General features: G+C 74.1%; 44 protein-coding genes and 1 riboswitch. Of the genes, 24 read left to right on the forward strand and 20 right to left on the reverse strand.

The window, feature by feature from the left end; all coding sequences use genetic code 11:
* From ACFU7Y_RS00410 to ACFU7Y_RS00420, 3 genes are all read right to left on the reverse strand, one after another.
* On the reverse strand, nucleotides 1-1201 hold a 1201-nt coding region (locus ACFU7Y_RS00410), incomplete at its 3' end, for an MBL fold metallo-hydrolase (RefSeq protein WP_380765813.1).
* Nucleotides 1202-1553: 352 nt separating this feature from the next.
* On the reverse strand, nucleotides 1554-2006 hold the full coding sequence (locus tag ACFU7Y_RS00415; RefSeq protein WP_224283727.1) for a MaoC family dehydratase: 453 nt from the start codon (nucleotides 2004-2006) through the stop codon (nucleotides 1554-1556).
* A gap of 75 nt (nucleotides 2007-2081) precedes the next feature.
* Nucleotides 2082-2597, reverse strand: coding sequence for a pyridoxamine 5'-phosphate oxidase family protein (locus tag ACFU7Y_RS00420; RefSeq protein ID WP_380765740.1), 516 nt, complete (start codon nucleotides 2595-2597; stop codon nucleotides 2082-2084).
* 119 nt (nucleotides 2598-2716) lie between these two features.
* On the opposite strand from ACFU7Y_RS00420, the gene ACFU7Y_RS00425 reads away from it, so the two are divergent.
* From ACFU7Y_RS00425 to ACFU7Y_RS00485, 13 genes are all read left to right on the forward strand, one after another.
* A complete protein-coding gene (locus ACFU7Y_RS00425; protein WP_380765742.1) occupies nucleotides 2717-3604 on the forward strand; it encodes a hypothetical protein in 888 nt (295 codons plus the stop codon).
* A 281-nt stretch (nucleotides 3605-3885) separates the two neighbouring features.
* Nucleotides 3886-4365: a hypothetical protein gene (locus tag ACFU7Y_RS00430; RefSeq protein WP_380765743.1), complete on the forward strand. Its 480-nt coding sequence runs from the start codon at nucleotides 3886-3888 to the stop codon at nucleotides 4363-4365.
* On the forward strand, nucleotides 4359-5306 hold the full coding sequence (locus ACFU7Y_RS00435; RefSeq protein WP_224283731.1) for a hypothetical protein: 948 nt from the start codon (nucleotides 4359-4361) through the stop codon (nucleotides 5304-5306). Before ACFU7Y_RS00430 ends, ACFU7Y_RS00435 begins: the two co-directional genes overlap by 7 nt.
* A gap of 119 nt (nucleotides 5307-5425) precedes the next feature.
* Nucleotides 5426-6319 carry an SAF domain-containing protein gene (locus ACFU7Y_RS00440; RefSeq protein ID WP_380765745.1) on the forward strand — a complete coding sequence of 298 codons (894 nt, stop codon included), beginning with the start codon at nucleotides 5426-5428 and terminating at the stop codon, nucleotides 6317-6319.
* Complete coding sequence (locus tag ACFU7Y_RS00445) at nucleotides 6319-7731, forward strand: hypothetical protein (protein ID WP_380765747.1); 1413 nt, start codon at nucleotides 6319-6321, stop codon at nucleotides 7729-7731. The genes ACFU7Y_RS00440 and ACFU7Y_RS00445 overlap by 1 nt, the downstream gene beginning before the upstream one ends.
* Nucleotides 7721-9373: an ATPase, T2SS/T4P/T4SS family gene (locus ACFU7Y_RS00450; RefSeq protein ID WP_380765749.1), complete on the forward strand. Its 1653-nt coding sequence runs from the start codon at nucleotides 7721-7723 to the stop codon at nucleotides 9371-9373. The genes ACFU7Y_RS00445 and ACFU7Y_RS00450 overlap by 11 nt, the downstream gene beginning before the upstream one ends.
* Nucleotides 9373-10338, forward strand: coding sequence for a type II secretion system F family protein (locus tag ACFU7Y_RS00455; protein ID WP_224283821.1), 966 nt, complete (start codon nucleotides 9373-9375; stop codon nucleotides 10336-10338). The genes ACFU7Y_RS00450 and ACFU7Y_RS00455 overlap by 1 nt, the downstream gene beginning before the upstream one ends.
* Nucleotides 10335-11213 (forward strand): hypothetical protein, encoded by an 879-nt coding sequence (locus tag ACFU7Y_RS00460; RefSeq protein ID WP_224283820.1) that lies wholly within the window; start codon nucleotides 10335-10337, stop codon nucleotides 11211-11213. Before ACFU7Y_RS00455 ends, ACFU7Y_RS00460 begins: the two co-directional genes overlap by 4 nt.
* A gap of 113 nt (nucleotides 11214-11326) precedes the next feature.
* Entirely contained in the window at nucleotides 11327-11617 is a 291-nt protein-coding gene (locus tag ACFU7Y_RS00465) for a hypothetical protein (protein WP_224283819.1), read from the forward strand.
* Between the two features lie 38 nt (nucleotides 11618-11655).
* Nucleotides 11656-12027: a TadE/TadG family type IV pilus assembly protein gene (locus tag ACFU7Y_RS00470; RefSeq protein ID WP_263455575.1), complete on the forward strand. Its 372-nt coding sequence runs from the start codon at nucleotides 11656-11658 to the stop codon at nucleotides 12025-12027.
* Entirely contained in the window at nucleotides 12024-12503 is a 480-nt protein-coding gene (locus ACFU7Y_RS00475; protein ID WP_224283817.1) for a TadE/TadG family type IV pilus assembly protein, read from the forward strand. Before ACFU7Y_RS00470 ends, ACFU7Y_RS00475 begins: the two co-directional genes overlap by 4 nt.
* 163 nt (nucleotides 12504-12666) lie before the next feature.
* Complete coding sequence (locus ACFU7Y_RS00480) at nucleotides 12667-13113, forward strand: hypothetical protein (protein WP_380765753.1); 447 nt, start codon at nucleotides 12667-12669, stop codon at nucleotides 13111-13113.
* Nucleotides 13113-17093: a LysM peptidoglycan-binding domain-containing protein gene (locus ACFU7Y_RS00485; RefSeq protein WP_380765755.1), complete on the forward strand. Its 3981-nt coding sequence runs from the start codon at nucleotides 13113-13115 to the stop codon at nucleotides 17091-17093. The genes ACFU7Y_RS00480 and ACFU7Y_RS00485 overlap by 1 nt, the downstream gene beginning before the upstream one ends.
* A gap of 150 nt (nucleotides 17094-17243) precedes the next feature.
* Here ACFU7Y_RS00485 and ACFU7Y_RS00490 read toward each other — a convergent pair whose 3' ends face one another.
* Entirely contained in the window at nucleotides 17244-17765 is a 522-nt protein-coding gene (locus ACFU7Y_RS00490; RefSeq protein ID WP_380765757.1) for an HAD domain-containing protein, read from the reverse strand.
* Between the two features lie 371 nt (nucleotides 17766-18136).
* On the opposite strand from ACFU7Y_RS00490, the gene ACFU7Y_RS00495 reads away from it, so the two are divergent.
* Nucleotides 18137-20410, forward strand: coding sequence for a hypothetical protein (locus tag ACFU7Y_RS00495; RefSeq protein ID WP_380765759.1), 2274 nt, complete (start codon nucleotides 18137-18139; stop codon nucleotides 20408-20410).
* 155 nt (nucleotides 20411-20565) lie between these two features.
* Here ACFU7Y_RS00495 and ACFU7Y_RS00500 read toward each other — a convergent pair whose 3' ends face one another.
* The 4 genes from ACFU7Y_RS00500 to ACFU7Y_RS00515 all read right to left on the reverse strand — a co-directional run bounded on the left by ACFU7Y_RS00500 (nucleotide 20566) and on the right by ACFU7Y_RS00515 (nucleotide 25495).
* Nucleotides 20566-21936 (reverse strand): S8 family serine peptidase, encoded by a 1371-nt coding sequence (locus ACFU7Y_RS00500; protein ID WP_224281926.1) that lies wholly within the window; start codon nucleotides 21934-21936, stop codon nucleotides 20566-20568.
* A gap of 208 nt (nucleotides 21937-22144) precedes the next feature.
* Nucleotides 22145-22903, reverse strand: a complete 759-nt coding sequence (fabG, locus tag ACFU7Y_RS00505; protein ID WP_224281925.1) for a 3-oxoacyl-ACP reductase FabG — start codon at nucleotides 22901-22903, stop codon at nucleotides 22145-22147.
* 154 nt (nucleotides 22904-23057) lie between these two features.
* Nucleotides 23058-24257, reverse strand: coding sequence for an acetyl-CoA C-acyltransferase (locus ACFU7Y_RS00510; protein WP_224281924.1), 1200 nt, complete (start codon nucleotides 24255-24257; stop codon nucleotides 23058-23060).
* A gap of 74 nt (nucleotides 24258-24331) precedes the next feature.
* Entirely contained in the window at nucleotides 24332-25495 is a 1164-nt protein-coding gene (locus tag ACFU7Y_RS00515; RefSeq protein ID WP_224281923.1) for an acyl-CoA dehydrogenase family protein, read from the reverse strand.
* 171 nt (nucleotides 25496-25666) lie between these two features.
* On the opposite strand from ACFU7Y_RS00515, the gene ACFU7Y_RS00520 reads away from it, so the two are divergent.
* Nucleotides 25667-26311, forward strand: coding sequence for a TetR/AcrR family transcriptional regulator C-terminal domain-containing protein (locus tag ACFU7Y_RS00520; protein WP_224281922.1), 645 nt, complete (start codon nucleotides 25667-25669; stop codon nucleotides 26309-26311).
* A 179-nt stretch (nucleotides 26312-26490) separates the two neighbouring features.
* Here ACFU7Y_RS00520 and ACFU7Y_RS00525 read toward each other — a convergent pair whose 3' ends face one another.
* The 7 genes from ACFU7Y_RS00525 to ACFU7Y_RS00555 all read right to left on the reverse strand — a co-directional run bounded on the left by ACFU7Y_RS00525 (nucleotide 26491) and on the right by ACFU7Y_RS00555 (nucleotide 34464).
* Complete coding sequence (locus ACFU7Y_RS00525) at nucleotides 26491-27918, reverse strand: sugar porter family MFS transporter (protein ID WP_374120021.1); 1428 nt, start codon at nucleotides 27916-27918, stop codon at nucleotides 26491-26493.
* Between the two features lie 143 nt (nucleotides 27919-28061).
* Nucleotides 28062-29033: an L-histidine N(alpha)-methyltransferase gene (egtD, locus tag ACFU7Y_RS00530; RefSeq protein WP_380765763.1), complete on the reverse strand. Its 972-nt coding sequence runs from the start codon at nucleotides 29031-29033 to the stop codon at nucleotides 28062-28064.
* Between the two features lie 44 nt (nucleotides 29034-29077).
* The gene (egtC, locus tag ACFU7Y_RS00535) at nucleotides 29078-29827 is read right to left on the reverse strand and encodes an ergothioneine biosynthesis protein EgtC (RefSeq protein WP_224281918.1); all 750 of its coding nucleotides are present in this window, start codon (nucleotides 29825-29827) and stop codon (nucleotides 29078-29080) included.
* On the reverse strand, nucleotides 29827-31215 hold the full coding sequence (gene egtB / locus ACFU7Y_RS00540) for an ergothioneine biosynthesis protein EgtB (protein WP_224281916.1): 1389 nt from the start codon (nucleotides 31213-31215) through the stop codon (nucleotides 29827-29829). The genes egtC and egtB overlap by 1 nt, the downstream gene beginning before the upstream one ends.
* Nucleotides 31212-32519: an ergothioneine biosynthesis glutamate--cysteine ligase EgtA gene (gene egtA, locus ACFU7Y_RS00545; protein WP_380765765.1), complete on the reverse strand. Its 1308-nt coding sequence runs from the start codon at nucleotides 32517-32519 to the stop codon at nucleotides 31212-31214. The genes egtB and egtA overlap by 4 nt, the downstream gene beginning before the upstream one ends.
* Before the next feature lie 263 nt (nucleotides 32520-32782).
* Entirely contained in the window at nucleotides 32783-34000 is a 1218-nt protein-coding gene (locus tag ACFU7Y_RS00550) for an aminotransferase class I/II-fold pyridoxal phosphate-dependent enzyme (RefSeq protein ID WP_380765767.1), read from the reverse strand.
* Complete coding sequence (locus ACFU7Y_RS00555) at nucleotides 33997-34464, reverse strand: SRPBCC family protein (RefSeq protein WP_224284622.1); 468 nt, start codon at nucleotides 34462-34464, stop codon at nucleotides 33997-33999. The genes ACFU7Y_RS00550 and ACFU7Y_RS00555 overlap by 4 nt, the downstream gene beginning before the upstream one ends.
* A 249-nt stretch (nucleotides 34465-34713) precedes the next feature.
* Between ACFU7Y_RS00555 and ACFU7Y_RS00560 the strand changes: the two genes are divergently transcribed.
* The 3 genes from ACFU7Y_RS00560 (at nucleotide 34714) to ACFU7Y_RS00570 (ending at nucleotide 41700) form a co-directional block, all read left to right on the forward strand.
* The gene (locus ACFU7Y_RS00560) at nucleotides 34714-35520 is read left to right on the forward strand and encodes an SAM-dependent methyltransferase (RefSeq protein ID WP_224284621.1); all 807 of its coding nucleotides are present in this window, start codon (nucleotides 34714-34716) and stop codon (nucleotides 35518-35520) included.
* Between the two features lie 229 nt (nucleotides 35521-35749).
* A complete protein-coding gene (locus tag ACFU7Y_RS00565; protein WP_224284459.1) occupies nucleotides 35750-37867 on the forward strand; it encodes a bifunctional diguanylate cyclase/phosphodiesterase in 2118 nt (705 codons plus the stop codon).
* A gap of 281 nt (nucleotides 37868-38148) precedes the next feature.
* Nucleotides 38149-41700: a hypothetical protein gene (locus ACFU7Y_RS00570; protein ID WP_380765770.1), complete on the forward strand. Its 3552-nt coding sequence runs from the start codon at nucleotides 38149-38151 to the stop codon at nucleotides 41698-41700.
* Nucleotides 41701-41852: 152 nt separating this feature from the next.
* Here ACFU7Y_RS00570 and ribA read toward each other — a convergent pair whose 3' ends face one another.
* Nucleotides 41853-42482 (reverse strand): GTP cyclohydrolase II, encoded by a 630-nt coding sequence (gene ribA / locus ACFU7Y_RS00575; protein ID WP_380765773.1) that lies wholly within the window; start codon nucleotides 42480-42482, stop codon nucleotides 41853-41855.
* A gap of 369 nt (nucleotides 42483-42851) precedes the next feature.
* Here ribA and gdhA point away from each other — a divergent pair, with 369 nt between their 5' ends.
* From gdhA to ACFU7Y_RS00590, 3 genes are all read left to right on the forward strand, one after another.
* On the forward strand, nucleotides 42852-44258 hold the full coding sequence (gene gdhA / locus ACFU7Y_RS00580; protein WP_380765775.1) for an NADP-specific glutamate dehydrogenase: 1407 nt from the start codon (nucleotides 42852-42854) through the stop codon (nucleotides 44256-44258).
* Between the two features lie 212 nt (nucleotides 44259-44470).
* A complete protein-coding gene (locus ACFU7Y_RS00585) occupies nucleotides 44471-45346 on the forward strand; it encodes a GyrI-like domain-containing protein (protein WP_380765777.1) in 876 nt (291 codons plus the stop codon).
* 282 nt (nucleotides 45347-45628) lie between these two features.
* Entirely contained in the window at nucleotides 45629-46393 is a 765-nt protein-coding gene (locus ACFU7Y_RS00590) for a VOC family protein (RefSeq protein ID WP_224281638.1), read from the forward strand.
* Here the strand turns inward: ACFU7Y_RS00590 and lnt are convergent.
* From lnt to ACFU7Y_RS00605, 3 genes are all read right to left on the reverse strand, one after another.
* The gene (gene lnt, locus ACFU7Y_RS00595; protein WP_380765779.1) at nucleotides 46369-47955 is read right to left on the reverse strand and encodes an apolipoprotein N-acyltransferase; all 1587 of its coding nucleotides are present in this window, start codon (nucleotides 47953-47955) and stop codon (nucleotides 46369-46371) included. The two genes, ACFU7Y_RS00590 and lnt, sit on opposite strands and share 25 nt — an antisense overlap.
* A gap of 221 nt (nucleotides 47956-48176) precedes the next feature.
* On the reverse strand, nucleotides 48177-51806 hold the full coding sequence (gene cobN / locus ACFU7Y_RS00600; protein ID WP_380765781.1) for a cobaltochelatase subunit CobN: 3630 nt from the start codon (nucleotides 51804-51806) through the stop codon (nucleotides 48177-48179).
* On the reverse strand, nucleotides 51803-51961 hold the full coding sequence (locus tag ACFU7Y_RS00605) for a hypothetical protein (protein ID WP_224281642.1): 159 nt from the start codon (nucleotides 51959-51961) through the stop codon (nucleotides 51803-51805). Before ACFU7Y_RS00605 ends, cobN begins: the two co-directional genes overlap by 4 nt.
* Nucleotides 51962-52026: 65 nt before the next feature.
* Nucleotides 52027-52112, reverse strand: a riboswitch (cobalamin riboswitch).
* Nucleotides 52113-52292: 180 nt separating this feature from the next.
* Here ACFU7Y_RS00605 and ACFU7Y_RS00610 point away from each other — a divergent pair.
* From ACFU7Y_RS00610 to ACFU7Y_RS00620, 3 genes are read left to right on the forward strand one after another with little or no spacing between them, the layout of a single operon-like run.
* A complete protein-coding gene (locus ACFU7Y_RS00610; protein ID WP_380765784.1) occupies nucleotides 52293-53606 on the forward strand; it encodes a hypothetical protein in 1314 nt (437 codons plus the stop codon).
* On the forward strand, nucleotides 53603-54229 hold the full coding sequence (locus ACFU7Y_RS00615; protein WP_224278424.1) for a precorrin-8X methylmutase: 627 nt from the start codon (nucleotides 53603-53605) through the stop codon (nucleotides 54227-54229). The genes ACFU7Y_RS00610 and ACFU7Y_RS00615 overlap by 4 nt, the downstream gene beginning before the upstream one ends.
* Nucleotides 54226-55743, forward strand: coding sequence for a precorrin-2 C(20)-methyltransferase (locus ACFU7Y_RS00620; RefSeq protein WP_224278422.1), 1518 nt, complete (start codon nucleotides 54226-54228; stop codon nucleotides 55741-55743). Before ACFU7Y_RS00615 ends, ACFU7Y_RS00620 begins: the two co-directional genes overlap by 4 nt.
* Nucleotides 55744-55828: 85 nt before the next feature.
* Here the strand turns inward: ACFU7Y_RS00620 and ACFU7Y_RS00625 are convergent, their stop codons facing one another.
* Entirely contained in the window at nucleotides 55829-57568 is a 1740-nt protein-coding gene (locus ACFU7Y_RS00625) for a TIGR03767 family metallophosphoesterase (protein WP_224278420.1), read from the reverse strand.
* Nucleotides 57569-57671 lie beyond the last annotated feature (103 nt).

Raw genomic sequence — 57671 nt, forward strand, 5'->3', positions numbered from 1 at the left:
CAGATTTTGAAATCTGTTCGCTGAATGTTGTCGCCTGTCCGCGAACCTCGGCCGCTCCCGGAGCCGCCGCCGTCTCCTCCGCCCGCTCGCCGACCAGCGGCGAAATGTCGCGCGGGGTCCTGGCGACGGCGCGCCACCACAGGCGCACGGCGGGCGGGGCGGCGGGCTCGAAGGGCTTGCCGGGGCGGGGCACGGCGAGCCGGGCGCCGAGCGTCTGGGCGGCGGTGACCACCCGATCGGCGGGCTCCTCCCACGGGTGCAGCGCGAGGTTGAACGTGCACCAGTGGATCGGCAGCATCAGCTCGCCCCCCAGGTCCAGGTGCGCCCGCACGCCCTCCTCGGGGGTCATGTGCACCTCGGGCCAGAACTCGCTGTACGCGCCGACCTGCATCATCGTCGCGTTGAACGGGCCTAACCGGCGGCCGATCTCGGCGAAGCCGGGGAAGTAGCCGGTGTCCCCGCTGTGGAAGATCCGGTGCCCGCCGCCGGCCACCACCCAGGACGCCCACAGGAACAGTGCACTGGTGCGCGGACCGCGGCTGCAGTAGTGGCGGGCCGGTGTGGCGGTCAGGGTCAGCCCGGCGACCTCGGCCGACTCCCACCAGTCCAGTTCGACGATCCGCTCGGCCGGTACGCCCCAGTGCTCCAGGTGCGCCCCGACTCCGAGCGGGACGGCGAACACCGCGTCCGTCCCGGTCAGCGTCCGGACGGTGCCCATGTCGAGGTGGTCGTAGTGGTCGTGGGAGATCACGACCACGTCCACCGGAGCGAGTTCGGACAGCGGCAGCGGCACCGGGTGCAGTCGCTTGGGCCCGGTCCAGGAGAAGGGGGAGCAGCGTTCGCCCCAGACCGGGTCGATCAGCACCCGCCGTCCGTCGATCTCGGCCAGCACGGTGGCGTGCCCCAGCCAGGTCAGCCGCAGCCCGGACTCCGGCGGCGCGGCCAGGTCGACCGGGAGCAGTCGGTGCACCGGCACGGCGGCGGTCGGTGTCCGGCGGGTCTTGTCGCCGGTCAGCTGGGCGCGGGTGATCTCCAGCGGGCTGCGCTCGTACACCAGACGGCGGGTCGGTACCGGGTTGCGGAAGGCGCCGTCGGCGAACTGCGGGGAGCGGCGGATGCGGGCCAGCCGCTCGCCCCGGGGCTCGGCGCCGAAGGCGTCGGTCCGGACCCGGTGCCACGCGGCCCGGGGCAGTCCGGCCAGCCCCGGGACGGCGCGCTCGGCGGCAGGGCCGGCGGACGGCGGGACCAACTGCGAGGACAGGCCGGCGAGGCGGGAGAACCACGGGGCGGGGCGGGGCACGGCTCCTCCAGGGACGGTCACGGCTACCGGGCGTGCCGGGGCGCGAAGCGCAGCAGTGGTTAGGGGTGCTGCGATACGACAACCATCTCGTCGGAGGTTACTCGCCGTGGGCCGTCCGGACCTGGTGGAGAGCCCGGCGCGGTCCAATCGGCGTACCCGGGAGGGCGGCGCCGGCCGCTGCCCGGGGCCCGCTCGGCCCGGGCTCGAACGCCTGCCCGCCCCGGGCTCGAACGCCCGGCCGGCCCGCTCTCCGTCAGGCGTAGAAGCGGGTGATCGTCTCCGCGACGCAGTGCGGCTTGGTGCTCTGCTCGCTGGTCACGGTGAACCGCACCACCGCCTGGACCCCGCCCGGCACCTCGGTGGCCGAGAGCAGCTCGGCGGTGGCCCGGATCGCCGTGCCCACCGGCACCGGCGCCGGGAAACGCACCTTGTCGGAGCCGTAGTTCAGCGCCATCCGCACGCCCTCGACGGCGTAGCACTCCTTCGCCAGCACCGGGATCATCGACTGGGTCAGGTAGCCGTGCGCGATGGTCGAGCCGAACTGGCTCTCCTTGGCCCGCTCCGGGTCCACGTGGATCCACTGGTGGTCACCGGTCGCCTCGGCGAACAGGTCGATCTGCCGCTGCTCGATGGTGTGCCACTGGCTGGTGCCCAGCTCGGTGCCGACGGCGGCGGTCAGCTCGGCGAGGGAGGCGAAGGTCGTCACGGTGCGCTCCTGGTGGGGGACGGGCCCGGGGAGGGATCAGGACGCCGGAAGCGTATGCCTACCCCCCGGTATCTGTCAGGAGCCGAACGGAAAACCGGTGTTCACGGGCCCGGTGCTCACTGGCCCGGTGCTCACGGGCTCGGCGCTCATCGGCTGTCGCGACTGGCGGCCCGGGGCGCCCGGCCAGGTCGGGAACAGCCGGCGGCCGCTGACCAGTTCCGGGACCAGTGCGACGAACAGCGGTTCCGGATCGGCCACCCAGGGCCGCAGGCCGGAGCGCAGCACCCGTCGGACCTGCTCGGGGTTGCTCACCACGTCGGCCCGTCCGTGGACCAGTACGCTCCACCCGGTGCGGGTGACCGGGTCCAGCAGATCCGCCTGGAAGGCCACCACCGTGCCGTCAAGCCCGCGCGCTGTGGCACTTCCCCGGCGCACGGCGAGCACCAGCCGCCCGTCCAGGACCTCGAAGGAGACCGGCAGGACGGCCGGCAGCGCGTGCTCGGTGTACACCACGCGCCCGACGGGCACGGTGCTGAGCAGCCGCAGGCACTCGGCCTCGCTCAGGGTCTCCACATGGTCCTCACGCTCCATGCATCCGATCGTCCACGGTCGGTGCGCGCGTCGATAGGGCCCATGGTCCCTGAGCGGACGGGACGGGAGCCCCGTCGGCGGCCGTCCGGGGCGGTAGCCTGCCCGGCGGTGGAGGAACGGTGGAGGAGGGGGGCGGCCGGATGGCGGGCGGGGTCGATCTGGTGGTGATCGGGGCGGACGGCGGGCCCGACCGGGCCTTCGGGGGTGCGGCGCTCGCGCCGGACGGCGCCCGGCTGCTCGCCGACGTGCTGCCCGGGATGTTCTTCGACACCGGTGCGGCCGGCTGCCGGCTCACCACGGTGCCGCCGGATGCGGACGCCAATGCGATGCTCACCGCCGTCCGGGACGCCGCCCAGCACCCGGGCCGCTGGCTGCTGGTCTGCCTGGTCGGCCAGTTGGTGGCGGACCCGCGGGGGCGACGGCTCGCCCTGGTCACCGCCGGCAGCACCGCCGACAACGCCTACCGCCGGGGCCTGGCCTGGGACTGGGTGGTCAGTGCGATGGTGCACGGGGACCAGGAGGAGGCGCTGCTGCTGGTCGACGCGGTGGTCGACCGGGACACCTGGGCGGCGCTGGAGCGCGGCGAGGACGGCGCGGGCGAACTGCTGAGCTATTCGAGGGTCCCGCTGTGGGGCCGGATCGGCCGCTACGCCCCGGGTAGCCGCTACACACCGGGCAGACGCGGCCGGGACGCCGTCCGGCCGGGCGGGGAGGGCTCGTTCAGCCGGGCCCTGACCACCGTCCTGCGCCAGGGCGTCCCGGGTGCCCCCGCGGCCGTCGCCCCGCTCGATCTCCAGCCGGCCGTGGCCGCGCTGACGGACGGTGGAGAACCGGTCGGTAGTTCGGGTGCGCCTGGCGCGCGCCTGCTCGTTCCGCCGTACGCCGGGCGTCTCCTGATGCGCAATCGGGCCGCGGTTCGGGGCGCATTGGCCGGATTGTCGCTTTCCGAAGAACTGTTGGCCGTTCTGTGGCGGGAAAGTGCCCCGACGGAACCGCCTTCCGCGTAAGGTCAGGGGGCCTGAGGTGTTGCCGTGATGGGGTGGGTTGGCGAAGAATCGATCCCCAGCGGAAACACCGGCGGGACGGCGGAATTCTCCTGGCGGCCGTGGATCACGGATCGGGTCGGTCGCAACGAGGTGGGGCCATGCGGCAGCGCGGAAATGTGTTGCGCCCTGGGGCGGTTGGGGTCGGTGGGGCGGTTCTGGTGTTGCTGCTCGGTGCTTGTGCGAGCGGAGGTGCGGGCGGTTCCGTCGATCGCATCGGGTCGGCTGCGCCCACCGTCGCGGGAGTGAACCCGCTAACTCCTTCGAGTGGTTCGGTAAACGGCTCGATCGCGCCGACCAGCGGTCCGGAAGGGGCCATGGGGCGACTGGCCCTGAAGGCGTATCAGGACTGGTGGCAGGCTCAGGCCGAGGTCTTCGGGCGGTCGGATTCGGACGGTTACGGACTGGAGCAGTACTCCTCCGGGCGTGCACTGTCCGACAGCCTGGTCAGCCTCCGGCAACTGCGCGACGCGAAAGTGGTGATGGCCGGAACGCCGCGCAATTCCGCGGTGGTCAAGGCCATTGATCTGAAAGCCGATCCGCAAACCGCCGTGATCGAGGACTGCGTCGACCTGTCGGGCTGGCACCGCGTCGATGCCGTCACCGGGGCCGCCAGGGATCCCGGATCACGCCTGTACCGGTACATCGGAACCGCGTCCCTGCGCTGGTTCCAAGCGCATTGGTTGATCTACGACTTCAAGCGGGAGGTGGACCGGACATGCTGAACGCGCGGAAACCGGCCCGGCGAATCGCAGTCGCCGCGTCGATGTCGGCCGGGTTGCTGCTGTCCTCGGCGGTGAGCGCGACCGCGGACGAACCGCCCAGCGGCGGGGCCGAGCAGTGCACCACGAACGTGATCTGCGTGGACGCCCATTCCGGCGGAAAGACCCCCGGGCCCGGCGGTTCCAATCCCGGCGGTGGCGGCGGCTCCGACACCGGGCCGCAGTTGTGCAGCTACCACGACGTCGCATGGGCCTGCCACGACCCCCAGCTGGGCTGGTTCAGCAGCGACAAGGGCTGCTACTTCCGGCCGCTGGACGCCCCGCCGCCCGCGGGCGACCCGCAGTGGGACGGCCACGACCCGAAGGACGGCGCGCTCTACACGAAGGTCTGCCCGCAGACCGACGGGGGCATGGGCGGCGCCGAGATCGTCTTCGAACCCACCGCGCCGGACGGGCAGAACGTCAACGCGGAGGCCACGGCCATCCAGGCCGCCTACGACCGGGTCCGCTTCAGGCCACCGGTGGGCCGGGCCGCGCCCCAGAACACGGCGGTGGTCAACGCCCCGGTCTGGCTCTGGGCGGACGACGCCGCACTGCCCGCGCCGGGCAGCGCGGCAGTCGCGGGCATCTCGGTCACCGTCACACCCCGGCTGGTGAAGGCGGACTGGAGCTTCGGCGACCACCTCCAGACCTCCTGCACCACACCCGGCACGCCGTACGACCCCAAGTACGGCGACGCGAAGTCACCGGACTGCGGCTACGAGTTCAGGACCAGCTCGGCCGGCGAGAAGAACGGCGTCTTCAGCGCCACGGTGACGATGCGCTGGGAGGCCACCGTCGTGGTCACCGGCGGGTCGAACCCGCGGAAGTTCACGATCCCGGGCATCAACCAGAGCAGCAAGCCCTTCGACCTCAAGGTCGCCGAGATGCAGGTGCTCAACTGATCGGGCTCACCTGATCGAGCTCGACCGATCCCGCCCGCGCGGCGATTCGCACACTGACCAGCCAGACGAGCCAGAGACGAACGAGGGAAGGGCGGAACCCGGTGGACAACCGTACGTTCGTGACGCCGGGATCCGGCACCTCCGCGGGCACCGCGGCGTCCGCGACGCTCCCGGAGCAGCCGGAGCAGGGCGGCCCGGGCAAGGGCCATGGGCGGGCGGTGCCGCACGCGCCCGGGCGGACCATGCGGGCGCGGCGGCGGCGCCCGGCGGTGCTGGCGATGGCGGTGGCACTGATCGCGGCCGGCGGGCTGGGCGGGGCCGTCCTCTACAACAGCACCGGCCAGCGGGTCGCGGTGCTGGCGCTGGCCCGGGACGTGCCGTGGGGGCAGGTGATCACCGAGGACGACCTGGTGGTCGCCCGCATCGCGGGGGACCCGGCGCTGCGCCCGGTGTCGGCCCAGGACCGGGCGAAGGCGGTCGGCATGCGAGCCGCCACCGACCTCAAGCGCGGCGCGATGCTCACCGGTTCCGACCTCGCGCAGGGCCTGTCGGTGCAGCCCGGGCAGATCGTGGTCGGGGTGTCGGCCAAACGCAGCCAACTGCCCGCCAGCCGGCTCCAGCCAGGCGTGCAGCTGGTCGTCGTCTTCACCCCCGACAACGGCCGGGCCGACTCGCTGCCCGCCACGGTGATCACCGTCGGCCGGGTCGACACCGACGGCAGCCAGGTGATCGACGTGGCGGTCGGCACCGCGGACGGGCCCCGACTGGCGCAGTGGGTGGCGAGCGGTCGGATCCAGGTGCTGCTCGCACCGCGCGGTGCGGCGGCGGGCGGCCCCGGAGGCACCGGACCGGGCCCGGCGCCGAGCGGTGCGCCCTCGGCCGCCACCACGCCCGGGGCCACCACGCCCGGGGCCACCACGCCCGGGGCCACCACGCCCGGGGCCACCACTCCGGGCGCCGCCACCCCCGGCGGTGCCGCGCCCGGGACCCCGGGCGCGACGGGCGGCGCCTGATGGCCGTGATCGCGGTGGTCGGCGGCCCGGGCGCACCGGGAGCGACCACCACCGCCCTGGCACTGCTGCTGTCCTGGCCGCTGCCGCCCGGCCGGCGGATCGTGCTGGTCGAGGCCGACCCGGACGGCGGCGCGGTGCTCGCCGGAGCCCTGGAGGGCCGGGTCGAGGCGGTGTACGGGCTGCGCAACCTGGCCGTCGCCGACCGGCGCGGGCTGCTCGCGCAGACCATCTGGGAGCAGCTGATCGACCTCTCGCCCGAGGGCAACGCCGAACGGCTGCTGCTGCCTGGGCTGACCGACCCCACCCAGGCGCCCGGCCTCGCCTACACCTGGGAGCCGCTCGCCGAACTGCTGCACGGCGTGGAACAGCAGGGCTACGACGTCATCGTGGACCTCGGCCGCTCCGGCGCCACCGGCCACAGCGCGGTGCTGGCCCGCCGCGCCGACGTGGTGGTGGCGACGGTGCGCACCACGCTGCGCGGGCTGAGCTCGGTCCGGCCCCGGCTCGCCGCCCTGGCCGAGGACCTGGCCGCCGCCGGTACCGGGGCGGACGCGCTCGGACTTCTGCTGGTGGCCGAGGGGCCGTACGCGCGGGCGGAGGTGTCCCGCGAGCTGGGGCTGCCGGTGCTCGGGGTGCTGCCGCACGCCACCCGGACGGCGAAGGTGCTCTCCGACGGCGGGGACACCACCGACCGGCGGTTCATCCGCTCGGAGCTGATGCGGACGGCGCGGTCGGCCGCGGACGAGGTGCAGCTGCTGATCCACCGTCGGCGTCAGCGGCTCGCACCGGGTGCGGCGCCGGCCCAGCTGACGGCGGGCGGCCGGGCGGCGGCTCCGGTCACGGCGGCCGTGCCGACGCCTCCACTACCGGCGGCTCCGATCCCGACGGTTCCGATCCCGACGGCTCCGGTGCCGGCCCCGCCGATACCGACCCCGCCCGGGCCGATGGCGCCGCAGCCGTCGACGCCCGCGCCTGCGGCCGGGTCCGCGCCCACGCCGAGCCCGTACGGGCAGCCGGCGTACGGGCCGGGCGGGCAGCCGGGGTACGGCCAGCCGGGTTGCGGACCGGGCGGCCACGGGCAGGCCCCGTACACGCAGGGCGGGTACGGCTCGGCGGCCCACGGCCAGTCCGGGCACGGCCGGTCCGGCTACGGGCCGACCGAGGGCGAGCAGCCCTCGTACACCCCGCCGCAGCCCGTCCCGCCGGTGATCACCACCGGCCCGGTGGCGCCGCTGGCCGGGCTGGCGCCGCAGCCGGCCGCGCCGGCGCCGTTCCCGGCACACGTCCAGTCCGCCCCGCACGGCGAGCCGGACGACCGGTACCCGCTCCAGCAGCCGCTCGTGACGGTGCGGCAGGACGACCTGAACGGGCCGTACCCGCACAACCCCGGGGAGGTGCTCCGTGCGCGGTAGCCCCCTGCACCGGCGTCCCGCCTCCGATCCGGCCGCACTGCCCTGGACCGCGCCGGTGTCCGCGCCGACGCCCACGCCCGGCCCGGTCGCCCCGCCGCACGGCTACCAGCCCGGCCCGGTCGCGCCGCAGCCCGTCGCGCCGCAGCCCGTCGCGCCGCAGCCCGTCACGCCGCAGCCCGTCCCGCCCGGCGCGGCGGGGCCCACCGCCGTGCCCTCCCAGCTGCCCTCGCTGGACCTGCGCGGCGCCGCCACCCGGCCCGCCGTCGACCCGCAGGTCGCCCGCGAGCTCAAGCGCCAGGTCGCGGCCGAACTGCACCAGCAGATCACCCGGTTGACCGCCACCTCCGGCTCCGAGCCGGACCGCGCCACCCGCCGCCAGCGCGGCCGGGCGCTGATCGAGGAGACCGTCGCCCGGTGGTCCGACGCCTACGCGCAGACCCACGGCATCCCGCCCACCCGGGAGCAGGACCGCGCCCTTGCCGAGGCCGTCTTCGACCTGCTGTTCCGGGCCGGCCGGCTCCAGCCCTACCTCGACGACCCGGAGATCGAGAACATCCTGATCAACGGCTGCGACGACGTCTGGGTCTCCAAGGTGCACCAACCCCTGCGCCAGGTACCGCCGGTGGCCGACAGCGACGCCGAACTCATCGAACTGCTCCAGGACCTGGCCCGCCAGCACGGCGGTGGCGAGCGCAGCCTGTCCACCGCCAGCCCGACCCTCGCGCTGCGGCTGGAGGGCGGCATGCGCCTCCAGGCGCTCACCGAGGTGACGCCCCGCCCGTACGTGGCGATCCGGCGCCACCGGGTGGCCTCCGCGACGCTGCCCGAGATGGTCGAACTCGGCACCCTGGACGCCACCTTGGCCGCCTTCCTGGCCGCCGCGATCCGGGCCCGGAAGAACGTGATGATCACCGGAACCCAGGGCGTCGGCAAGACCAGCCTGCTGCGCGCGATGGCCGCCGAGATCCCGCCGGACGAGCGGATCGGCACCCTGGAGTCGGAGTTCGAGCTCTGGCTGCACACCCTCGGCCACCTGCGCCAGGTCGTCCCGATGGAGGCCCGCGAGGGCAACGGCGAGCGCGTCGAGGGGCGCCTGGCCGGGGAGTTGACCATCGGCGACCTCATCCCGGCCGCGCTGCGCATGACACTCTCCCGGATCATCGTCGGGGAGGTACGCTCCGGCGAGGTCGTCCCGATGCTGCGGGTGATGACCAACGGCGAGGGTGGCTCGATGTGCACCCTGCACGCCCGCGGCCCGCACATGGTTGTCGACCGCATCGCCGAACTCTGCCTGGAGTACGGCTCTCACATGACCGACTCGCTCGCCTACCGGCTCACCGCCAACGCCCTGGACCTCATCGTGCACGTCACCATGGTCGACGAGACCGCCGTCGGCGGCCGCCGACACCGTTTCGTCTCCCACGTCCTGGAGGTCACCGGCCTCGGGGAGAGCGGCCGCCCCGCGCTGAACACCGTCTTCGGCCCCCGGCCGGACCTCGGCGAGCCGCGGGCCGTCCCGCACACCCCGCCGCAGTGCCTGGACGACCTGCGCCGGGCCGGCTTCGACGCCTCGCTGCTCGGCTCCCGGTACGGGAGTTGGACCACCCCGCTCCAGCTGCGGATCGGCGGTGGCGCGCGGTGATGCTGCTCTTCGCCCTCTGCGGGCTGGCGGTCACGGGCGGCCTGGTGGCCCTGGTGGCCTGGGCCCGCGGCAGCGAACCCGGCGACGAGGACGGGGCCGCGCGGGCGGCCAACCCGCTGGCCGGCCGGGTCCACGTGTTCTGGTACGGCGCCCCCGGGACGGCCGCGCACCGGATGGTGCGGCTGCGCCGGGTCCAGCTGCCGCTCGCGCTCGTCGGCGCGCCGCTGGCCTGGCTGTTCACCGGCATCCCGCTGACCGCACTGCTGGTGCCGCTGGCCGTCTTCGGTCTGCCCTGGCTGTTCGACACCACCCGCCCGGACACCCATCGGATCGAGCGGCTGGAGGCGCTCTCCGAGTGGACCCAGCGGATCGCCGACGTGCTGCTGCTCGGCGTCGGCCTCAACCAGGCCATCGTCACCAGCCGCCGCACGGCCCCGGCCGCCCTGGAGGACGAGATCGGCGAACTGGCCGCCCGGCTGCAGGCCCGCTGGCGGCCCGAGGAGGCGCTGCGCGCCTTCGCCGACAGCCTCGCCGACGCCACCGCCGACAAGGTGCTCGCCGCGCTCGTGCTGCGCGCCGGGGACAGCGGCCCCGGCCTGGCCCGCACGCTCTCCGACATGGCCGACTCGGTGCGCGAGGAGGTCCGCCAGCGCCGCGCCATCGAGGCCGACCGGGCCAAGCACCGGACCACCATCCGCTGGCTGGTCGGCATCATCGTGCTGGTCGTCACGGTCGGCTCCTTCAACACCGAGTACACCCGGCCGTACGGGACCTTCCTCGGCCAGGTGGTGCTCGCCGTGGTCGCCGCACTCTTCGTGGCGATCATCGCCTGGATGAGGGCGCTGGCCTCCCACCCGCCGGTGCCCCGGCTGCTGACGCCGGACCGGCGCAGCAGGAGCGGGCGGCGGTCCGCCGCACCGGCGACCGGGCCGGAGCCGGCCGAGCAGCTCGGGGAGGTCCGATGATCTCCCCCTGGTCCGTGCTGGCCGGCGCCGTCGCGGCCGGCGGCCTCGCCCTCCTGGTCGCCGAACTGCGGCCCGCGCCACCGGACCTGCGCCAGGCGCTGGACCGGCTGCACGCCACCCCCGCCGACCGCGAGCAGGACCCGGACGAGCGGCCCCGCTGGTACGACCGGATCGGCGAGCGGTCCGTCCACCTGCGCGGGGTCTCGGTCCCGCGCCGCGAACTCGCCCTGATCGGCCGCACCCCGGCCCGGTTCATGGTGCACAAGCTGCTGTTCGCCGCGCTCGGCCTGATGCTGCCCGCCTACCTGGGTGCGATGGCCGTGCTGATGGACGTGGGCCTGCCGTTCGCGCTGCCGCTGGTCGCCGGGCCGCTGCTGGCCGGACTGCTCTGGTTCGTCCCGGACGCCATCGTGCGCGGTGAGGCCAAGGAGGCGCGCACCGAGTACCTGCACGGCATCGCCGCCTACCTGGAACTCGTCGCGATGGAGCGGGCCGCCGACTGCGGCCCCGCCGAGGCGCTGCGCCGGGCCGCCTCGGTCGGGCAGGGCGCGGTGTTCCTGCGGATCCGCGACGCCCTGGAGCGCGCGGCCACCGACCGGCTCCCGCCGTGGGCCGGACTCGACGCCTTGGCCGAGGAGTTGGGCCTCAGCCCGCTCCAGGACGTGGCCGACATCATGCGGCTGTCCGGCACCGACGGAGCCGCCGTGTACGACACCCTACGGGCCCGCGCCAAGGGCCTGCGCGGGGAACTGCTCGCCGAGGACCTCGCCCGCGCGAACGCCGACAGCGAGCGGATGGTCGCGCCCGGGGCCGCACTGACCCTGCTGATGACCGTCCTGATCGTCTTCCCCGCCCTGCACCAGATGCTCAACTGACCGCGCTCCCGGACCTCTTCCGGTCCCTGTCCAGCCTCCGCAAGCATCACCAGCCGTATCAGAGCAGCCGGCACCACCACCAGACCACACCGCCACACCCCCGGGAGAACCAGATGACCGTACGACTCGCCCAGCTGGCAGGACGGGCGCTGCGCCCCGTCCTGCTACCGGTCCAGTTCGCACTGCTGCTGTTCACCCTGCGGCTCGGCCGGCTGCGGGCCGCCCGCGCGCGCGGCGACCGCGGCGCGATCAGCATCGAACTCGCCCTCGCCATCATCGCGTTGGTCTTCGTCGCGGGTGCCGTGGCGACCGCTCTCTACCTGTTGAAGGACAAGGTCGTCCAGAAGGTCGAGCAGGACCCGAACATGCCGGGCGGCGCGGGCGCGGGCGGCGCCACCAAGTGATGCGTCCTGCTCTCCGCCGCAGGGGCGACCGGGGGTCGATGAGCGTGAGCCTCGCCATCGTCTTCCCGGTCGTCCTGCTGCTCCTGCTGCTCGTCGTCCAGGCCGCGCTGTGGTGGTACGACCGGCAGGTCGCGCTCACCGCCGCCCGCGAGGGCGTGGACGCCGGACGGGTGCAGGGCAGCGCGACGGACGGCGAGAAGAACGAGGCGGCCCAGCGGCAGGCCCGCGACTTCCTCGACCGGCAGGGCGTGCACGAGTACACGGTGCGGACCGACGGCAGCACGGCGGAGACCATCCGGGTCACCGTGCAGCTGAGCCCGCCACTGCTGATACCCGGGCTCAAGGCCGCCGTCACCCAGTTCGCCGAGGCGCCGCGCGAGCGCTTCGTACCGCCGGTGGTGAAGCCGTGAGGGGCGCGCCGCGGGCACCGGGCCACTGGCGGCAGCGGCTTCGGGTGCGGCCGCGCCGGCGGGACCGGGGCGGGATCGCGATCGAGGCGGCGATCGTCGTGCCGGGGGTGGTCGGACTGGTCCTGGTGGCCATCGCCGCCGGGCGGGTGCAGACCACGGCCGGCACCGTGGAGGCCGCCGCCCGGGCCGGGGCCCGGACCGCCTCCCTGCAGCGCAGCGTGGACGGGATGGACCAGCCGGCCAGGGACTCCGCCCTCGCGACGCTGCGCCAGCAGGGCGTGTCCTGCCGCGATGGGGACGTGCGGGTCGGCAAGGGGGAGCTGAACCTGCCGGGTGGACCGGTCACGACCGTCACCGTCACGGTGGTCTGCGACGTGGAACTGGCCGACCTGCTCGGCGGACCGTCCGGGGTGCCCGTGACGAAGCACCTCGTCGGCGAGTTCACCTCGGTGGTGGACCGTTACCGGGGCACGTGACGGCGCACGGCGCCGTCACCGGGAAGACGGGGGATTGGAGACGGCCCGTGCGGGGGAGACGCAAGCGGAGAGCGCCCGGGGGATGACACAGCGGTACCGAGTGGCGCCCGGTGGGGGCCGGTGGGGAGAACAGCGTGCGACGTGGGGGGAGGGGACGGAAGTGGTGAGCCGTCTGCGGCGACGGCTGCCGGCGCGCCGGTCCGACCGGGGCGCCGTGGCCCTCTTCGTGGCGATCTGCGCGGCCTACGTCGTGCTCGTCATCGCCCTGGTGATCGACGCCGGCGGCCGGCTGCGGGTCGCCGAACGGACCGACGCCTACGCCCTGGAGGCCGCGCGGGTCGGCGGCCAGCAGCTCGACCAGGCGGCCGTCCTGCAGGGCAAGGGCTTCAAGGTCCAGGAGAAGTACGTCCGGGACGCCGCCGATGCCTACCTGGGCCTGTACGGCCTGCGGGCGGGCGACATCGAGTTCTCCGGTGACGGCAGGGTCGTCACCGTCACGGTGCGGGCCGACTACCGTCCGGTCCTGCTGGGCGCCCTCGGGGAACGGAAGGTAACGGGCAAGGGCAGTGCGACCCTCGTCCACGGAGTCGAGAAAGCGGAGACCGACTGATGGCCGCGCCACGTGCCAAGGACCAGGCCCGTACCGCCCAGGCCCGTACCGGCCGGGCCGGGACCTCCCATCGAGCCGGGGGTGCCCGAAGGCCCACCGCCCCGGCGCCCCGACCACCCCGCGGGCGCGGACGCGCCGTGATCACCGCGCTCGGCGCGCTGGTCACCCTGCTCGCCCTGCTGTTCGGCGTCCCCGCGCTGCTGCTGTACGGCACCGAAGCGGTCGCCGGGATGGGCGAGGTCGCCTCGGGCGGGGTGGGCGAGGCGCTCACCAGTCCGGACGACGGACGGCTGTTCCTGTGGGCACTGGTGGTGGTCGGCTGGCTGGCCTGGGCCTGCTTCGCGCTGTCCGTCCTGCTGGAGATTCCCGCCCAGCTGCGCGGCCGGATCGCCCGCCGCATTCCCGCCTTCGGCTGGAGCCAGCGGCTCGCGGCCGGACTGGTGGGCTCGGTGCTCGCGCTGCTGCCGGTGGCCGGCTCGGCCTTCGCCGCCGTCCCCGAACTGACCCACGGCCCGGTCGTCCAGGCGCAGTTGACGCCGGGCGTGCAGCGCGCCGCACTGACCGCCGCACAGGCCGCGCCGGCCCTGACCCCGGCCGCCGAGCAGCAGACCACGTACACGGTGCGCGACGCCCGGCCGGCCGACAGCCTGTGGTCCATCGCCGAGCGCCAACTGGGCTCGGGGGAACGATGGGTGGAGATCGCCAAGCTCAACGACGGCCGGGTGATGGGCGATTCGGGCATCCGCTTCGACGCCGACCGGCCGATCCAGCCCGGCTGGGAGCTGCTGATGCCGGCGGACGCCAAGCCGGACGAGGCGAGGACACCGGCGCCGGATCCCGCCCCGGCTCCCTCCGGGGACGCGGCACAGGGCACGCCGCAGGGGACGCCGCAGAACGTTCCGCAGTCCGGCACGGAGGCCGGAGGGCCCGGTGGTGCGGGCGGTTCCGGCGCTCAGCGGACCGTCACCGTCCAGGCCGGGGAGAGCCTGTCGGCCATCGCCCAGCGGGAGCTGGGGGACGGGGAGCAGTGGCCGAAGCTGTTCGAGGCGAACAAGGGGGCCCAGGCCCCGGACGGAGAGCAGCTGACGGACCCGGACGTGGTGGTGCCGGGGATGGTGCTCACGGTGCCGGGGGCGGGGGCCGATCAGGCTCCGGCTCCCGCCCCCGCTCCGGCACCCGCCGACCAGGCTCCGGCACAGACCCCGGCGCCGGGCGCGCCCTCGCAGGGCGCGCCGCAGTCGGCCCCGGTGCCCGCGCCCACGCACGCGCCGACCCATGCGCCCGCCCCCGCCGCGCACGCCGATCCGGCCCCCAGCGACGACTACACCGTCGCCCTCTCGGCCTCCACCGTCGGCGTCCTGCTCGCCGCCATCATGGTCGGCGCCGTCGCCCACAAGCGCGGCACCCAGCAGCGCGCCCGCCGCCCCCGGCACCGCATCGCGATGCCCGAGGCCGAGGCCGCCGCCTTCGAGAACGAGCTGTTGGCCCGGCAGGACCAGGCCGGACTGGAACTGCTGGACCGCGCCCTGCGCACCCTGGCCCGCAACACGGTGCGCGGCGGCAAGCGGCTGCCCGCCATCGTCGCCGCCCGGATCACCCAGGGCCAGACGATCGAGCTGCACCTGTCCGGCCCGGCCACCCCGATCGCGCCGTTCCGCGCCGCGCACGCCGCCAACGTGTGGTGGTGCGGCGCCGACTCGGGAGACCTGCTCAGCCCCGGCCAGGCCCGGAAGACCGCCGCGCCGTACCCCGCGCTGGTCACCCTCGGCACCTCGCCGGACGGCTCGGTGGTCCTCGCCGACCTGGAGGCCGTCCGGCTGCTCCACCTGTCCGGCCACCCGGACGACGCCCGCGACGTGCTGCGCACCCTCGCCATCGAACTGGCCCACAGCCCGCTCGCCGACCGGCTCCACCTGCACCTGGTGGACCTCGCCGAGGAGGTGCCGATCAGCGGCCCGGCCGCCGAACGCGTGCACCGCCACCCCACCCTGGAGGCCGCGCTCGCCGCCCTCGGCCCGCGCACCGCCAAGGCCCGCGCCACCCTGGTCGCCGCCGAGGCCACCAGCCCGCGCGAGGCCCGCAGCCGGGGCCAGGCCGACGAGTCCTGGACGCCCGAGATCGTGCTCTGCGCCCACCAGCCCGGTGGGGACATCCCGGCCGAGCTCGGGCGCCTGCTCGACGCCCGTCCGCGCACCTGCGTCGCCGTCATCACCCGCGCCCCGGAGCGGGGCACCGGACCGGTCGCCCGCTGGACCCTGCCGACCTCCGGGCCGGCCGCGATCCCGGGCCTGCACCTCACGGTCGAGCTGCAACGGTTGAGCGGGCAGCAGTACGACCAGGTCGCCGAGCTGCTCCGGGTCGCCGACGACACCACCCAGCACCCGGCCCCGGCCTGGACCCTGGACGGGCCGGAGGACGCCGACACCACCGAACTGCCCGCTGCCGTACCGGTACTGGCCGCCGTCGGGGCCTCGGTCGCCGGGGCTTCGGTCGCCGGGGCTTCGGCCGGTGGGGCCCTGGCGGGCGGGGCTTCGGTCGGCGGGGCTTCGGTCGGAGGGGCTTCGACAGGTGCGGCGGAGGAGGGCGCGGACGCGGCCGCCGGCCCCCGGTTGCTCGCCCGGGTCATCGGCACCGGGGCCAGCCCGTTCGCGGGCACCGATCCGGTGACGCCTGCTCCTGCTCCGGCTCCTGCCGTCCTACCGGTTCCGGCCGGTCCGGCACGGTTCGTCGTCAACGGACAGGGGCGGCAGGCGGCCGCCGACGAGACCACCCGGGACCTGCGGCGGCCCGGCCTGCCGGAGGGCGAGGGAGCGGCCGAGCCGGGGGACAGCTCCTCGGAGTCCACGGCGACGGTCGTGCTCGCCGTTCAGCCGGTCGTGCCGCAGCCCGTCGCACCGCAGCCCGTCGTGGCGGGGCCGGCCGAGGCGGAGCCGACCGTCTCGAAGACGGTCGAGGGTCCGTCCCCGTCGGCCGAGCCCGCTCCGGAGCCCGCTCCCGAACCCGCCGCCGCCGTCGGGAGCGGGCCGGTCGGGACCGCGGAGACCGTCGACACCGCGGATGCCATCGGCGCGGAGGAATCCGAGCCCGTCGTCGAGCCCGGCCCCGCCGCGCTCGAACCCGGCCCCGCAGCCGTCGCCCCGGTCGCCCGGACCGCGCCAGGCCGCAGCGACAGCGACGACCTGCTCGCGATCCTCCGCTCCCCGGAGGCGCACGCCCCCCGCAACGCCCCTCGGATCCGGCTGCTCGGCCCGGTGGACGTCGCGGGAGTCCTCGGCACCGCCTCACCCGGCGCACTGCCACGGCTCACCGAGCTGGCCGTCTACCTGGCACTGCGCCCGGGTTCCGACCACCACGCGCTCGACCACGACCTGCACCCCGGTGCGGCGCACCTCGACCCGCACCCCACCGCGGCCGACGCCAAGAGCCCGCTGCCGGCCAAACTCGCGGACCTGGCCGCCTGGTTCGGTACCTCGCCGGAGGGGCGCGCCTTCCTGCCCACTGAGGGCACCGAGGGCTACTCCTTCGCTCCGGCGGTCACCTGCGACTGGGACGAGTTCCGCAGCCTGTACCGGCGCGGCATGCGCAGTACCAGTGCCACTGCCGACGCGGCCCTCGCCCATGCGCTGGCCCTGGTCCGCGGCGCACCGTTCGCGGAGGCCCCGCCGGCCTCGTACGGCTGGGCCGAGGCCGAGCGGCAGGACATGATCGCGGCGATCGTCGACACGGCCCACGAACTGGCCGCCCGCCGCCTGCAGTACGGCGACCACCGCAGCGCCGAGGCCGCCGTCTTCCGCGGCCTCGCCGTCGCGCCGGACGTCGAACTGCTGCACCGGGACCTCTTCTACGCCTACGCCTCGGCCGGCGCCCGGGACCAACTCCTGCGTGCCGTCAACCGCTTGGACGCGCTCAGCCGCCGTACCGGCCGGGACCTGGACGCCGACACCGTCGCCCTGCTGCGGGACCTGCTCGCGGGTTCCTGACACGGACCGCCGACCGCCCGGCCACTCCCACAGGGGTGGCCGGGCAGTCGGGTTGACGGGCCGACGGTGAATGTGACGGCCGTGTGGGAATCCCGTACGGATGTCGTCGGCGCATCGGGCGGCCGCCGGGCGGCGGGGACCGGCGGCTGGTCAGGCCGTCCGCAGCCAGGTGTCCAGGGCGGTGAAGTCCGCCTCGGTGAGCCCGCGTCGGGGGTCCACCCGGTGAAGCAGGGTACGGGTGGGGGAGTGGGCGGCGGTCCAGCGGCGGTCGGCCTCGGTGATCTCGTCGTCCACCCAGGCGAACGGCCGTCCGGCGGCCCATTCGACCAGCGCACGGGTCTTCCAGTGCACGCCGTCCGGCTCTCCCGTGGCATCCGGGTCGTCCACCGGCCAGTCCACGACGGGCAGTCGGGGCAGGCCGAGCCAGGGCGCGAGGCACTCGTTGGCGTCCTCCAGCCAGGTGGTGGCCCACACCGGCTCGCCCGGCAGGCCCAGCAGTCGCCGCCCCAACTCCGGGTCCACACGGGTGATCAGCGGGTTCCCGCCCGGCGTCGTGCCGGGCGGGACGTGCGGGCTGCGGTAGGTGGGGTAGCCGCCGCGGGGCGGATCGCCGAAGGGGATGAGGGGGCCGTCCACGTCGAGGAACAGCAAGGGACGATCGGTATCGACCATGACGGCACCTTAGCCGGGCGGGGCGGGTGGTCCGGCGCGCCGATCGGCCACCCGGCCTGGAACGGGTGAGCCGGGATCTCGTAGGGTGGCGCGCACGGAGTGTGGTGGCAGGCACCATGCAGGCAAGGGCATCAGACGCCGCGGGAGCGGCGGGGCGGGGCGGTGACCAGGAGATGGCGGAGACGACAGCGGTTTCCGGAGGTCCCGACCCGGCAGCCGACTCGGGTCCCTGGGACGCCGTACCGCCCCCGCGACTCCTGACCGAGGAGCACCCGCCCGGTCCTGCCGCGCTGTACGAGCCGCCGCCGGCGCCCCCGGCCGCTCCCGCTCCGGTCGCCGCTTCCCTACCGGGTGCCGGTCCGGTCTCCGGGTTGGGCGCGCAGGGGGGCGTGCCGCCGGTCGGGCAGGCGCCCACACCGCCGCCCGCGCCCCCGGCCGCACCGCCCGTTCCGCCCACCGGGTGGACCCTCACCGGGCTGCCGGCCGCCGGGGCCGCCTCCACGGCGACCCCGCCGCCGTTCCCGGTCCAGAGCGCGGCGCCGGGTGCCGCGGGCGGGCCGGGGGCGGGCGGGCTCGGTGCCGCGCCGCGCGGGCGGATCCTGGTGATCGAGGGCGGGTACGGCAACTCCGGCCGCCGTACCTGGGGCCGTGGCGGCCCGACCCAGGCACCGGTCCTCTCGGCGATGCTCGCCGCCGTCTCGCCGCAGGTGCTTCTCGCCGCGGACGCGGTGGACGCCGTCCACCTCCCCGGGGCCGGTGACCCGCACACCGTCCTCGCCCACCTGCGCGCCGCCTCCCGGCACCCCGGACCGCTGCTGATCCACCTGGGTGGCCACGTCGTCGCCGACAAGCGCGGCGGGCAGCTCCAACTGACCCTGCGCGACGCCAAGCAGGACGGCCTGCCCTGGCAGGCCATCGCCGCCGAGCTGAGCCACCGTCCGGCCGAGTGGCAGACCCTCGTCATCGCCGACCTGAGCGCCGACCAGAACGCCTGGCCGTACCTGCAGGGCACCGTCTCGCCGCTCAGCGAGGGCATCCCGCTGTGGGCGGTGGTCAGCCCGGACCCGGAGCAGATCGGCACCTTCACCCGCGCGCTGATCGAGGCGCTGCACGGTGGCCGGCCCGGCGCGGGCGAGGTGCTCGCGCCCGAGCAGCTGCGGCAGCAGGTGTACTCGGTGCTGCGGCCGGACGTGGTCATCCTGGCCACGCACGCCCCGGACCGCCCCGTCTTCCGCAACACCGCCCGTCGCGGCGAGGGCCCGTCGGCCGAGGTGCCGCCGGTGCCGGCCGCCGGTGCCGCGGCCTCCGACATGCCGCCGCCCCCGGTGCCGCCGTTGCCGCGTCCGACGGAGCCGCGGGGCGCCGTCCCCGAGCGGCCGGTACCGGCCCCGGCTGCGGTACCCGCGCCGTCCGCCGGGTCCGCCGGGTCCGCCGGGTCCGCGGGTTCCCCGGTGGCCGCAGGCGGTCCGGTCAGCCTGGTCAAGCCGGGCGTGCCGCCCACCCCGCCGCGGCCGGCCCGCCCGGTCAGCCTGCTGAAGGCGGGCGAGGTCGCTGAGGCGCCGGGCGTGACCCTGCGCAAGCCGACCCCGGCCGACGCCGTGCCCGAGGACAGCGCGCCCCCGGCGGGCGTCACGCTCCTCAAGTCCGGGCCGGAACCGGCGGACGATGCCGTCACCGAGCCCGAACTCCCTCAGGAGGAGGAGGCCGTGGTGGCCGCCGAGGCTGAGGTGGAGGCGGTCGGGGAGCCGGTGGAGCCGGTGGAGCCGGTGGCCGAGGAGGCGGGGGAGGACGCGACCGGGGAGGTCGCCGAGGAGGCGTCCGAGGCCGTGGAGGGGCTTGAGGTCGTGGAGGGGCCCGAGGCCGAGGCCTCCGAGGTTGTGGAGGAGCCCAGGGACGCCGTCCCGGTGGAGCCCGTGCCGACGGACGAGGCGCCCGCCGAGCAGCCCCCCGTCGGGGAGGTGTCGGTCGAGGAGGTGTCGGCTGACGAGGTGCGGACCGGCGGGGCGCCCGCCGACGTCGTTCCCCCCGACGTCGTTCCGGCCGATGCGGCACCTGCTGACGAGGTGCCGGCCGACGCCGTGCCGCAGGGCGGAGGAACGGCCGACGAGGTCCCCGCCGACGCGCCGCCCGCCCCTGACGACGCCCCGGCCGGTACTCCGGCCGGCACCTCTGACGAAGTCCCGGCCGGCGAGGCCACTGCGGCCGGTCAGCCCCGTGCGGACTATCGCGAGGTCATCGGGCGGATCGTCCGTAGCGCCGACGCGGGGGACCACGCCGTCGCCACCGACCTGGCCTTCGCCCTCGAACTGGAGGCGATCGCCGAGCACGGTGCCGTCTCCGAGCCGGTGTTGCAGGTCCGGCAGGTCCGGGCGCACGTCTGCCGGCTCGCGGGCCGGTCGGCCGAGGCCGCGGACATCTACCGCGAGGTGGCGCTGACGCTGCTGCGTTCGCAGGGCCCGGACCACCCGGAGACCCAGCGGGCGGCCACCAACGCCGAGGCCTGCTGGCGAGCGATCACCGATCGTGCGGAGGCCATCCGGATCGCCCCGGAGATCATCGAACTGCGCGCCTACCTCCCGGGCCCCGACGGCCGCAAGCTCCGCGCCGCCGAGCGCTACCTCGCCCAGCTGGCCGCCACCGGCTGACGGCAGATGGCCGAAGGCCGGCGGGGAACAGCAGACGGCGGACGGATCACAGCAGACAGGTAGCAGAAAACAGCGAACGGCTGACAGATTTCGAAATCTGTCAGCTGTTCGCTGTCATTTGTTACCCGTCACTCGTTGTCCGGCGACCCGCCCACTCACCGACCGGCGATCGCGTGCACGAACGTCGCGCCGTCGATGGTGCCCAGACCGCTGGCGAGGTCGTAGCCCTCGGTGGCGTTGTAGCCGGTGACGCCGTCCCAGCCGTTGTCGCCCTGCTTCACGTCCACGATGCCGCTCCACTTGCCCGGCAGCAGGTTCAGGCCGTACAGGCGCCAGTTGAGCTGGCCGAGGCGGTGGCCGGCGAGCTGGTCGGCGAGCGCGACGACGCCCGAGAACAGCGGGGTGGCCTCGCTGGTGCCGCCGGTGAGGTGCCAGCCGACCGAGGTCGGGTCGTAGGACTCGTAGGTCCAGGCGGCGCCGTCCACGGCCGCGCTCATGCTGATGTCCGGGGTGCCGCGGTGGTTGCCGGTGACGTCGGCGACGCCGGCCTGGTACCACGGGCGCTCGAAGACGCCCGACACGCCTCCGCCGCCGGCGCCGGACTTGTCGTGCCACACCTTGTCGGGCGCGGTGCGCTTGCCGGAGTCGTCCAGGGTGAGCTGGGTGCCGCCGATGGAGGTGACCAGCGGGTCCGACGACGGCCAGGAGTTGACCTTGTACGGGTACAGGTCGGTGCCGTTCTCCTTGGCGTCGGTGGCGCCGTTGTCGCCGGAGGCGGCGAGCACGGTCACGTTGTGGTCGGCGGCGGCCTGGAAGGCGTACCGCAGGTCGGTGAGCGACTTGAAGTCGCCCTTGTCGTAGCCCGGGAAGGTGTTCTCGGTGGCGCCGAAGCTCTGCGAGATGACGTCGGCCCGGCCCTGCTTGATGAGGCTCTTCTCGGCGTCCATCATCTCCGGCAGGCCGGTGGTGCCCTCGGTCTCGGCGACGCCGGTCTCGACCAGGACGATGTGCGCGTCGGGGGCGATCGCGTGGGCGTACTCGACGTCCAGGGTGGTCTCGCCGGCCCAGCCGGTGTGGTCGGGGTTCTTCGGGTCGAAGACGGGGACGTTGCCCCACTTGACCACCTCGACGTTGGTGTCCGGGATGCCCCACTGCTTGTCGAAGACCTCCAGGTCGTGCTGGATGGTCGGCGAGCCGAAGGAGTCGACGATGACGATCGTGCGGCCCTTGCCCGTGATGCCCTCCTGGTACAGCGGGTTCAGGTTGTAGGCGGTCCGGTACTGGAGCGGCGAGTAGCAGTGGATGCCGATCTGGCTGACGCACTGGGTGGTGGTCAGCGGGGCGACGCGACCCTGGGCGTTGTGATGGCCGAAGGAGGCGGGGCGGACGTGGACGCCCGCGAGGTCGTGCGCGGGGGCGGCGATCGCGGTGCCGGAGGTCGGCACGGCGACGGTGCCGGCCGTGAGGGCGGTGGCCCCCACGGCGAGCAGGGCCAGGGCACGGCGGAGGGTGGCGGGGCTGCCCATGGGGCTCCTTGGGGCGCAGGGCCCGACGTGGCTCGGTCGGGTCGGTCCGGCCATCCCATCGAGAGCCGCATGATCATGCCATAGTCAATTGGTGGGGTCGCGTGGTCGAGGTCATGGTCATGCTCGGCCACGCGAAAAGGTAAAGGTCGTCCCAGGGGAAAGTAACCTCCCTCCTGGGACGATTCGGTGACGACACGTCAGGACGGCGCTAACGCGCCCCTCCGTTGACGTACAGCGTCTGCCCGCTGACGTACGAGGCCTCCTCGCTGGCCAGGAAGGCGACGACCGAGGCGATCTCCTCCGGCTGCCCGACCCGGCGCAGCGGCGTCCGGGCGGCGACCTCGGTCTGGTGGTCCTCGGCGCTGCTGCCGACCCGTTCGGCGGTGGCCGCGGTCATCGCGGTGGCGATGTACCCGGGCGCGACGGCGTTGACGTTGATGTTGAACGGCCCGAGCTCGATCGCCAGGGTCGCGGTGAGGCCCTGGATGCCGGCCTTGGCGGCCGCGTAGTTGGCCTGGCCCCGGTTGCCGAGCGCGGAGCGCGAGCTGAGCGAGACGATCTTCCCGTACTTCTGCGCCACCATGTACTTCTGTGCGACGTGGCTGCAGTTGTACGCGCTGGTCAGGTTGACCGTCAGCACCGCGTCCCAGTCGGACTTCGGCATCTTGAAGAACAGGTTGTCCCGGGTGATCCCGGCGTTGTTGACCAGGATGTGCACCCCGCCGAGGTCCGCCGCGACCTGCGCGAACACCGCCTCCACGGCGTCGTAGTCGGCCACGTCGCAGCCGTACGCCCGGGCGGTGCCACCCTTGGCGGTGATCTCGGTGACCGTTCCGGCCGCCCGCTCGGCGGTGAGGTCGACGACGGCGACCGCCGCGCCCTCCTCCGCCAGTCGACGGGCGGTGGCCGCCCCGATGCCCTGCGCCGCGCCGGTCACCACGGCGACCTTCCCAGCGAACCGTGTCATGTGAACTCCTTGGAAGTTTGGATCAACAGGCGACGAGCGGCAGGCGACGGCCGACATTCGACGGATAACAGATAACAGATGACAGCTTTCAACATCTGTTACCTGTCATCCGTTCGCCGTCCTCCGTCATCTGCCACCCGCCGCCGCCGGTTTGTCAGACGTTCTCGACCAGCACGGCCGTACCCTGCCCCACACCCACACACATGGTGGCCAGCCCGCGCCGGGCGCCGGTGCGGCGCATCCGGTGCAGCAGGGTGGTGAGGATGCGGGCACCGGAGCCGCCCAGGGGGTGGCCGAGCGCGATCGCCCCGCCACTGGGGTTGACCACCTCCTCGGCCTGCTCCGGGCTGAACCCGATGCCGTCGGCGGAGGCGAGTGCCTGGGCCGCGAAGGCCTCGTTGAGCTCGGCGGTGTCCAGGTCGGCGAGCGACCAGCCGGCCCGTGCGAGCACCTTCGCCGTGGCCGGGACCGGGCCGATGCCCATGACGTCCGGGTGCACCCCGGCCGAGGCGCCGGCCACGTACCGGCCGAGCGGCCGGAGCCCGAGGTCGCGCAGCGCCTCCTCACTGACCAGGACCAGCCCGGCCGCGCCGTCGTTCATCGGCGAGGCGTTCCCGGCGGTGACCGTGCCCCCGGGCCGGAACACCGGCTTGAGGCCGGCGAGCTTCGCCAGGCTGGTGTCCTCGCGGATGCCCTCGTCCCGGCTCACCGTCACCCCGTCCGGCCGCTCTACCGGGACGAGTTCGGCGTCGAAGTGCCCGTCCTTGCGGGCGGCGCCGGCCCGTTGGTGGCTGCGCAGAGCGAAGGCGTCCTGGCGTTCCCGGCCGATGGCGTACCGGGTGGCCACCTCCTCGGCCGTCTCGCCCATGCTGAGCACGCCGTGCAGTTCGGCCATCCGCGGGTTGGTGAGCCGCCAGCCGAGCCGGGTGTCGAAGGTCTCCATCCGGTGCGGCAGCGCCTCGTCGGGGCGGGGGAGGACGAAGGGGGCGCGGGTCATCGACTCGCAGCCGCCGGCCAGCACCACGTCCGCCTCGCCGGAGCCGATGGCCCGGGCGGCGAGGGTGACGGCCTCCAGGCCCGAGGCGCAGAGCCGGTTGACGGTGGCTCCGGGGACGGTCTCCGGCAGGCCGGCCAGCAGGACGGCCATCCGGGCGGCGTTGCGGTTGTCCTCGCCGGCCTGGTTGGCGGCGCCCCAGTAGACGTCGTCGATCCGGGCCGGGTCGAGCGAAGGCACGTCGGCGAGCAGGGCACGCAGCACGGTGGCCGAGAGGTCGTCCGGGCGGACCGTGGCGAGCGCGCCGCGCAGCCGGCCGATGGGTGTGCGGCGGGCGGCGGCGAAGTAGACGGGACGCACGTCGTCGGGCTCCTTGTCGGATGGCGGGAGTGCTGGTGGCGGGAGTGCGGGTGGCAGGGGTGCTGGTGGCGGGGTCAGAAGGCGTTGACGCCGGTGAGGGCGCGTCCGATGAGCAGCTGGTGGATCTGGCTGGTGCCCTCGTAGAGGGTCATCACCCGCGCGTCGCGCAGGTACTTGCCGACCGGGTACTCGTCGATGAACCCGTAGCCGCCGAAGACCTGGAGCGCGTTGTTGGCGGCCCGGACGGCGGCCTCACTGGCGTACAGCTTGGCGATGGAGGACTCGGTGGCGAACGGCAGGCCGCGCTCGATGTGGTCGGCGACCTTCCAGGTGAGCAGCCGGGCCGCCTCGACGTCCACGGCGATGCCGGCCAGCAGCTCCTGGACGAGCTGGTGCGAGGCGATCGGCTTGCCGAACTGCTCGCGCTCGCCGGCGTAGCGGACGGCGGCCTCCAGGCAGGCCCGGGCGATGCCGACGCAACCGGCCGCCACCGACATCCGGCCCTTGGCCAGGGCGGCCATGGCCACCGTGAACCCCTTGCCGACCTCGCCGAGCCGGGCGCTGTCGGGCACCCGGACGTTCTCGAAGGAGAGTCCGGCGGTGGCCTGGCCGCGGAGGCCGAGCTTGCCGTCGATCCCGGTGCGGGTGAAGCCGGGCAGGTCGGTGGGGACCAGGAACGCGGTGATGCCCCGGTGGCCCTGCTGGTCGGGTCCGTCGCCGCCGGTGCGGGCGAAGACCAGGGCGACGTCGGCCCAGGTGCCGTTGGTGATGAACGTCTTGGCGCCGCTGATCAGCCAGTTGTCGCCGTCCCGGACGGCCCGGGTGGTGAGGTTGGCGGCGTCCGATCCGGTGCCCGGCTCGGTGAGCGCGAAGCAGCCGAGCGCCTCGCCCGAGGTGAGCCGGGGCAGCCAGTGCCGCTTCTGCTCCTCGGTGCCGAAGGCGTTGACCGACTTGCCGACCAGGCCGAGCGAGACCGAGACGATCCCGCGCACGGCCGAGTCGCCGCGCCCGAGCTCCTCCAGGACGAGGCAGTACGCGAGGTGGTCGCCGCCGCTGCCGCCGTACTCCTCCGGGATGGTCAGCCCGAGGAAGCCGACCTTCGCCAGCTTGCCGATGATCGCGAGGTCGACGGACTCGGCGCGGTCCCACTCGGCGGCGTACGGCACGATCTCGCGGTCGGTGAAGGAGACGGCGAGGTCCCGGACGGCGCTCTGTTCCTCGGACAACTCCAGGTTCACGGCGGCTCCCGAATCCGGCGTCCATGGTCCGGCGTCTGGGCCGACCCATTAAACTAGCGCTGCAAGTTTTATGGAGGGACTGTAGCCCCGCCCGGCCCGCGCTGGGAAGGGGCACCTGCCAGAATCGGTCCCCAGCACACCCGACCGGAGGAACCGGAGGAACCCACCGCGATGGCCCGTCCACGCACCCCGCTGCTCAGCCGCGAGCGCATCGTCGCCGCCGCGCTGCGGCTGATCGACGACGAGGGGCTGGACGCCCTCTCCACCCGCCGACTCGCCACCGAGCTGTCGGTCAGCGGGCCCTCGCTCTACAACCACTTCGCCACCAAGGACGACCTGCTGGACGCGGTGGTGGACAGCGTCATCGGCGAAGTCGACCTGTCGATGTTCAAGGCCGCCGGGACGCCCTGGCCGGAGGCGCTGCGCGACTGGGCCCGCTCCTATCGCGCCGCGCTGGCCGCCCACCCCAACATCGTCCCGGTGCTCGCCCAGGGCCCCGGGCGGCGGCCGAACGCGCTGCGGCTGGCCGACGCCGTCTTCGGCCACCTGGTCGAGTCCGGGTGGCCGCGCGGCCAGGCGACCAGGATCGGCGCACTGATGCGCTACTTCGTCACCGGCTCGGCGCTCGCCTCCTTCGCGGCCGGTTTCCCGGCGGACGCCGAGGTCTACGACGCGGCCGACTACCCGCACCTCGGCGAGGCGCACCGGCTGGCCGGGCACCGGGGGGCGGTGGACGAGGGCGCTTTCGAGACCGGGCTGGAGGCGCTGCTCGATGGGCTCGCCCTGCGCTACGCCCGGCTCGCCGAGCGTTCCTGAGGCGATGCCCGGCGTTCCTGAGGGTGTTGCGCGGCGCTCCTGAGGCGAGGCCCAACAGCCCGAACCCCGCCGGAACGGCGTGCGCTCCGTAAGCTCGCCGGCCCCGCAGAAACGATTCGGCCCCCGCGCCTCCGTGCTGATCGCGACGGGGTGCGGGGGCCGGGAGTACGACGGGCGGATCAGCCCATGTCCTCCAGTCGGACGCCCTTGGTCTCCTTCATGAACTTCGCCACGAAGAGGATGGACAGCGCCGCGAAGGCGGCGTAGACCAGGTAGGTCGCCGACAGGTTCCAGCGCGACATGGACGGGAACGAGACGGTGATCGCCCAGTTCGCGATCCACTGCGCGGAGGCGGCGACGGAGAGGGCGGCGGCGCGGATCCGGTTCGGGAACATCTCGCCGAGCATCACCCAGACGACCACGCCCCAGGACATCGCGAAGAACAGCACGAAGGCGTTGGCGGCGACCAGGGCGACGGTGCCCTGGAGGTCGGGGAGGGTGAGGTTGTCCCCGCTGCCGGTGGCCGAGGAGAAGGCCCAGCCGGCGGTGCCGAGCGCGACCGCCATGCCGGCCGAGCCGATCAGGGCGAGCGGCTTGCGGCCGATGCGGTCGACCAGCACGATCGCGACCACGGTGCCGAGGATGTTGATCACGGAGCCGACGAAGCTGATGAGCAGCGAGTTGCTCTGGTCGATGCCGACCGACTGCCACAGGATCGACGAGTAGTAGAAGATCACGTTGATGCCGACCAGCTGCTGGAAGACCGACAGGCCGATGCCGACCCAGACGATCGGGAGCAGGCCGAACCGGCCGCCGAGCAGGTCACGGAAGCGCGGGCGGTGGTCGGAGGCGATCAGCGTCCGGATCTCGGCGATCCGGGCGTCGGCGTCCACGCCCTCGCCCTCGACCTCGGCGAGCACCTTGCGGGCGTCGTCCAGGCGCTCGGCCTGGATCAGGTAGCGCGGGGACTCGGGGATGACCGAGGAGAGCACGAAGTAGACCGCGGCCGGGACGACGCAGATGCCGAGCATCCACTGCCAGGCCTCCAGGCCGAGCAGGTGGCCGCGGGTCTCGCCGCCGGCGGCCTGCGCCAGCAGCCAGTTGATCAGCTGGGATATCGCGATGCCGAGCACGATCGCGGCCTGCTGGAAGGAGGCCAGCCGGCCCCGGTACTTGGTCGGCGCGACCTCGGCGATGTAGGTCGGGGCGATCACCGAGGCGATGCCGATGGCCGCGCCGCCGAGGACGCGCCACAGCGCGAGGTCCCAGGCGGAGAACGGCAGCATCGAGCCGACCGCGCTGACCGCGAACAGCAGGGCGCCCGCCTTCATGACCTTGATGCGGCCGTACCGGTCGGCGAACCGCCCGGCAAACGCTGCGCCGATCGCCGAGCCCAGCAGGGCGGAGGACACGATCAGGCCGGTCACGCCGCTTCCGACGCCGAACTTCTCCTGGATCCCGGAGACGGCGCCGTTGATCACGGAGCTGTCGTAGCCGAACAGGAAGCCGCCGAGGGCCGCTGCCGCGGTGATGAAGACGACGAAGCCGAGGCGGCCGGGCGCGGGGGCCTCGACCGCCCCGGAGGGCTTCTGGGTGACGCTCACGATCTGACTCCTGGTACTCAACGCTGAGCTCGGTAGCCGAGATCGTAACCCCTATTCGTTTAAGTCTTGTACACCATGACCCTCAAGTTTCGCTCTGAGAATTCGTAAGGTGAACAAGCAAATTGGGCCGCCCGGGGGTGTGTCGGTCAGGCCGGCGAGGCGAGCGAGAGTCCGAACCGGCCTTCCGGGTCGGTCCACCAGTGGCTCAGTCGCAGCCCGGCAGCCGACAGCTCCCCGGCCACCCGCTCCCGGCGGAACTTGGCCGACACCTCGGTGCGCAGTTCCTCGCCCCGGGTGAAGTGCACCGGCAGGTCCAGGGCCGGGATCTTCACGGTCTGCGTGCGCAGCGAGCGCAGTCGCATCTCGATCCACTCCTGCTCGGCGTCCCAGAGCGCGACGTGCTCGAACGCGTCCGGGTCGAAGTCGGCGCCCAGTTCGCGGTTGAGCACGTTCAGCACGTTCCGGTTGAACTCGGAGGTCACCCCGGCACCGTCGTCGTAGGCGGCGACCAGAACCGCGGGGTCCTTGACCAGGTCGGTGCCGAGCAGCAGGAAGTCGCCGGGGTCGAGGGCGGCGCGCAGGCCGCGCAGGAAGGCCGCGCGCTCCGGGGGCAGCAGGTTGCCGAGGGTGCCGCCGAGGAAGGCGACCAGCCGTGGGCCGCCCTCCGGGGGCAGGCCGAGCCTGGCGGTGAAGTCGGCGAGCACGCCGCGCACCGCGAGCCCGGGGTACTCGGCGGCGAGCGCGACGCCGGCCGCGGTCAGCGCGCTCTCGCTGACGTCCACCGGGACGTACGCCTCCAGGGTGCCGAGCGCGCGCAGGGCGTCCAGCAGCAGCCGGGTCTTCTCGGAGGAGCCGGAGCCCAGCTCGACCAGGGTGCGGGCCCCCGTGGCGGCGGCGATCTCGCCGGCCCGGTCGGTCAGGATGGCCCGCTCCGCACGGGTCGGGTAGTACTCGGGCAGTCGGGTGATCTCCTCGAACAGTTCGCTGCCGCGTGCGTCGTAGAACCACTTCGGCGGCAGCCACTTGGGCTGCGCGGTCAGCCCGTGCTGCACGTCGTGGCGCAGCGCGGTGCTGAAGTGGTCGGCGGGCAGCAGTCGGGTGAGATCAAAGGTGTCCATGACAGGGTGGTTCCTCTGTTCAGAAGATGAAGGGAGGGTGGGGGTCAGTCACGGCCGGGGAGGCGGTGCACGGTGACGCCGCGTGAGTCCACCAGTAGCAGCGAACCGTCCGGGACGGGCTTCCAGCCCGGCGCGTCGTCGTACGGCTCGGAGGCCACCACCGTGCCGAGGCCTGGCAGGGTGCGGTGGTACAGGGTGTCGCCCCAGGTGGTCGCGGCGATCGTGACACCGTCGGTGAGCAGCAGGTTGAGCCGCCCGGTGGTGTGCTCGGTGACGTCCGCGACGGTGCCCGCCAGTGCCTCGCCCAGCCCGGCGCCGGCCCGCAGCCGGTGCAGGGTGAGCGCCCACAGCAGTGCCGAGTCGGTGCGCGCCTCCAGGTCCAGCAACTCGGCCGGGGGGAGCAGGGCGGCCAGCGCGTCCAACTTGCCGGGCCAGCCGGCCACCGCGCCGTTGTGGCTGAACAGCCAGCGCTCGGAGGCGAACGGCGCGGCCGCTCCCTCGCCCGGTGCACAGCCCTCGGTGGCGGAGCGGACGGCGGCCAGCAGCGCCCGGGTGCGGACCACCCGGGCGAGGTCGGCGAAGGTCTCGTCCGCCCAGATCGGCCCGGTCCGGCGGTAACGGGCGGGCACCTCGTCCCCGTCCGCGTACCAGCCGAGGCCGAAACCGTCCGCGTTGACCGTGCCGTACTGCTGGACCCGGGGCGCCCAGGACTGTCGGTGCAGCCCGCACGGCGGGTGCACCAGTAGCTCCTGGGGCGCCACCGGCTCGCCGATGTACGCGATGTGACGGCACATCAGGCCGTCTCCGCGTCGCGCGCGGTGCGGAACCCGGCGAAGATCTGCCGCCGGATCGGGTAGTCCCAGTTGCGGAAGGTGCCCCGGCAGGCCACCGGTGCCACCGCGAAGCAGCCGCCGCGCAGCACCTTGTACTCGGGGCCGAAGAACACCTCCGAGTACTCCTGGTACGGCCAGGCCCGGAAGCCCGGGTAGGGGCGGAAGTCGCTGGCCGTCCACTCCCACACGTCGCCGATCAACTGGCGGACACCGTACGGTGACTGGCCCTTCGGGTAGCTCCCGGCCCCGGCCGGGCGCAGGTGGCGCTGGCCGAGGTTGGCGTGCTCGGGGCCGGGCGGACCGTCGCCCCACGGATAGCGGCGGGAGCGGTCGGTGGCCGGGTCGTGCCGGGCCGCCTTCTCCCACTCGGCCTCGGTCGGCAGCCGCCGTCCGGCCCACCGGGCGTACGCGTCGGCCTCGTACCAGCTGACGTGCAGCACCGGTTCGTCCGGAACGACCGGTTCCACCGTGCCGAAGCGTCGGCGGAGCCACTGGCCGTCCTCATGGCGCCAGAACAGCGGGGCGGTCAGGCCGGCATTCCGCCGGTGCTCCCAGCCTTCCGGCGTCCACCAGCGCGGGTCGTCGTAGCCGCCGTCCGCGATGAAGCGCTGGTAGGCGGCGTTGGTGACCGGGGTGGTGTCCAGCAGGAAGGCCGGCAGGTCGACGGCGTGCGCCGGGCGCTCGTTGTCCAGCGCCCACGGCTCGGTGTCCGTTCCCATGGTGAACGGTCCTGCGGGGATGAGGACTTCGGAGGGAAGCGTGGTCGCGTCCGCGGGTACGGGCGGCGGCGCGGGAGCCGCCAGGGCCGGCTCGCCCCTGCGGAGTTGGTGGGTGATCAGCATCGTCTCGTCGTGCTGCTGCTCGTGCTGGGCGATCATCCCGAAGGCGAACCCGGCCTCCAGCAGCGGCGCGCCCTCCAGCGGGCTGGCGGCGAGCAGGTCCAGAACCCGGCCGCGCACCTCGTGGGCGTACGCGCGAGCCTCGGCGGGCGGCAGCAGCGGCAGGCTGGGGCGCTCGGCGCGCGGGTGCTGGAAGGCGTCGTAGAGCGGGTCGATCTCGGGGTGCATCGGGTCACGGCCGCCGACGTTGCGCAGCAGCCAGAGCTCCTCCTGGTTGCCGATGTGCGCGAGGTCCCAGACCAGCGGGGACATCAGCGGGGAGTGCTGGGCGGTGAGGTCGCCGTCGTCGACGCAGTCGGTCAGTGCGGCGGTCCGGGCGCGGGCGGCCAGCAGTTCGGCGGCGATGCTCTCGCGCAGCGCCTCGGCGCTGGTGGCGTCGGGGGCGCTGACGGCGCCGGTGCGGTCCGTGCTGCCTGCCTCGGGGCCCCCGTGGGGTCGGACGTGGGTCATGGGGCGGCCTCCTCCGGGGGAGTGCGTCGGGTGCCGGAGCGCAGGGCGTCCAGCTGGTCGTCGGCCGGGCAGCGGCTGCGCGCGGGGTAGCGCTCGGCGAACTCGGCGACGGCGGTGCGCAGCGCCTCGGCGCCGGGAAGGCGGCCCAGCGCGGCGTCGGCGGCGGCGAAGCAGGTGAGGGCGGCCCGGCGCAGCTCGGGGTCGGCCATGGCGAGGGTGGCGGCGCGGCGCCAGACCTCGCTGCGCGGCGGGCGCGGGCCGCCCGCCCCCTCCGGTCGATCGAAGGGGTCCAGCCGCTCCAGCGCGGCCAGCGCGGCGTCGGCGGCCACCGGGTCGTCCAGCAGGGCGGTGACCAGCGCGGCGACCACCACCCAGCCGTCCCCGGGCTGGGCGTCGATCATCCGCAGCTCCAGGTGGCCGCGCGGGCGCACCGGAGGGAAGAGGGTGGTGCGGTGGTAGTCCAAGTCGTCGAGCGTGGGCGGGCGTTCGCCCGCGCCGCGGATCCAGTCGCGGAAGGTCAGCCCGGCCGGGGCCGTCCAGGGAAGGCCCTCGGGCCGTCGTACGCACAGCACCCGGGCGTCCAGCACGTACTGCGCCCAGGCCTCGCGCGGGTCGCCGTGGTCCGGCTCCGGGGCGAGCGTGCGGGTCGGGTCCATCCGGGACCAGACGGCCTGCCGGGTGGACCGGTGACCGGTCGGACGTCCGTCCAGGACGGGGGAGTTGGCGAAGGCGGCGACCAGCACCGGGCCCAGTAGGTGGGCCAGTCGCCAGCGGTGCTCCATCGCGTGCGGGCCGTCCGCGTCGCCGGCGTCCAGGCACACCTGCACCGACGCGGTACCGGTCATCATGATCCGGCCCCAGGGCCCGGCGGAGTCGAAGAAGCGCTCCATCGCGAGGTAGCGGGGGTGGTCCAGCACCATCCGTCGGGGGCGGGCCAGCGGGTCCGTCCCGGTGCCGGTGAGTCGCAGGCCCTGCGCCGCGAAGGCGGCCCGCAGGGCGGTCAGATCGCGGCGAGTGTCCTCGACGCAGGCCAGGAGGCCGGTGGCGGGCGGGGAGCTGAGCTCGACCTGTCCGCCGGGTTCGAGTGTGAGACGCGAACCGGAGGGGAGCGAGGTGCCGTCCGGGCCGCCGAGGGGCAGCGACTCCAGTGCGGCGTGGAGCAGTTCCGGCCGTACGGGCCGGGAGGGACATCGATCGTCATGGACGAACCACTCGACCTCCACACCCACCAGGCGGGGCGGTCCGATCTTGAAACAGACGCCCGACACGTGGCTGCGCGCCCCCGATTCGGTCAGCGGGGTCACCCCCGGAGGGGGTAGTGGCGTGCTCTGCCGGTCGGGCGGAGTGGTGCGGGATACCGGTATCACCGGACTCACCATCCTCGGGATCACGATTGCGGCCCGGTCTACCCTGCCCAGTCTGCTACGGAGCATGCCGGGGCGCCCCGCAAAAATCGTGTGAACGTTCGTTCTTGCAGGTCAGCGGTGTGGCGAACGGGTGAGGCCGGGATCGCCGGGTGGTCGGCCGGCGGGGTGCGGGGTGGGTCCTGTCGGGGCATGTGCCGGGGTCACAGGCGCTCCAGCCGTTCCAGGACGGTCGCCAGCACCGGCCCCGGCAGGGCGTAGTTCAGGCGTAGCGAACCCCGGCCGCCGGGGCCGAACTCGGCGCCGTCGGAGGCCTCCAGGCCGCAGCGCTCCACCAGCGCCCGGCGGGCGTCTGCGGGCGGCAGGCCGAGCGCGGCGGCGTCCAGCCAGAGCAGGTAGGAGGCCTGCGGGGCGGAGCGGACGGCGGGCCCGAGCCGATCGGTCAGCCGGGTGCGGGCGGCGGCCAGGTGGGCAAGCAACGCGTCCAGCCATGGGGTGCCCTCGCACAGCGCCGCCCGCTGTACGGTCTGCTCCAGCAGGCCACCCTCCCAGAGCCCGTAGCCGGCCAGCGCCTCGGTGAGCCGGGCCCGCAGTCCGGGGTCGGGGACGAGGGCGAAACTGCTGGGAATGCCGGAGCAGTTGAAGGTCTTGCCGACGGAGTTGAGGGTGACGGCCAGGTGCCGGTGCGCCGGGTCGACGGTGGTGACGGCGACGGGGTGGGCCCGGCCGGGGTGGGTGAGGTCGCCGTGCACCTCGTCCGAGACCAGCAGCGCACCGTTCTCGGCCGCTCGTGCGGCGAGAGCGCGCACCGCGCCGGCCGACCACACCGTGCCGGAGGGGTTGTGGGGGTTGCTCAGGAGCACGGCGCCGGCGGGGCGGGGGAGCGGGCCGTGCGGGAGCCGGTAGCCGCCCGGGCCCAGGTGCAGCGGCAGTTCGCGGTACGGGAGGCCGGCCGCGCGGCAGAGTTGGGCGAAGCCGCCCCACTCGGGGGTGGGGAAGAGGACGGGGGCCTGCGGCCGTACGGTCTCCAGCAGGATGCGCAGCGCGGTGCGGGGGCCGCAGGGCAGCAGCAGGACCCAGTCCGGGTCCACCGCGGCGCCGTGCCGGGCGCGGTACCAGTCGGCCACCAGCGTGCGGCCGGCCGGGTCGCACACCGTGTAGCCGTACGCGCGGTGACGGGCGCGCCGCTCCAGCGCCTCGGCGACGGAGGGCGGGCCGGGCAGGTCCATGTCGGCGAGGCCCATCGGGATCACCCCGGGGGCGTCCGCACGGGCCCACTTGCTGCTGCCGGTGCCGGCGCGGTCGAAGGGGGCGTCAAAGCCGAAGCCGGGGTCGGGGGCGTCGGCGGGCGCGGGGGCGTCGCAAACAGATGACAGATTTCGAAATCTGTCATCTGTTCGCTGAAAGCTGTCGTCTGTCATCTGTTCGCCGCCAGATACGCCGCGAGCCCTCGCTGTCCACGGAGCATCATCACCGCGTGGTTGGCCCGGAACAGCGGGTGCAGCGGTAGGGCGAGCCGGCGCAACAGGGGCTTGCCGGGCCGGGTGTCCTCCTCGAAGAGCACCCGGCTGCCCGCGCCGTCCGGCCCGCCCGGCCCGTCCGGCGTCACCGTGAACCGCGACCACCCGTCCAGGTCGCCCCGCATGGTCACCTCCAGCACCCCGGCGACCGGGTCGCGCCGACTCGCCACCAGGCCGATCGCCAGGCGGTACGGCAGTAGTGCGCGCACCACCATGTCCCCGGAGTCGTCGCCGGTCGGCCGGACCTCGCGGACCTCCGGCCACCACAGCGGATAGCTCCGCACGTCCTCCAACGCCGCGTAGACGGCGGGTGCCGGAGCCGTGAGCCGCCAGACGCCCCGGAATCGGTAGTGGTTGGGATCCACGGCCCCCACACTATTGCGGCCCGGTCGGGCGGAGGGGCGAACGCCGCTGGAACGTTGCCGAGTTGGTCCGCGGCTCAGGCCCCGCCCGGAAGTGAACGTTCCGGAAACGCCCGTCAGCCGGGAAGGGGGCACTCCGCTTGCACCCGTTCGGGGTGCAGGGGAGGATCTTCCGTGCTTGTAGTCTCATCAGTCACGGCAGCGCCCCCTGGGCGCTGCAACCCCAGAATCCGGAGTGAAGGAGTCACAGGCATGCGGCGACCGAGCTGGGTACCGGAGGGTACGGACCTGGACAAACCGAACGCCGCGCGGGTCTACGACTACTACCTGGGGGGCTCGCACAACTTCGAGGTCGACCGGGAGATGGCCCGCAAGGCGATCGCCCTGTGGCCGGAGCTGCCGCAGATCATGCGCTCCAACCGCGCCTTCCTGCGCCGGGCCGTGACCTTCCTCGCCGAGCAGGGCGTCACCCGCTTCCTGGACATCGGATCCGGCATCCCGACCTTCGGAGCGGTGCACGAGATCGCCCGCGCGATCCGCCCCGAGGCGACAGTCGTCTACGTGGACCGCGACCCGGTCGCCGTCGCGCACAGCCGCCTGCTGCTGGAGGACGACCCGGGCAGCGCCGTCGTCCAGGCCGACCTGCGCGACGCCGCCGACCTGCTGGCCCGTCCCGAGGTCGCCGAACTGCTGGCGGCCGGCGAACCGGTGGGCGTGCTGCTGGTTGCCGTCGCCCACTTCGTCGGCGACGAAGACGACCCGTGGAAGCAGATCGGTGTGATCCGCGACGCCCTCCCGCCCGGCAGCGCGCTGGTGCTCTCGCACGCCTCTCTGGAGGGCCGCCCGGACCAAGCCGAGGACCACCAGAAGCTCTACCGGCGGACGCCGACCCCGCTGACCATGCGCACCCACGAGCAGATCACCGCGATGTTCTCCGGCTTCGAGCTGGTCGAGCCGGGCGTGGTCTACCTGCCGCTGTGGCGCCCGGACCAGCCCGGTACGGTCGGCGAGCACCCCGAGCGGATGACCGGCGTGGCGGGCGTGGGGTTCCGCCCTTGATCGGACGCGACGGACGAGGCGCCGACGGCCGTACGCCCCGCGCGGCGGCCGCCGGGAGCACGGCGCCGGGTACGGGCGGCAGCGGGACTCGCGACCGCGGGATCCGCGGCCGTGAGACGCACGGCCGCGGAACCCGCGAGCGCGGTGTGCACGGCCGCGGTACGGGCCGAGCGGCCGTCGCCGGGCCCGCCGCAACCGGCGCGCACAGCAGAGGAACCAGGTTCAGCAGATGAGTACCACCCCGGTGCGCGGCAAGGCGGAGCGGTTCCACGAGGACTGGGCCCGGCTGCTCTCCGCCGACCACGGCATCGCCGTCCACCCCGGCCTGCTCGGCCGGCTGGTCGCGCGCACCGCCGCGCTGCTGCACCGTGCCCAGGAGGACGAGCCGTTCGAGCCGCGGCTGGCCGCGCAGGCCGGCGCCGAACTGGTCGACGCCCACTTCACCGACCCGGTGCTGCTGGCCCGGGCGGTCGAGCTGCTCCAGTCCCAGCCCGTCCACGACGACCGCGGCCCGGCACTGACCGGTGCCTTCGCGGCCGGCTGGGCGGCCGCCCTGCGCGAACGCACGCTGACCGAGCAGGAGGCCATCCGCACCGCCGCCGACGCCGCCCGCAAGGAGGCCGAGCGGGCGCTGCGCGCCTCCGAGGCCCGGTTCCGGGCGCTGTTCGAGAGCGCCGCGATCGGCATCGGCATCGGCGACACCGACGGCAACATCATGGCGGTCAACAAGGCCCTCCAGGGGCTGTTCGGCGCAGGCCCGGAGGACATGATCGGCCGCCGGGTCGGCGACCTCGTGCACCCCGAGGACACCCCGGGTGTGTGGGAGGCGTACGAGGAGCTGATCAGCGGCAAGCGCGACTACTTCCAGTTCGACAAGCCGTACTACCGCCAGGACGGCGAGGTGGTCTGGACCCACCTGACCGTCTCGCTGATCCGCGACGACGACGGCTCCCCGCAGTACCAGGTCGCGATGCTGGAGGACGTCACCGACCGCTACCGGCTCCAGGAGCGGCTGCGCCATCAGGCCACCCACGACCCGCTGACCGGCCTGCCCAACCGTGCGGCCTTCTTCGAGCGGCTGGAGAAGCTGTTCGAGGAGCCCGAGCCGGGCGCCCGCTTCGGCCTCTGTTACGTCGACCTCGACGGTTTCAAGGTGGTCAACGACAGCCTCGGCCACGACATGGGCGACCAGTTGCTGGCCGCCGTCGCCGCCCGGCTGAAGGCCGCCCTCAGCCCGCTCGGCCACCTGGTGGCCCGGCTCGGTGGCGACGAGTTCGTCGTCCTGCTGGAGAAGTGCCGGGGCGAGCAGGAAGCGGTGGCCGCTGCGAAGACCGTGCTCAAGGCGCTGGCAGGGCCGGTGCTGATCGGCGACCACAAGCTCGCCGTCGGCGCCAGTGTCGGCGTGCTGGAGCGGCGGGTGTCCACCACCACCCCGGGCGCGGCCGTCCGCGCCGCCGACCTGACGCTGTACCGCGCCAAGGAGGCCGGTCGCGGCCGCTGGACCCTGTTCGACCCCAAGGAGAACGCCCGGGCGGTCAGCCGCTACGCGGTGTCGGTGCGGATGCCTGCGGCCCTCGACCGCGGTGAGTTCTTCATCGACTACCAGCCGCTCTACCGCCTCGCGGACGGCCGGCTGGCCGCCGTGGAGGCGTTGGTGCGCTGGCGTCACCCGCAGCTCGGGGTGCTCGGCCCGGACGAGTTCGTCACCACCGCCGAGGAGACCGGGCTGATCATGCCGCTCGGCCGCTGGGTGCTGGAGCAGGCCTGCGGCCAGGCCTCGGACTGGATCAAGCAGTACGGCGACGCCGCCCCGCAGCTCAACGTCAACCTGGCGGTCCGGCAGGCGCGCAGTGCAGCCCTGGTCAGCGACCTCGGCCGGATCCTCGACAACACCGGACTGGACCCGGCCCGGCTGCAGCTGGAGATCACCGAGTCGACCGTGGTCGGGCCCGAGGACGAGGCGCTGCGCACCCTGCACGGGCTGGTCGACCTCGGGGTGTCGCTGGCCGTGGACGACTTCGGCACCGGCTGGTCCAACCTCGCCTACCTGCGCGACCTGCCGGTTTCCGGGCTGAAGATCGCCGGTTCCTTCGTCGGCGACCTGCACGAACCGGGGAAGGACGAGTCCACCGGGTGGCGGATCGTCAGCGGACTGGTGTCCATGGCGCACGCGCTCGGGCTGAACGTCACCGCCGAGGGCGTGGAGACCCGCCGGGACGCCGAGCGGCTGCGGACCCTGGGCTGCGACTGGGCGCAGGGCTGGCACTTCGGGCGCCCGGTGCCGCCGGGCGAGATCGCCCGGCGGATCGTGGAGGAGCCGAACGGGCGCCCGGTCGAGGAGCGCTGAGAGCCCGCTGCGGTCCGGCTGCTCACCGACCGCGGTGCGGCCTGCGGTGCGGCTGCGTGCGGGCGGCACCGTACCCGCCGCGGCGTCGACGGCGCCGGTTCCCCGTTGCGGACGGGTGCTTCGGTACCGGTCCTGCGGTGGGTCGGTCCTGATCCGGAAAAGCGCCCGACACCCCTGCCCGCCATGCGGGATGATGACGCGTCGAATTCACCACCCCGGCACCGGTGCGCCCACGCTCACGGCCCCGCGCCGGTCCGGGCTGCGGGGGAGGGGAGCGTCGCATGGGCACGACGGAGGACGCGGACCCGGCCGAGGGCGATCGGCGCGGGCCGAGGCCCCGGTCGGCCGCCGGAGCCGAGCCGGGGAATCCGCCGCGGAGCAGGGTGGAGCGGTGGTCCCGAGGGCGTTGGCGCGGCTCCGACGCCGCCCCGGACCGGTCGTCCCGGCTCGGGTCCGTCCCGCCGACCCGGGTGGACCCGCAGGCCGCGACCCGCCGGGCGCCCGCCACCCCGCCGCGCTTCGATCCGGAGGCCGCGACGCGCCGGATATCCGGCGTCGAGCCGCGGTACGACCCGGAGGCTGCCACCCGCCGGAAGCCGGATGCCGAACCGCGGTACGACCCGCACGCCCGGACGGAGGTCCGGCCGGGCCGACCGGGGCATCCGGGAGGCGCCGATTCGGAGGCGGTGACCGAGGTCGTCCGGCCCCGGTCGGGAACCGGGGGCGGCTCGCCCTCCTGGCAGGACAGCATCGGGCCCGGCGGCCCCGCTCCGGGCGGTGGTCCCGGCGCAGGTCCGGGCTCAGGCCCGGGCGGAGCGCCGGGTGGCAGGTCGGGCGGCCCCGAAGGCGGGTTCGGTGACGTCCTGGGCGCCGACGGATCGTTCGAGGGCGCCTTCCCGGACGCCCTGCGGAACCGCTTCATCCCGCTGGGCCGGGCCGGGGCCGGCTCCGAGGGCACCGTCTGGTACGTCCGACGCACCGACGGCGGTGGCGACGCGGCCGTCAAGGTGGCAGTCGCCGGTCAGCCGATGGACCACGACCTACTCTCCCACCTGCGCAACGACGGCTTCCGCCGGCACGTCCCGCACCTGATCGACTTCGGCCGGGTCCGCCACCACGGCGCCCAGGTCGACTGGGTGGCCATGGAGTACCTGCCGGTCACCCTCGCCGCGCACGTCGCCGAGCTGTGGCGGGCGGGCGGAAACGGCGACCGGCGGACCTCCGAGCAGATCGTCTACGAGCTCGTCGCCCTGCTCGACTTCTGGCAGCAGCGGATCAAGCGCAACCCGCTGGACTTCAAGCCCGCCAACATCCTGGTGCGGCCCGGCAGCGGGTCCGGGGAGTTCGTGATCGCCGACTTCGGCGGCGTCGACCGGCTCACCGACAGCCGCCGGTTCACCTCCGCGATGATGGTCACCGTCGCCTACATGGCTCCCGAGCAGCTGGCCGGCAAGAACCACCAGGCCGGTCCCTGGTGGGGGCTGGGCAACGTGCTGTACGAGCTGTTCGTCGGCCGCCCGCGCTTCGTCGGCGCGGACGGCGAGCGCCCGGCCGACCAGGAGCTGGAGCTGGAACTGGTCATGGGCGAGGAGGTGGACCTCGGCGCCGTCCGTGACCCGCGCCAACTGTTGCTCCTCCAAGGGCTGTTCACCAAGAAGCCGGAGGACCGCTGGACCGCGTCGCAGGTCCGGAGCTGGCTGGCCGGCGGCACCCCCGAGGTGATCCGTCGCCGGCCGCAGGCACAGGCCCGGGCGCATCGGCCGGTCACCTTCCTCGGCAACCCGTTCACCGACCCGGTCCGGCTCACCGAGGCGCTGCTCAAGAACTCCGGCGCGGCGGCCCGCTGGCTCTCCACCGGGGGAGCGGAACGGGTGCGCGACTGGCTGCGGGACGAGGTCGAGGACACCGTCTTCGACCTGCACTACCTCTCCGACGTGGCCCGGGCGCCCGGCTCCCGGCGCGAGTCCGTGGCGGCGGTCGCGGTGCTCGCCCTGGGCGCGGCCTTCGCCCCGGGCGCAGTCGCGCACTACCGCGACCGTCCGATCGACACCACCGGGCTGGAACGCGTCGTCTCCGAACCGGACGGCGCCGAGTTCATCGACGAACTGGTCCGGGGCGGGGCGCCGGCCGTGGTCGCCCGCTACGACTGCTTCCACCCCGAATGCGCGGGCGAGCACTGCTCGCGGCTGCTCGCGCTGGCCGGACTGCCGGAGGTGCTGGCCGAGGTGGACCGGTTGGCCCGCACCGTCGGCGGCGGCCGGCGCGGCGGCGACGGACTCAGCCCGGAGGAGCGCGAGGAGGCGCACCGGCAGGCGGTCTGGCTGAGCATCCGGCCCGAGGAGCGCGCGCGGTTGCTCGGCCGGCTCTCGCCGCTGCCCGCCGCACTGCACCGGCTGCCGCTGCCCGAGCGGGTGTCGGAGCTCGCGGCCGTGGTGGCCGCCACGGTGGTGGACGGCGCGCTGGCGGTGGGCGCGGGCGCCCGCACCGCCGTACGGACGGTCGCCCGCAGGCCGGCGCCCGACCCGGCCGCGGCCACTCCCCGGGATGTGGTGCGGCGCCGTTGGTCCGCGCTGCGGCGCCGGGCGGTGGGCGCCGACCCGGCGCAGCCGGCCGGGCGGGCGGCCCTGGTCGCGGCGGAGGCCCTGCGCAGGCGTGGACGGGGACGGCCCGAGCGGCCCGAGCCGGAGGCCGAGGTGCGCCGGGAAGGACGGCTGACCCGGCTGTGGCGAAACCGGCGTCGGCGGCCGCCGGTGGACTGGCGGGGCCGACTGGCCGCCTGGTGGCCGCACGCCCGCACCGGCCTTCCGCGCCGGGCCGGGGCGGTCCTGCTGCTGCTCCTCGCCTTCGGGCTGCTGCTGTGGGCGGGGGCGGTGCTCCGCTACCCGATCGAGGCGGGGGAGAAGCTCGACCTCTCGCCCACCGGTGCCTTCGGCGGCCACCTGCGGAAGGCCGGCGACCACGCGGCCCGGCAGGTGGTCGGACAGCTCGGCGCGGGGTTCGTCGCGGCCGCCGTGATCGCGTTCTTCCCCGCCCGGGTGGGCATCGGTACGGCGCTGCTGACCGGGGCCGGGGCCCTGGCCATCGGTTACCTGCGGCTCGGGCCACCGATGACGGCACTGGAGACGCCGCAGTCGGTGGCCGACCGGGTGGTCGTGTTCGAAGGCGGGATGGGGAGCTGGGCCGGCATCGCGGCGGTGGTCGCGGTCGTGGTCTCGCTCATGCTGATCGAACGGGTGTCCAGCCGGCTGCTGAAGCCCGCTCATGAGGCCCGCAAGCAGGTCCGGGAGGCCTGGCGGCGGCTGGACGCGCGCAGCGCGGCGCGGTCGTCCGGGGCCACCACTGCCGAGCGGGTGCGGAGCGCGCCGTCCGGGCAGTGGCGGACGGGCGGTGCGGGCGCGCGCGACCGGGTGCGGTTCGCGCTCGGGACGACGGCGGTGCTGGTGCTGCTGCTGTGGGCGGCGGTCGAGGTGCGGCTCGCGGCCACCGGGGTGCACCGGACGCCCGGCTCCTGGGGGACGGGGCAGAGCGGTGCGGCCTACCAGGCAGGGTTCGTCCTGCTGCTGGCGGTGGTGTCGCTGGTGAGCACCCTGGGGACGCCGACCACCGCCCGGGGGCTGTTCGCGCTCTGGGTGCCGGCCACCCTGTTCCTGGGCGCGTGGCCCGGGCCGCTGGGGCCGGTCGAGGCGCTGCGGATTCCGGTGTTCGAGGGGCCGTTCCGGGCGATCGCGGGGCTGTGGGGCCACGGGGCGTTCTGGGCCGCACTGCTGGTGGCCCTGCCGCTGGCGGCGTACGCGGGACTGCGGACGGTCCGGGGCGGGCGGGGGCGCAGGTGACGGACGGCCGCTGACGGATGGCAGCGAATGGCTGACGGCTGACGGACGACAGCTGACAGATAACAGCTGACAGATTTCGAAATCTGTCAGCTGTTATCTGTCGTCCGTCGCCGGAGCTCCGTCGGCTGTCCGCTGCCGCCCGTCCGGCGCGCTCAGCCGACCAGCCGGGAGAGTTCGATCGAGTGCCCCGTCCGCTCCACCTTCGCCCGCAGGTAACGGACGTTGCTCGCCGACAGGTGCACGCCCGTCGGCACCCGGTGCCGCACGATGATCCCCAGCTCGGCCAGCTGTGCCGCCTTGTCCGGGTTGTTGCTCAGCAGGTCGATGCCGGTCGCGCCGAGCGCGGTGAGCATCTGGGCGGCCGCGGTGTAGTCCCGGCCGTCCTCGGGCAGGCCCAGCGCGGTGTTGGCGTCGTACGTGTCCAGGCCGGAGTCCTGGAGGGCGTAGGCGTCCAGCTTGTTGTAGAGCCCGATGCCACGGCCCTCCTGCCGCAGGTAGAGCAGGTACCCGCCGGCCTCGCTGATCCGCTCCACCGACTCGCGCAGCTGCGGCCCGCAGTCGCAGCGGTCCGAGCCGAAGACGTCGCCGGTCAGGCACTCGGAGTGCAGCCGCACCAGCGGCGTCCCGCCCTCGGGGACCGAGCCGAGGGCGAGCGCCAGGTGCTCGGCGCCGTCGGCGAGGTCGTGGAAGGTGAAGACCTCCGCCTCGGCGCGGTAGCCGTCGGGGAAGGTCAGCGGGATGCGCACACGCGAGCGCACCGTGGCGGAGCCGGGCTGCGGCATGGGTGGGTCTCCGTGGATCGGGGATGGACCGGGGCGTACCGGGGTGGATCGGACCGGGGCGGACCGGGCCGAGATGGCGCGGACCGGGGCGAAGCCGATCGGACCCGGATGGATCGTGGTGGATCGGAGGTCGACCGTACTAGGTAGTTCCAATTTGAACAACTAGGGGCCTGGTGTTGCCGCACTCGACCGCGGAGGCGCACAACACCCCATCAGCCCCGCCTGTTCCCGCAGGGTCTTCCAGCATGTGGATGGTGCGGGAGCCGCGGTGTGGACACTGCGAGACTTCCCCCGTTTCCTGGGCACGTCCCCCCGACCCACGGGAACGCTGCGCAAGCCCATCGACGACCACGGAAGGGTCCTGACCAGATGCCGACGACCCCCGCCAGCCCTGTCACCCCCGCATCCTCCGTCTCCCCCTCCTCCTTCGACGCCGAGCAGCGCGCGATAGAGGCGCTCTACGCGGACGTGGTCCGCCGCAACCGGGGCGAGGACGAGTTCCACCAGGCCGTCCACGAGGTGCTGGAGACCCTGGCGCCAGTGCTCGCCCACCGCCCCGAACTCCTCGACGCCCGGATCATCGAGCGGATCTGCGAGCCCGAGCGGCAGCTGATGTTCCGGGTGCCGTGGACGGACGACTCCGGCGACATCCACGTCAACCGCGGCTTCCGGGTGGAGTTCAGCAGCGCCCTCGGCCCGTACAAGGGCGGGCTGCGCTTCCACCCCTCGGTGAACCTCGGGATCGTCAAGTTCCTCGGTTTCGAGCAGATCTTCAAGAACGCGCTCACCGGTCTGCCCATCGGTGGCGGCAAGGGCGGCTCCGACTTCGACCCCAAGGGTCGTTCGAATGCCGAGATCATGCGGTTCTGCCAGTCCTTCATGACCGAGCTGTACCGGCACCTCGGCGAGTACACCGACGTGCCGGCCGGGGACATCGGCGTCGGCGGCCGGGAGATCGGCTACCTCTTCGGCCAGTACAAGCGGATCACCAACCGGTACGAGAGTGGTGTGCTCACCGGAAAGGGCCTCGGCTGGGGCGGTGCGCAGGTGCGTACCGAGGCCACCGGCTACGGCTGCGTCATGTTCACCTCCGAGATGCTGCACAGCCGTGACGAGAGCCTGGACGGTCGCCGGGTGGTCGTCTCCGGGTCCGGCAACGTCGCGGTCTACGCGATCGAGAAGGCGCAGCAGCTCGGTGCGACCGTGCTCACCTGCTCCGACTCCTCCGGCTACGTGGTGGACGAGAAGGGCGTCGACCTCGACCTGCTCAAGGAGGTCAAGGAGGTCCGGCGCGGCCGGGTCTCCGACTACGCCCGACTGCGCGGCGGCCACGTCAAGTTCGTCGAGGGCCCGGGCGTGTGGAGCGTGTCCTGCGACGTCGCGCTGCCCTGCGCCACCCAGAACGAGCTGACCGAGGCCGACGCACTGGCCCTGGTGCGCAACGGGGTGCTGGCCGTCGCCGAGGGCGCGAACATGCCCACCACCCCGGAGGCGGTGCGGGTTTTCCAGGAGGCCGGGGTGGCCTTCGGCCCGGGCAAGGCGGCGAACGCGGGCGGCGTCGCGACCAGCGCGCTGGAGATGCAGCAGAACGCCTCGCGCGACTCCTGGACCTTCGAGCACACCGAGGAGCGGCTGGCCGGGATCATGAAGCACATCCACGACTCCTGCTTCACCACCGCCGAGCGCTACGGCCACCCGGGCAACTACGTGGTCGGCGCGAACATTGCCGGCTTCGAGCTGGTCGCGGACGCGATGCTGGCCCAGGGCCTGATCTGAGCGGCTGAAACAGACTCGCTGCTTCAGGGCCGGTGCTTCAGGGCCGGTGATTCAGGGTCACTGAATCGGGGGCGCTGAATCGGGCGCTGATCCCCGCCGCCGACGGCCGTCACCCGGCGATCGCCACCCGACCGGAGCGGGCACCGATTGTCGGGTGCGGCAGGGTGGGTCCTTCCTACGGTGAAGGTCAGTAAGGGAAGGGCGGGGTTGGCGTGCTGGAGCACCTGAACCGGGCGATGGACCGGATCGAACGGGATCTGGACCGCGAGGTCGACGTGGCCGAGCTGGCACGGATCGCGATGACGTCGGAGTACCACTTCCGGCGACTGTTCTCGATGCTCGCCGGGATGCCGCTGTCGGAGTACGTCCGGCGCCGGCGGCTCACCGTCGCCGGGGCCGAAGTCCTCGACGACGGGCGGACGTTGCTCGACATCGCGGTCCGGTACGGGTACTCCTCGGGGGAGGCGTTCGCCCGGGCGTTCCGGGCCATGCACGGAGTCGGGCCGGGGGAGGCCCGGCGCGACGGTGCGGTGCTCGTCTCCCAGCCCCGGATGTCCTTCCGACTCGTCGTGGAGGGAAGCAGCAGTATGGAATACCGGATCGTAGAGAAGCCGGACTTCCGGATCGTCGGCAGGAAGGCGCGGGTCACCCTGATCTACCTGGGGATCAACCCGGGGATCGCGGAGTTCATCAAGGGGCTCGGCAGGGAGACGGTCGAACGGATCGCGGCCCTGTCCGGGGACGACCCGGCCGGGATCCTGTCGGTCAGCGACGACTTCTCACCGAACCGCGAGGAGGGGTCCGAACTCGACTACTGGCACGCGGTGGTGGCGCGCGAGGGTGTCGCCGTTCCGGCGGACCTGGACGTGCTCGACGTCCCGGCCGGCACCTGGGCGGTGTTCACCAACACCGGGCCGTTCCCGCAGGCCTTGCAGGAGATGTGGGGGGACGTGGCCAGTCAGTGGTTCCCGTCCAACCCGTACGAAGCCCGGCCTGGTCCGGAGATCCTCCGGACCAGGCCCGTCCCGGGGGCGGCCGATGTCGCGGCGGAGCTGTGGATCCCGGTGTCGCGGGCCGTGCGGGGCTGACCGAGCGCGGGTGACGGCCGACGGCCGACAGCCGACAGATATCGGGTAACTGGTAACAGATGACAGCTGACAGATTTCAAAATCTGTCAGCTGTCATCTGTTCGCCCGCACCGTCCGTCCCGCCGTCCCGCCGCCGCGCCGCCGCGCCGCCACTCCGCTCACCCCGTTCGGCCCACCACCGCCCGCCAAGGTCCGCCCCGTCCCGCATGCTGGGGCAGGAGGTGCGGGGGCCGAGGCGCCGAAAACCCGCGAGTTCCCGAGCAAGCTACGAGGACAGACGTCATGAAGCAGACCTCCGTGACCACCAACGCCCCCTGCTGGACCGAGCTGGGCACCTCCGACCCGGCCGCCGCCCGGGCCTTCTACACCGAACTCTTCGGCTGGCAGGTGGACGACGCGGCCCGCCCCGACGACGGCGACTACACCCAGGTGCTCGTCCGGGGCGCCCCGGCCGCCGCCATCACCCCGCGCTACGCCCCGGATCAGCCGATCGCCTGGACGGTCTGCATCGCGGTCGCCGATGCCGACGCCACCGCCGCGAGCATCAAGGAGGCCGGCGGCCGGATCCTGAAGGACCCCACCGACGTCGTCGACCTCGGCCGCTTCTCGGTGGCCGCCGACCGCTCCGGCGCGGTGTTCATCCTCTGGCAGGCCCGCGCCTTCCAGGGCGCCGGGGTGTTCAACGAGCCCGGCTCGCTCGGCTGGGTGGAACTGCTCACCCGCGACCCGGCCGGTGCGCTCTCCTTCTATCCGGAGGTCTTCGGCTGGTCCGTCGCTCCCTCCGAGCACTACCCCCAGTGGGGCCTGGACGGCCGGGACTTCGGCGGCATGCTGACGATGGACGACCGCTTCCCGCCCCAGGTGCCGCCGCACTGGCTGCCGTACTTCGCGGTCGCCGACGCCGACAACACCGTCAGCCGGGCTGCGGCGCTCGGCGGGGACGTGCTGATGCCCGCCACCGGCGTGCCGGGCGGCCGGCGGATCGCGGTGCTGCGCGACCCCCAGGGCGCCGCGTTCGGCGTCTACACCGCCGGAAGCGAGAGCTGATCGGCGCGCCGGACGCCTCGCGAGCGCCACCCCGCCACCGCCGCCCCCGCGGTGACCAGCAGCGCCCCCAGGGGCACGACGTCGCCGATCCGGTCGTACCAGGTCAGCGTCCCGGGCGCGGTGAGCGGCAGCCGGACGGTCAGCGCGCCGGTGCCGTCGGTACCGAGCCGGGCGAGCTCCCGGCCCTGGGCGTCGAAGGCGGCCGAGACTCCGGTCAGCGAGGCCTGCACGGCCGGCCGGCCGGTCTCGGCGGCCCGTATCGCCGCCAGCGAGACGTGCTGTTCGGGGGCCCAGGTGCGCTGGAAGGTCGAGGTCGAGGACTGGTAGACCAGCACCCGGGCGCCGTCCCGGGCGGCGGTGCGGGACATGTCGGGGAAGGCCGACTCGAAGCAGATCAGCGCCCCGACCGGCAGTGGCGCGCCCGCCCGGTCGGTGGTGGGCAACACATGGAAGGACGTGCCGGGTGCCCGGTTCTCGCCCGCGGCCCGGCTGACCCCGGCGATCCAGCCGAGCACCGGCCGCAGCGGGATGTACTCGCCGAACGGCACCAGCCGGATCTTGCGGTATCGGTCCACCATGCCGGTGGGGGAGACCAGCACCGCGTCCTTGGAGATCCGCCCGTCCGCCTTGCGCGCGTCCTCCCCGGCGACGACCTCGGAGCCGGTGGTCGCGGCGAGTCCGCGCAGGGTGTCCAGCGCGGCCGGGTCGCGGTCGAGGTCGGCGGTGGTGCTGCTCTCGCCCCACACGACCAGGTCCACCGGCTGTCCGACCAGTCCGGCCGTTATCCGCGCGCTCGCCTCGAACCGGGCCTGCGGGTCCTCCACGATGCCGGGCTGGACCAGCGCCACGGTCACGGCCCCGTCCCCGGCGGGCGCCTCGCGCAGCGCGAACAGCAGCGGGCCGGAGACCAGCACCAGCACGACGGACCCGGCCGCGACGGCCCGCGGCCGCCGGCGCACCGCGGTCAGCGCGATCAGTACCCCGGTGTTCACCGCCGCCACCGCCGCGCTGACCAGCCAGATCCCGCCGGCCGAGGCCAGCCCCAGGATCGCCGGGTGCTGCCACTGGGTGGCGCCGAGCAGTGCCCACGGCCCGCCGAGCGCGGGCCAGGACCGCGCATACTCGGTGGTCACCCAGACCGCCGGCACGACCAGCAGCGCCAGGAGTGCCCGGCGGGCGGTCAGCTGAGGGCGCAGCAGCCGGTGCACGGTGTATCCGACGGCGCCCTGGAGCGCCCCGAACAGCACAGCGAGCACCGGCAGCCCCGGCCCGATGGACGGGACCAGCCAGTACATCGCGGTCAGGATGAACCCCGTGCCGAACCACCAGCCGCGCACCGCCGCCTCCCGACCCGAGGGTGCCCGCTGCATCAGCAGCAGTCCGGGGACGAGCGCGACCCAGGCCAGCCAGGCCTGCCCGGGCACGGGGAAGGCGAGCACCGGAACCGCTCCGGCCGCCAGCGCACCGATCCGCGTGCGGTACCGGTGCGGCGCGTGCGGCTCCCGTTCCTCGGTGGCAGGCGTGCTCAGGGCCGGGCTGGTGGGAGCGGAGCGACGCGACATGATCCGTATTGTCCGCCGTGAGGGCGCGCACCACCAGTACGCCGATCGGCCGAACGGGTGAATGGAACACCACGTGTGGAACCAGTGGCCTCAGTCGAACTGGCGATCCGGCGGCGGATCCAGCGGCGGATCCAGGGCAGGCCGGGCGCAAGCAGGGCACGAGCGGCGGGCGGGCCAGGGGCGGGCCTGCGGAGGCTGCCCCTGGCCCGCCCCGCGCGCCCTCAGTCCTCGCCGCCCTCCAGGTCCCCCTCGGTCTCCAGGAACGCGGCCTGCAGCTGCGCGATCAGCTCCGGGTCCGGCTGCTCCCACAGCCCGCGGCTCGCCGCCTCCAGCAGCCGCTCGCTGATCCCGTGCAGCGCCCACGGGTTGGCGCCCGCGAGGAACTCCCGGTTGACCGGGTCGAGGACGTACTCCTGGGTCAGCTTCTCGTACATCCAGTCCGCGACCACGCCCGTGGTGGCGTCGTAGCCGAACAGGTAGTCCACCGTCGCGGCCATCTCGAAGGCGCCCTTGTAGCCGTGGCGGCGCATCGCCTCGATCCAGCGCGGGTTGACCACCCGGGCGCGGAAGACCCGGGCGGCCTCCTCGGTCAGGGTGCGGGTGCGGACCGTCTCCGGGCGGGTCGAGTCGCCGATGTAGGCGGTCGGGGCCTTGCCGGTGAGGGCGCGCACGGTGGCCACCATGCCGCCGTGGTACTGGAAGTAGTCGTCCGAGTCGGCGATGTCGTGCTCGCGGGTGTCCGTGTTCTTCGCGGCGACGGTGATCCGCTTGTAGGCGGTCTCCATCTCCTCGCGCGCCGGGCGGCCGTCCAGCCCGCGGCCGTACGCGTAGCCGCCCCAGACCGTGTACACCTCGGCCAGGTCCGCGTCGGTGCGCCAGTCCCGGCTGTCGATCAGCTGGAGCAGGCCCGCGCCGTAGGTGCCCGGGCGGGAGCCGAAGACGCGGACGGTGGCCTTGCGTTCGTCGCCGTGCACCGCGAGGTCGGCCTGCACATGGGCGCGGACGTAGTTCGACTCCGCAGACTCCTCCTGGGCGGCGGCCAGGCGCACCGCGTCGTCCAGCAGGGCGACCATGTGCGGGAAGGCGTCCCGGAAGAAGCCGGAGATGCGCAGCGTGACGTCGATGCGCGGGCGGCCCAGCTCGGCCGGCGGGATCGGCTCCAGGCCGGTGACCCGGCGCGAGGCGTCGTCCCAGACCGGGCGGACGCCGAGCAGGGCGAAGGCCTCGGCGATGTCGTCGCCGGCGGTGCGCATCGCGCTGGTGCCCCAGAGCGAGAGCCCGACCGAGGGCGGGTAGGCGCCGTCGTTGTCCGAGCGGTAGCGCTCGATCAGCGAGGTGGCGAGCGCCTGGCCGGTCTCCCAGGCGAGCTTGCTGGGGACGGCCTTCGGGTCGACGGAGTAGAAGTTGCGGCCGGTCGGCAGTACGTTGACCAGGCCGCGCAGCGGCGAGCCGGACGGGCCGGCCGGGACGAATCCGCCCTGGAGCGCGTGCAGCACGGCGCCCAGCTCGTCGGTGGTGGCGGCCAGCCGCGGCACCACCTGGGTGGCGGCGAAGGCCAGCACCTCGCGGACGGGTTCCTGGACGGCCTCCGGCAGCCCGGCGGTGACCTTGTCGACCGCCTCGGGCGCCCAGTCCTCCGCCTCCATGGCCTCGACCAGGGCGCGGGCCTTCTCCTCGGCCGCGTCGGTGGCGCCCAGGGTCAGTGCCGCCTCGTCGAGGCCGAGCGCCTCGCGCAGGCCGGGCAGCGCGCTGACGCCGCCCCAGATCTGCCGGGCGCGCAGGATGGCGAGCACGATGTTGACCCGGTCGGTGCCGGTCGGCGCCTGGCCGAGCACGTGCAGACCGTCGCGGATCTGGGCGTCCTTGACCTCGCAGAGCCAGCCGTCGACGTGCAGCAGGAAGTCGTCGAAGCCGTCGTCCTCGGGGCGCTCGTCCAGGCCGAGGTCGTGGTCGAGCCTGGCGGCCTGGATCAGGGTCCAGATCTGGGCGCGGATGGCCGGCAGCTTGGCCGGGTCCATCGCGGCGATGTTGGAGTGCTCGTCCAGCAACTGCTCCAGGCGCGCGATGTCGCCGTAGGAGTCGGCGCGGGCCATCGGCGGGACGAGGTGGTCGACGAGCGTGGCGTGGGCGCGGCGCTTGGCCTGGGTGCCCTCGCCCGGGTCGTTGACCAGGAAGGGGTAGATCAGCGGCAGGTCACCGAGGACGGCGTCGGGGCCGCACTCGGCGGACAGCGCGGCGGTCTTGCCGGGCAGCCACTCCAGGTTGCCGTGCTTGCCGAGGTGGATCACGGCGTGGGCACCGAAGCCGCCGTCCTCCTGGGCGGCCTCGATCCATCGGTAGGCGGCCAGGTAGTGGTGGCTCGGCGGCAGGTCGGGGTCGTGGTAGATGGCGACCGGGTTCTCGCCGAAGCCGCGCGGCGGCTGGATCAGCACGAGCAGGTTCCCGGAGCGGATCGCGGCCAGCACGATGTCGCCGTCGGGGTTCTGCGAGCGGTCGACGTACAGCTCGCCGGGGGCCGGGCCCCAGTGCTCCTCGACCTGCTCGCGCAGGCCCTGCGGGAGGGTGGCGTACCAGCGGCGGTAGTCGGCGGCGGGGATGCGCACCGGGTTGCGGGCCAGCTGGTCCTCGGTGAGCCAGTCCTGGTCGTAGCCGCCGGCCGCGATCAGGGCGTGGATCAGCGCGTCGCCCTCGTGCCCCTCGTCCTCGGTGCCGGTGTGGAAACCGGGCAGGTCGTCGCCGAGGTCCATGCCCTCCGCGCGCAGCCGCTCCAGCAGCCGCACCGCGCTGGCCGGGGTGTCCAGGCCGACGGCGTTGCCGACCCGGGAGTGCTTGGTCGGGTACGCGGACAGCACCAGGGCGAGGCGGCGCTCGGCGGCCGGGACGTGCCGAAGCCGGGCGTGCCTGACGGCGGTGCCGGCCACCCGGGCGGCGCGCTCCGGGTCGGCGGCGTAGACGGTGAGGCCGTCCTCGTCCAGCTCCTTGAAGGAGAACGGGACGGTGATCAGGCGGCCGTCGAACTCCGGGACGGCGATCTGGGTGGCGGTGTCCAGCGGGGAAAGACCGTCGTCGCTGCCCTCCCACTGGGCGCGCGACCAGGTGAGGCAGAGCGCCTGGAGGATCGGGCGGTCGAGTGCGGCCAGCGCGCCCGCGTCCCAGGCCTCCTCGTCCCCGCCGGCCTGGGCGTCGGCCGGGCGGGTGCCGCCGGCGGCGAGCACCGTGGTGACGATCGCGTCCGCCTCGCCGAGCGCGGCCAGCAGCTCGGGCTCGGCGCCGCGCAGCGAGGCGCAGTAGTAGGCCCGGGCCCGGGCGCCCTGGTCCTCGACGGCCCGGCAGAGCGTCTCCACGAAGGCGGTGTTGCCGCTCATGTGGTGGGCGCGGTAGTAGAGCACCGCGACCGTCGGACCCTCGGACGTACGGGCCTCGCGCTCCAGGGGGCCCCAGGCCGGGGCGGAGGCGGGCGGGGCGAAGCCGTGGCCGGTCAGCAGCACGGTGTCGGAGAGGAAGGCGCCCAGCTCGGCCAGGTTGGCCGCGCCGCCGTGGGCCAGGTAGGCGTGCGCCTCGGCGGCGATGCCGGCCGGGACGGTGGACAGCTCCATCAGCTGGGCGTCGGGGGCCTGCTCACCCGTCAGCACCACCACCGGGCGGGGGCCGGCCAGCAGCGTGTCCAGGCCCTCCTGCCAGGCGCGGCGCCCGCCGAGCAGGCGGACCACGACGAGCTCGGTTCCCTCCAGCAGCGCGGGCAGGTCCTCGGGGGTGAGCCGGGCCGGGTTGCCGAGCCGGTAGCGCACCGGGCCCTCGGAGGCACGGGCGCTGAGCAGGTCGGTGTCGGACGTCGACAGCAGCAGGATCATGCGAAGGCCCTCCCGGCCTCGTCGGTGGCCAGGGTGGCCGGGATCTGGGCCGGGTCGGCCGCTGTGGTGGCCGGGACGGCCGCGCGGTCGACCGGGGTGGTCGTGGCGGCGGCCGGACCGGCCGTGATGGCGGCCGGGGACGCGGGCGCGGGCATGCGACAGCGCTGGAACATTTCTGCCTTCCTCGGGGTCCGCGCCCCGGGCCGGTGGAGGACGGCAGGAGTTCCTGGCTCCCGCGGCCGACCGGTCTACCGGTGAGCCGCGGTCACAGTGGCGGGACCGCACCGGGTTCGCACCGGTTTCCTCCCCTGCGCCGTCGCTGGCGTGCGGGCGGCCCACGGGGACCGCCCGCCAGCATCGTACGGGGTGCGGCTGACCTGGGGGAGGGTGAGCTTTCGGACGTCCGGCAAGCGGGGCGGCCTGCCGGGCCGGGGTGTGATGCAGCGGACGGAGGCAAGCGATCGGATCATCTGTATGCTCGCCGCCATGCCACCGACACCCGCCGCCGCCGCGCCGGGCGCCGCAGGACCCGACCGGGAGGTGCCCGACCGGGGGCGTGCGGACGCCTGCCCCGGAGCGCTTCGTCTGCATGCGGCCGACGACGGCGCCCTGGCCCGGATCCGCCTCCCCGGCGGCCTGTTGACTGGCCATCAGGCACTCGCGCTGGCCGAGGCGGCCGAAGCCCTCGGCGACGGCGAGCTGGAGACCACCTCGCGCGGCAACGTCCAGCTGCGCGGCCTGGCCTCGCACTGCGCGGCCGAGCTCGCCGACCGGCTGCGCGCCGTCGGGCTGCTGCCCTCGGACACCCACGAGCGGGTCCGCAACATCGTCGCCTCGCCGACGGCGGGACTCGACGCCGCCGGCGGCACCCCCGGCGCCGCCGATGTGCAGGCCTGGGTGCGGGAGTTGGACGCACGGCTGTGCGCGAGCGACTGGGCGGCCGGGCTCTCCGGCAAGTTCCTGTTCGCGCTGGACGACGGGCGGGGCGACGTCGCCGCGCTCGACGCGGATGTGACATTGATCGCAGGCCCGGACGGTACCGGGCTGCTGCGCCTCGGGCGCGACGGGCGCGGACACCCGGTCGAGGCCGGGCAGGAGGTCACGGCCGTGCTGGACGCGGCCCGCTCCTTCCTGACGGCACTGCGGACGAACGGACGCCGGGCCTGGCACCTGCGCGAGGTCCCCGAACTGACGCCGGCCGGCTCGGTGCCGCTGCCCGACTTCGCCGGTACCGCGCCCGCCGTCGGCACGCTGCCCGGCGGGCTCTCGGTGGGACTGCGCTTCGGCCGGGCGAGCGCCGGACAGTGGCGGACTCTGGTCGCCGCCTCGGCCGGTGAGCTGCGGCTGACGCCCTGGCGCGGGGTGGTGCTGCCCGGCGCTGCGGCCGACCGGCTGCCAGCGCTCGCCGCGGCCGGCTTCCGTACCGAACCCGGCTCGGCCTGGGAGCGGGCCACCGCCTGCACCGGGCTGCCGGGCTGCGCCAAGTCGCGGGCCGACGTCCGTGCGGACGCGGCCCGGGCGCTGGACGCCGGCGCCGCGGCGGGAACCGGTGCCGGCCCCGCCGGTGTCCTGCCCGTCCACTGGTCGGGCTGTGAACGGCGCTGCGGCCACCCGGCCGGGCGGTGGGTGGACGTGCTCGCCACGGGGCGCGGCTACCGGGTGACGGTGAACGGGGCGGGGGCCGGTGCGGCGTCCGCCGCGACCGCCGCCGATGCGACGGACGTCAATGCGACGAGCGTCGACGTGACGAACGAGGAGATGGCCGAGGCGGTCGCCGAGGCCAGGAGGACGACGAAGTGATCGAGTACGAGAAGGACGGCGCGTCCATTTACCGCCAGTCCTTTGCCACCATCCGTGCGGAGGCCGATCTGGCCGCCCTCCCGGCGGACGTCTCCCAGGTCGCGGTGCGGATGATCCACGCCTGCGGGATGGTCGACCTGGTCGAGGACCTGGTGTACTCGCCCGGTGTGGTCGCCTCCGCGCGCGCCGCGCTGCACGCCGGTGCGCCCATCCTCTGCGACGTCAACATGGTCGCGAGCGGCGTCACCCGCAAGCGGCTGCCCGCCGACAACGAGGTGATCTGCACCCTCACCGACCCGTCGGTGCCCGACCTCGCCCGGAAGATGGGCAACACCCGCAGCGCCGCGGCCATGGAACTGTGGCTGCCCCGGCTGGAGGGCGCGGTGGTCGCCGTCGGCAACGCGCCGACCTCGCTGTTCCGGCTGCTGGAGATGATCGAGGCGGGGGCACCGCGACCGGCCGCGGTGATCGGCGTCCCGGTGGGCTTCATCGGCGCCGCCGAGTCCAAGCAGGCCCTGGCCGAGCACCCGTCCGGCCTGGAGCACCTGGTGGTGCGCGGCCGGCGCGGCGGCAGCGCGATCGCCGCCGCCGCCGTCAACGCGATTGCGAGCGAAGAAGAGTGACGGATCAGCAGAAGGCCACGGGTCGGCTGTACGGCGTCGGGCTCGGCCCGGGCGACCCTTCGCTGGTGACCGTCCGTGCCGCCGAACTCATCGGCAAGGCCGACGTGGTGGCCTACCACAGCGCCCGGCACGGCCGGTCCATAGCGCGGTCGATCGCCGAGCGGTACCTGACGGGTGGCCAGGTCGAGGAGAAGCTGGTCTACCCGCTCACCGTCGAGACCACCGACCACCCGGGCGGTTACCGCGGCGCGCTGGACGACTTCTACGAGGAGGCCGCCGCCCGGCTGGCCGCCCACCTGGACGCCGGGCGCGACGTGGTCGTCCTCGCCGAGGGGGACCCGCTCTTCTACGGCTCCTACCAGCACATGCACAAGCGGCTCGCGCACCGCTACCCGACCGAGGTGGTGCCGGGCGTGACCTCGCTCAGCGCGGCCGCCGCCCGGCTCGGACAGCCGCTGACCGAGGCCGAGGAGACGCTCACCGTCATTCCCGGCACGCTGCCCGAGGAGGAGCTGACGGCGCGGATCGCGGCCGCCGACTCGGCCGTGATCATGAAGCTGGGGCGCACCTTCCCGACGGTCCGCCGGGCCCTGGAGCGGGCGGGGCGGCTGGCGGACGCGCAGTACGTGGAGCGGGCCTTCATGCCGGGGGAGCGGGTCGCGCCGCTCGCCGAGGTCGACGGTGAGACGGTGCCCTACTTCTCGGTCGCGGTGCTGCCGAGCAAGGTCGCGCCGCTGGAGCCGGAGGTCCGGCTGTCGGACGGTGTCGGCAGCGTGACCGTGGTCGGCACCGGGCCGGCCGGACCGCTCTGGCTGACCGCCGAGGCGCGCGGCGCGCTGGCCGAGGCCACCGACCTGGTCGGCTACACCACCTACCTGGACCGGGTGCCGCAGCGGCCGGGGCAGCAGCGGCACGGCTCGGACAACAAGGTGGAGTCGGAGCGTGCCGAGTTCGCGCTGGACCTCGCCCGCCGCGGGCACCGCGTCGCGGTGGTCTCCTCGGGCGACCCGGGGGTGTTCGCGATGGCCACCGCGGTGCTGGAGGTCGCCTGTGAGGAGGCGTACCGGGACGTCCCGGTACGGGTGCTCCCGGGCATGACCGCCGCCCACGCGGCCGCCTCCCGGGCCGGCGCCCCGCTCGGGCACGACTACGCGACGGTGTCGCTCTCGGACCGGCTCAAGCCCTGGGACGTGGTGGCGAAGCGGCTGCGCGCCGCGGCCGAGGCGGATCTGGTGCTCGCGCTGTACAACCCGGGCTCGAAGTCCCGGACCACCCAGGTCGGGCTCGCCCGGGACCTGCTGCTGGAGTACCGGGCGCCGGAGACCCCGGTGGTGATGGCCCGTGACGTGGGCGGCCCGACCGAGCGGGTGCGGATCGTCCGACTGGGGGAGCTGGACCCGGCGCTGGTCGACATGCGGACCATCCTGCTGATCGGCTCCTCGCAGACGCAGGCGGTCGAGCGGGGCGGCGGCGTGGAGGTCGTCTGGACGCCGCGGCGGTACCCGGAGGAGTGACGGGCGACAGATGACAGCGAACAGATTTCATCATCTGTTCGCTGTCATCTGTCAGCCGTTCGCCGTTCTCCGCCCCCGGAAGTCGCTACCGGGTCGGCTTGGTGATCAGCAGCTCCGTGTTGTGGTCCTCGCCCGCGCCCAGCAGCGCCGTCGGGCGGCCGTTCGGGTCGTTGTACGACAGCTCGCGGTAGAGCGCCGCGAGGTTGGCGTCCGAGGTGCTGCCGAAGTCCGTCCCGTACGGCGCGGAGGACTCGATCAGCGTGGTGAACAGCGAGAGCGTGCCGTCCCCGTTGTCCGCGATCTCGATGATCCGCCCGTGCTGCGGGTAGTCGATGTGCGAGGCGGTGTTGATCTCCCAGAACGCCCGCTCCGGCACCGCGTGGCCGTGCGGCGTGATCTTGTTCATGTGGGTGTGCCCGTTCACCCACGCGACCACGTTCGGGTAGCGCTGGAGCAGCGCCACCAGCTCGTTGCCGTCGTGCCGCCCCTCGAAGATGTTGCGCGGGTCCGGCAGCAGGTTGCCCATCGAGCCGCTGGTGTGGTGGCTGAAGACGAGGATCAGCTCGTCCGTGCTCCCGCCCGTCACCCTGCGCCCGTCGGCGTCGTACCAGTGCCCGCTGTGCGCCTTCAACTGCTGCTCCAGCCAGCGCAGTTGCGCGGTGCCCAGCGAACCGTCGGCGAACCCGGCCTGGTTGGTGGTGTCCAGGCTGATGCCGACCACCTTCTCCGAGATGCGGAAGGTGTAGTAGAGCTTGCCGCTGTTCACCATGTCCGAGGTGAAACCGTGCCCGTACGGGCCGGCGCCGGTGACCGCCGGGTTCAGGTGGGCCTTGGCGAACTCCTTGAGCGTGAACGGCCGGCGGCGCTCGTCCGGGGTGATCCGGCGCACCGCCTCGCCGCTGGCGATCAGCTTCGCCAGCAGCAGCACGGCGCCCGCCGGGTCGCGGCGCAGCGAGTCCATCAGCTGGCCGGCCGTGGCGTCGTCGCAGCCCTCCAGCTTGTACTGGCCGGTGTACAGGTCGTTCAGCAGCCCGAGGTCCGGCAGTGAGCCCTCGATGCTGTCGTCGTGGTTGCCGACCGTGGTGTACCAGGGCGTGTGCAGGCCCGGTGCGTCGAAGGGGCGGCCGGCGGCGGACAGGAAGCCGGGCACCTGCGGGAAGCCCTTCGCCTTGTAGCCGTCGGTGTAGGCGAGTTCGGGGTTCCAGTAGGCGGCGTTGCCGGAGTTCTGCACACCCTCGTAGCGGCTGAGGTCGCCGGTGTTCTGGGCCAGTCGGCCGCCGCCCATGACCTTGAGGTACCAGTCGAGTTCGGCGAGCTCGTGGTTGTCGGTGTTGTCGCCGGTGGCCATCACCATGCTGAACGGCATCCCGGTGTACGGGCCGCCGGCGAGCGAGTTGACCCGCTCGACGAGAGCCGAGACGCCGCGGGCGTTCAGGGCCTCCTGCGGCCGGTACGCGCTGCCGTTGAGCTTGGCCAGGTACTCGAAGCGCACCGGGGACTCGGTGTCCACCAGGTGCAGGTCACTGAACTGGACGAAGCTGGCCAGGCCGGTCCGGCGGTCGTCCCGTCCGGCGGTCGCCGACGCCAGGTCGCCGCGCACCACCAGCGGCCAGCCCGGCCCGGCCGTCAGGCGCTTGTAGCCGCCGGTGCCGACCGGCGTGGCCACCTGCTCCAGCGTGGTCCCGGTGATCCTGACCGCCCGCGCGGCCGTCGTGGCCAGCGCCTGGTCGCGCGCCGCGGCCGAGGCGAACTGCGCGCCGCCCAGCGACAAGGCCGACCAGGCCGCGGCCACCGACGTACCGGTGAGGAACGTACGCCGATTCATCCCTGCCACAAAAACCCCCACATACTGATGGCCCGGCGGGGAAGTCGACCCCGACCGGGCCCACGTGTCATGAACCCGCTTCTGGCGGACCGCCAGATTACTC

Origin of the sequence: Kitasatospora sp. NPDC057542 (assembly GCF_042801945.1) — a bacterium.
Classification (GTDB): Bacteria; Actinomycetota; Actinomycetes; order Streptomycetales; family Streptomycetaceae; genus Kitasatospora.

Bases quoted from the DNA above. Each gene is read 5' to 3' on its own strand.
- ACFU7Y_RS00420 (WP_380765740.1), bottom strand. From the start codon at position 2,597: ATGGAGCGTGAGGACCATGTGGAGACCCTGAGCGAGGCCGAGTGCCTG.
- ACFU7Y_RS00435 (WP_224283731.1), top strand. From the start codon at position 4,359: ATGCTGAACGCGCGGAAACCGGCCCGGCGAATCGCAGTCGCCGCGTCG.
- ACFU7Y_RS00445 (WP_380765747.1), top strand. From the start codon at position 6,319: ATGGCCGTGATCGCGGTGGTCGGCGGCCCGGGCGCACCGGGAGCGACC.
- ACFU7Y_RS00455 (WP_224283821.1), top strand. From the start codon at position 9,373: ATGCTGCTCTTCGCCCTCTGCGGGCTGGCGGTCACGGGCGGCCTGGTG.
- ACFU7Y_RS00460 (WP_224283820.1), top strand. From the start codon at position 10,335: ATGATCTCCCCCTGGTCCGTGCTGGCCGGCGCCGTCGCGGCCGGCGGC.
- ACFU7Y_RS00465 (WP_224283819.1), top strand. From the start codon at position 11,327: ATGACCGTACGACTCGCCCAGCTGGCAGGACGGGCGCTGCGCCCCGTC.
- ACFU7Y_RS00470 (WP_263455575.1), top strand. From the start codon at position 11,656: ATGAGCGTGAGCCTCGCCATCGTCTTCCCGGTCGTCCTGCTGCTCCTG.
- ACFU7Y_RS00485 (WP_380765755.1), top strand. From the start codon at position 13,113: ATGGCCGCGCCACGTGCCAAGGACCAGGCCCGTACCGCCCAGGCCCGT.
- ACFU7Y_RS00490 (WP_380765757.1), bottom strand. From the start codon at position 17,765: ATGGTCGATACCGATCGTCCCTTGCTGTTCCTCGACGTGGACGGCCCC.
- ACFU7Y_RS00500 (WP_224281926.1), bottom strand. From the start codon at position 21,936: ATGGGCAGCCCCGCCACCCTCCGCCGTGCCCTGGCCCTGCTCGCCGTG.
- fabG (WP_224281925.1), bottom strand. From the start codon at position 22,903: ATGACACGGTTCGCTGGGAAGGTCGCCGTGGTGACCGGCGCGGCGCAG.
- ACFU7Y_RS00520 (WP_224281922.1), top strand. From the start codon at position 25,667: ATGGCCCGTCCACGCACCCCGCTGCTCAGCCGCGAGCGCATCGTCGCC.
- egtD (WP_380765763.1), bottom strand. From the start codon at position 29,033: ATGGACACCTTTGATCTCACCCGACTGCTGCCCGCCGACCACTTCAGC.
- egtC (WP_224281918.1), bottom strand. From the start codon at position 29,827: ATGTGCCGTCACATCGCGTACATCGGCGAGCCGGTGGCGCCCCAGGAG.
- egtB (WP_224281916.1), bottom strand. From the start codon at position 31,215: ATGACCCACGTCCGACCCCACGGGGGCCCCGAGGCAGGCAGCACGGAC.
- ACFU7Y_RS00550 (WP_380765767.1), bottom strand. From the start codon at position 34,000: ATGACAGACGACAGCTTTCAGCGAACAGATGACAGATTTCGAAATCTG.
- ACFU7Y_RS00560 (WP_224284621.1), top strand. From the start codon at position 34,714: ATGCGGCGACCGAGCTGGGTACCGGAGGGTACGGACCTGGACAAACCG.
- ACFU7Y_RS00565 (WP_224284459.1), top strand. From the start codon at position 35,750: ATGAGTACCACCCCGGTGCGCGGCAAGGCGGAGCGGTTCCACGAGGAC.
- ACFU7Y_RS00570 (WP_380765770.1), top strand. From the start codon at position 38,149: ATGGGCACGACGGAGGACGCGGACCCGGCCGAGGGCGATCGGCGCGGG.
- ribA (WP_380765773.1), bottom strand. From the start codon at position 42,482: ATGCCGCAGCCCGGCTCCGCCACGGTGCGCTCGCGTGTGCGCATCCCG.
- gdhA (WP_380765775.1), top strand. From the start codon at position 42,852: ATGCCGACGACCCCCGCCAGCCCTGTCACCCCCGCATCCTCCGTCTCC.
- ACFU7Y_RS00590 (WP_224281638.1), top strand. From the start codon at position 45,629: ATGAAGCAGACCTCCGTGACCACCAACGCCCCCTGCTGGACCGAGCTG.
- lnt (WP_380765779.1), bottom strand. From the start codon at position 47,955: ATGTCGCGTCGCTCCGCTCCCACCAGCCCGGCCCTGAGCACGCCTGCC.
- cobN (WP_380765781.1), bottom strand. From the start codon at position 51,806: ATGATCCTGCTGCTGTCGACGTCCGACACCGACCTGCTCAGCGCCCGT.
- ACFU7Y_RS00605 (WP_224281642.1), bottom strand. From the start codon at position 51,961: ATGCCCGCGCCCGCGTCCCCGGCCGCCATCACGGCCGGTCCGGCCGCC.
- ACFU7Y_RS00610 (WP_380765784.1), top strand. From the start codon at position 52,293: ATGCCACCGACACCCGCCGCCGCCGCGCCGGGCGCCGCAGGACCCGAC.
- ACFU7Y_RS00625 (WP_224278420.1), bottom strand. From the start codon at position 57,568: ATGAATCGGCGTACGTTCCTCACCGGTACGTCGGTGGCCGCGGCCTGG.